General features: G+C 55.2%; 50 protein-coding genes, 1 tRNA gene and 1 pseudogene (1 of these 52 running past the window's edge). 37 read left to right on the top strand and 15 right to left on the bottom strand.

The features are described from left to right. On the top strand, positions 1–251 hold a 251-nt coding region (locus QZR18_RS03700), incomplete at its 5' end, for a hypothetical protein (RefSeq protein WP_295910368.1). A gap of 339 nt (positions 252–590) precedes the next feature. Here the strand turns inward: QZR18_RS03700 and QZR18_RS03705 are convergent. Then, entirely contained in the window at positions 591–1,193 is a 603-nt protein-coding gene (locus QZR18_RS03705) for a GDSL-type esterase/lipase family protein (RefSeq protein ID WP_178704047.1), read from the bottom strand. Positions 1,194–1,201: 8 nt separating this feature from the next. Beyond that, complete coding sequence (locus QZR18_RS03710) at positions 1,202–4,951, bottom strand: multifunctional oxoglutarate decarboxylase/oxoglutarate dehydrogenase thiamine pyrophosphate-binding subunit/dihydrolipoyllysine-residue succinyltransferase subunit (RefSeq protein WP_178704044.1); 3,750 nt, start codon at positions 4,949–4,951, stop codon at positions 1,202–1,204. A 193-nt stretch (positions 4,952–5,144) separates the two neighbouring features. On the opposite strand from QZR18_RS03710, the gene QZR18_RS03715 reads away from it, so the two are divergent. The 4 genes from QZR18_RS03715 to QZR18_RS03730 are packed head-to-tail and all read left to right on the top strand — an operon-like array spanning position 5,145 to position 9,236. After that, positions 5,145–6,458 (top strand): hemolysin family protein, encoded by a 1,314-nt coding sequence (locus QZR18_RS03715; protein WP_178704063.1) that lies wholly within the window; start codon positions 5,145–5,147, stop codon positions 6,456–6,458. After that, on the top strand, positions 6,455–7,519 hold the full coding sequence (locus QZR18_RS03720; RefSeq protein ID WP_178704042.1) for a hemolysin family protein: 1,065 nt from the start codon (positions 6,455–6,457) through the stop codon (positions 7,517–7,519). Before QZR18_RS03715 ends, QZR18_RS03720 begins: the two co-directional genes overlap by 4 nt. A 56-nt stretch (positions 7,520–7,575) precedes the next feature. Next, complete coding sequence (locus QZR18_RS03725; protein WP_178704039.1) at positions 7,576–8,442, top strand: M23 family metallopeptidase; 867 nt, start codon at positions 7,576–7,578, stop codon at positions 8,440–8,442. 2 nt (positions 8,443–8,444) lie between these two features. Next, positions 8,445–9,236, top strand: coding sequence for a glycerophosphodiester phosphodiesterase family protein (locus QZR18_RS03730; RefSeq protein ID WP_009409223.1), 792 nt, complete (start codon positions 8,445–8,447; stop codon positions 9,234–9,236). 84 nt (positions 9,237–9,320) lie between these two features. Here the strand turns inward: QZR18_RS03730 and QZR18_RS03735 are convergent, their stop codons facing one another. Next, entirely contained in the window at positions 9,321–10,736 is a 1,416-nt protein-coding gene (locus QZR18_RS03735; RefSeq protein WP_178704036.1) for a sodium:proton antiporter, read from the bottom strand. Positions 10,737–10,863: 127 nt separating this feature from the next. Between QZR18_RS03735 and QZR18_RS08285 the strand changes: the two are divergent. After that, positions 10,864–11,607: pseudogene (locus QZR18_RS08285) on the top strand (sulfite exporter TauE/SafE family protein); the annotation flags it as partial. A 13-nt stretch (positions 11,608–11,620) separates the two neighbouring features. Here the strand turns inward: QZR18_RS08285 and QZR18_RS03740 are convergent. Then, a tRNA-Arg gene (locus tag QZR18_RS03740) sits at positions 11,621–11,693 on the bottom strand. 108 nt (positions 11,694–11,801) lie between these two features. Between QZR18_RS03740 and QZR18_RS03745 the strand changes: the two genes are divergently transcribed. After that, a complete protein-coding gene (locus QZR18_RS03745; RefSeq protein ID WP_178704033.1) occupies positions 11,802–12,239 on the top strand; it encodes a ribose-5-phosphate isomerase in 438 nt (145 codons plus the stop codon). A 21-nt stretch (positions 12,240–12,260) separates the two neighbouring features. Here QZR18_RS03745 and QZR18_RS03750 read toward each other — a convergent pair whose 3' ends face one another. Further along, positions 12,261–13,490 (bottom strand): Nramp family divalent metal transporter, encoded by a 1,230-nt coding sequence (locus QZR18_RS03750; RefSeq protein ID WP_178704030.1) that lies wholly within the window; start codon positions 13,488–13,490, stop codon positions 12,261–12,263. Between the two features lie 114 nt (positions 13,491–13,604). On the opposite strand from QZR18_RS03750, the gene argS reads away from it, so the two are divergent. Then, complete coding sequence (gene argS, locus QZR18_RS03755; protein ID WP_178704027.1) at positions 13,605–15,284, top strand: arginine--tRNA ligase; 1,680 nt, start codon at positions 13,605–13,607, stop codon at positions 15,282–15,284. Positions 15,285–15,393: 109 nt separating this feature from the next. Here argS and QZR18_RS03760 read toward each other — a convergent pair whose 3' ends face one another. The 3 genes from QZR18_RS03760 to QZR18_RS03770 all read right to left on the bottom strand — a co-directional run bounded on the left by QZR18_RS03760 (position 15,394) and on the right by QZR18_RS03770 (position 20,270). Next, positions 15,394–16,812: an NAD(P)/FAD-dependent oxidoreductase gene (locus tag QZR18_RS03760; protein ID WP_178704023.1), complete on the bottom strand. Its 1,419-nt coding sequence runs from the start codon at positions 16,810–16,812 to the stop codon at positions 15,394–15,396. A gap of 64 nt (positions 16,813–16,876) precedes the next feature. After that, positions 16,877–19,369 carry an ATP-dependent helicase HrpB gene (gene hrpB / locus QZR18_RS03765; RefSeq protein WP_178704020.1) on the bottom strand — a complete coding sequence of 831 codons (2,493 nt, stop codon included), beginning with the start codon at positions 19,367–19,369 and terminating at the stop codon, positions 16,877–16,879. A 22-nt stretch (positions 19,370–19,391) separates the two neighbouring features. Next, positions 19,392–20,270, bottom strand: coding sequence for an aldose-1-epimerase (locus QZR18_RS03770; protein ID WP_178704017.1), 879 nt, complete (start codon positions 20,268–20,270; stop codon positions 19,392–19,394). A gap of 188 nt (positions 20,271–20,458) precedes the next feature. Here QZR18_RS03770 and QZR18_RS03775 point away from each other — a divergent pair, with 188 nt between their 5' ends. From QZR18_RS03775 to QZR18_RS03785, 3 genes are read left to right on the top strand one after another with little or no spacing between them, the layout of a single operon-like run. After that, entirely contained in the window at positions 20,459–21,784 is a 1,326-nt protein-coding gene (locus QZR18_RS03775; RefSeq protein ID WP_178704014.1) for an aminopeptidase C, read from the top strand. 19 nt (positions 21,785–21,803) lie between these two features. Beyond that, positions 21,804–22,511, top strand: coding sequence for a gamma-glutamyl-gamma-aminobutyrate hydrolase family protein (locus QZR18_RS03780; RefSeq protein WP_178704012.1), 708 nt, complete (start codon positions 21,804–21,806; stop codon positions 22,509–22,511). Beyond that, positions 22,511–23,155 carry a sugar O-acetyltransferase gene (locus tag QZR18_RS03785; RefSeq protein WP_178704009.1) on the top strand — a complete coding sequence of 215 codons (645 nt, stop codon included), beginning with the start codon at positions 22,511–22,513 and terminating at the stop codon, positions 23,153–23,155. The genes QZR18_RS03780 and QZR18_RS03785 overlap by 1 nt, the downstream gene beginning before the upstream one ends. A 178-nt stretch (positions 23,156–23,333) precedes the next feature. Here the strand turns inward: QZR18_RS03785 and pflA are convergent, their stop codons facing one another. From pflA to pflB, 3 genes are all read right to left on the bottom strand, one after another. Next, a complete protein-coding gene (gene pflA / locus QZR18_RS03790) occupies positions 23,334–24,215 on the bottom strand; it encodes a pyruvate formate-lyase-activating protein (protein ID WP_178704006.1) in 882 nt (293 codons plus the stop codon). Between the two features lie 140 nt (positions 24,216–24,355). Continuing rightward, on the bottom strand, positions 24,356–24,607 hold the full coding sequence (gene grcA2 / locus QZR18_RS03795; protein WP_009409237.1) for an autonomous glycyl radical cofactor GrcA2: 252 nt from the start codon (positions 24,605–24,607) through the stop codon (positions 24,356–24,358). Between the two features lie 72 nt (positions 24,608–24,679). Next, on the bottom strand, positions 24,680–26,800 hold the full coding sequence (gene pflB, locus QZR18_RS03800; protein ID WP_178704003.1) for a formate C-acetyltransferase: 2,121 nt from the start codon (positions 26,798–26,800) through the stop codon (positions 24,680–24,682). A 356-nt stretch (positions 26,801–27,156) separates the two neighbouring features. Here pflB and QZR18_RS03805 point away from each other — a divergent pair, with 356 nt between their 5' ends. From QZR18_RS03805 to QZR18_RS03930, 26 genes are all read left to right on the top strand, one after another. Next, positions 27,157–28,461, top strand: a complete 1,305-nt coding sequence (locus QZR18_RS03805) for a homoserine dehydrogenase (protein WP_178704000.1) — start codon at positions 27,157–27,159, stop codon at positions 28,459–28,461. Between the two features lie 20 nt (positions 28,462–28,481). After that, complete coding sequence (gene thrB / locus QZR18_RS03810) at positions 28,482–29,444, top strand: homoserine kinase (protein WP_178703997.1); 963 nt, start codon at positions 28,482–28,484, stop codon at positions 29,442–29,444. 204 nt (positions 29,445–29,648) lie between these two features. Continuing rightward, complete coding sequence (rho, locus tag QZR18_RS03815) at positions 29,649–31,373, top strand: transcription termination factor Rho (RefSeq protein ID WP_295910373.1); 1,725 nt, start codon at positions 29,649–29,651, stop codon at positions 31,371–31,373. 106 nt (positions 31,374–31,479) lie between these two features. Further along, positions 31,480–33,144 (top strand): DUF5129 domain-containing protein, encoded by a 1,665-nt coding sequence (locus QZR18_RS03820; RefSeq protein WP_295910374.1) that lies wholly within the window; start codon positions 31,480–31,482, stop codon positions 33,142–33,144. A 196-nt stretch (positions 33,145–33,340) separates the two neighbouring features. Beyond that, positions 33,341–33,562: a 50S ribosomal protein L31 gene (gene rpmE / locus QZR18_RS03825; protein ID WP_009409245.1), complete on the top strand. Its 222-nt coding sequence runs from the start codon at positions 33,341–33,343 to the stop codon at positions 33,560–33,562. An 89-nt stretch (positions 33,563–33,651) separates the two neighbouring features. Then, positions 33,652–34,752, top strand: a complete 1,101-nt coding sequence (prfA, locus tag QZR18_RS03830; protein ID WP_178703995.1) for a peptide chain release factor 1 — start codon at positions 33,652–33,654, stop codon at positions 34,750–34,752. Next, positions 34,749–35,618 carry a HemK/PrmC family methyltransferase gene (locus QZR18_RS03835; protein ID WP_178703993.1) on the top strand — a complete coding sequence of 290 codons (870 nt, stop codon included), beginning with the start codon at positions 34,749–34,751 and terminating at the stop codon, positions 35,616–35,618. The genes prfA and QZR18_RS03835 overlap by 4 nt, the downstream gene beginning before the upstream one ends. Positions 35,619–35,624: 6 nt before the next feature. After that, entirely contained in the window at positions 35,625–36,269 is a 645-nt protein-coding gene (locus tag QZR18_RS03840) for an L-threonylcarbamoyladenylate synthase (RefSeq protein WP_178703990.1), read from the top strand. Positions 36,270–36,288: 19 nt separating this feature from the next. Continuing rightward, positions 36,289–37,440 (top strand): glycosyltransferase family 4 protein, encoded by a 1,152-nt coding sequence (locus tag QZR18_RS03845; RefSeq protein ID WP_178703987.1) that lies wholly within the window; start codon positions 36,289–36,291, stop codon positions 37,438–37,440. After that, the gene (locus QZR18_RS03850) at positions 37,437–37,904 is read left to right on the top strand and encodes a hypothetical protein (RefSeq protein ID WP_178703985.1); all 468 of its coding nucleotides are present in this window, start codon (positions 37,437–37,439) and stop codon (positions 37,902–37,904) included. Before QZR18_RS03845 ends, QZR18_RS03850 begins: the two co-directional genes overlap by 4 nt. 65 nt (positions 37,905–37,969) lie before the next feature. Further along, positions 37,970–38,857 (top strand): F0F1 ATP synthase subunit A, encoded by an 888-nt coding sequence (atpB, locus tag QZR18_RS03855; protein WP_295910379.1) that lies wholly within the window; start codon positions 37,970–37,972, stop codon positions 38,855–38,857. Positions 38,858–38,905: 48 nt separating this feature from the next. Then, positions 38,906–39,109, top strand: a complete 204-nt coding sequence (gene atpE, locus QZR18_RS03860) for an ATP synthase F0 subunit C (RefSeq protein WP_178703982.1) — start codon at positions 38,906–38,908, stop codon at positions 39,107–39,109. Further along, entirely contained in the window at positions 39,109–39,672 is a 564-nt protein-coding gene (locus QZR18_RS03865; RefSeq protein ID WP_178703979.1) for a F0F1 ATP synthase subunit B, read from the top strand. Before atpE ends, QZR18_RS03865 begins: the two co-directional genes overlap by 1 nt. After that, positions 39,672–40,460, top strand: coding sequence for a F0F1 ATP synthase subunit delta (locus QZR18_RS03870; protein WP_178703977.1), 789 nt, complete (start codon positions 39,672–39,674; stop codon positions 40,458–40,460). The genes QZR18_RS03865 and QZR18_RS03870 overlap by 1 nt, the downstream gene beginning before the upstream one ends. Before the next feature lie 38 nt (positions 40,461–40,498). Beyond that, the gene (gene atpA / locus QZR18_RS03875) at positions 40,499–42,139 is read left to right on the top strand and encodes a F0F1 ATP synthase subunit alpha (RefSeq protein ID WP_178703974.1); all 1,641 of its coding nucleotides are present in this window, start codon (positions 40,499–40,501) and stop codon (positions 42,137–42,139) included. A 2-nt stretch (positions 42,140–42,141) separates the two neighbouring features. Continuing rightward, a complete protein-coding gene (locus QZR18_RS03880) occupies positions 42,142–43,071 on the top strand; it encodes a F0F1 ATP synthase subunit gamma (RefSeq protein ID WP_178703972.1) in 930 nt (309 codons plus the stop codon). Positions 43,072–43,097: 26 nt separating this feature from the next. Continuing rightward, positions 43,098–44,546: a F0F1 ATP synthase subunit beta gene (atpD, locus tag QZR18_RS03885; RefSeq protein ID WP_178703969.1), complete on the top strand. Its 1,449-nt coding sequence runs from the start codon at positions 43,098–43,100 to the stop codon at positions 44,544–44,546. Position 44,547: 1 nt separating this feature from the next. After that, a complete protein-coding gene (locus tag QZR18_RS03890; RefSeq protein ID WP_178703966.1) occupies positions 44,548–44,814 on the top strand; it encodes a F0F1 ATP synthase subunit epsilon in 267 nt (88 codons plus the stop codon). Positions 44,815–44,872: 58 nt separating this feature from the next. Then, positions 44,873–45,280, top strand: coding sequence for a DUF2550 family protein (locus QZR18_RS03895; RefSeq protein ID WP_178703963.1), 408 nt, complete (start codon positions 44,873–44,875; stop codon positions 45,278–45,280). Between the two features lie 40 nt (positions 45,281–45,320). Continuing rightward, positions 45,321–46,019, top strand: coding sequence for an endonuclease NucS (nucS, locus tag QZR18_RS03900; RefSeq protein ID WP_034251840.1), 699 nt, complete (start codon positions 45,321–45,323; stop codon positions 46,017–46,019). Next, positions 46,019–47,146 (top strand): winged helix DNA-binding domain-containing protein, encoded by a 1,128-nt coding sequence (locus QZR18_RS03905; RefSeq protein WP_178703961.1) that lies wholly within the window; start codon positions 46,019–46,021, stop codon positions 47,144–47,146. The genes nucS and QZR18_RS03905 overlap by 1 nt, the downstream gene beginning before the upstream one ends. Before the next feature lie 36 nt (positions 47,147–47,182). After that, entirely contained in the window at positions 47,183–48,373 is a 1,191-nt protein-coding gene (locus tag QZR18_RS03910) for an N-acetylglucosamine-6-phosphate deacetylase (protein ID WP_178703958.1), read from the top strand. A gap of 50 nt (positions 48,374–48,423) precedes the next feature. Then, positions 48,424–48,666: a hypothetical protein gene (locus QZR18_RS03915; RefSeq protein ID WP_178703955.1), complete on the top strand. Its 243-nt coding sequence runs from the start codon at positions 48,424–48,426 to the stop codon at positions 48,664–48,666. Positions 48,667–48,782: 116 nt separating this feature from the next. Further along, positions 48,783–50,147: a hypothetical protein gene (locus tag QZR18_RS03920; protein ID WP_178703953.1), complete on the top strand. Its 1,365-nt coding sequence runs from the start codon at positions 48,783–48,785 to the stop codon at positions 50,145–50,147. A 2-nt stretch (positions 50,148–50,149) separates the two neighbouring features. Then, positions 50,150–51,163, top strand: a complete 1,014-nt coding sequence (locus tag QZR18_RS03925) for a hypothetical protein (protein ID WP_295910390.1) — start codon at positions 50,150–50,152, stop codon at positions 51,161–51,163. Positions 51,164–51,176: 13 nt separating this feature from the next. Further along, a complete protein-coding gene (locus QZR18_RS03930) occupies positions 51,177–52,076 on the top strand; it encodes a tetratricopeptide repeat protein (RefSeq protein WP_178703951.1) in 900 nt (299 codons plus the stop codon). 79 nt (positions 52,077–52,155) lie between these two features. Here QZR18_RS03930 and glgB read toward each other — a convergent pair whose 3' ends face one another. The 4 genes from glgB to glgX form a co-directional block, all read right to left on the bottom strand. Next, a complete protein-coding gene (gene glgB, locus QZR18_RS03935; RefSeq protein ID WP_178706904.1) occupies positions 52,156–54,342 on the bottom strand; it encodes a 1,4-alpha-glucan branching protein GlgB in 2,187 nt (728 codons plus the stop codon). 36 nt (positions 54,343–54,378) lie between these two features. Continuing rightward, entirely contained in the window at positions 54,379–56,397 is a 2,019-nt protein-coding gene (locus QZR18_RS03940; protein WP_178706907.1) for a maltotransferase domain-containing protein, read from the bottom strand. 124 nt (positions 56,398–56,521) lie between these two features. After that, positions 56,522–57,622 carry a tryptophan--tRNA ligase gene (gene trpS / locus QZR18_RS03945; RefSeq protein WP_178706910.1) on the bottom strand — a complete coding sequence of 367 codons (1,101 nt, stop codon included), beginning with the start codon at positions 57,620–57,622 and terminating at the stop codon, positions 56,522–56,524. A gap of 18 nt (positions 57,623–57,640) precedes the next feature. Beyond that, on the bottom strand, positions 57,641–57,671 hold the 3' end of the coding sequence (gene glgX, locus QZR18_RS03950; RefSeq protein ID WP_178706913.1) for a glycogen debranching protein GlgX. The gene runs 2,252 nt beyond the window's last position; only the last 31 of its 2,283 coding nucleotides appear in the window; its start codon lies off the right edge, out of view — the gene reads right to left on this strand; it ends in the stop codon at positions 57,641–57,643.

Below are 57,671 nucleotides of genomic sequence, written 5' to 3' on the forward strand. Positions count from 1 at the left end.
GGCCGCCCTCGACCACAGCGCGCGCTTCATCTCGGGGATTCTCACTCAGGCGTGAGACGACCCGTTTCACGCGTCGTTTCACGGCTTCGTTGTCGAGGACGACGGTTGTAGGCAACCCCGCGTTGCCCGATGCGGATACGACTAGTCGAGGCTCGCAGACCAGGGGTCGGCTGGGTGAGGGAGGCGCACGCGATCGCGGCAATCAGGCCGATGACGCAGTAAGCGGCTACCCACACACGAGCCGCCAGTAGCCGAAGTGCACGTACCTGCCGATTGACGTGAAACCGTAAGCGATGATGCTAAAGACAGCGGCCGCGACGAATGCGAGTAGGTTTGCGCGCGTTGAAAGCCCCCGCGGCAGGCGCTCGATCATCGACGAGGCCGGGGGGTTGACGGGACCGGGCGGGGGAGAGGTGGGGTACTGGTTGATTATGGTCTCACTGACGTGTGTGGGATGGGCGAGGCCGGGGCGTGTTCGCGTCACGCCTCACGGATAGCCTTCATGATCCCACTGCGCGGGTAGTAGTCGACGGCAAAAGTCTCTTGGAGGAGAAACGTGAATGACGTGGGCACACACATTCCTCCTGTGCTCATACGTCCGCCGGGGTCGCTCCCGTCCACTCAAACCATCCTTGATGCAGAACAAGCCAAGCCATCAGTGCAAAACCAGACTGTCCGGGCATCGATGCCCCACGGGCACTGCGTACGGATGAAGACGCCATATCTTCAAACCACTGGTCATGAGCGACGAGGGGAGTATAGGTATCAACAAAGGGGATATCTCTGCGTTCACACACCTGTTGACACGACAGTGAAAGTTCTTTCACCGCAGAGGATTGCACACCGGCAAGCGGAGGCGGGCCAACGACCATCGAGGGGATCCCCAAAGTTGATGCTCGGTCAGTAATATTCGCCAAATTGAGTCGCGATCGGGGAGTTGAAATCCCGGCCGGAATATCACTGCATCCAACAGCAATAATCAGCGCGCAGGGCTCGTCGGGAGCAAAGCGATACACGACCTCATCCTCCCAGCGCGCAGCGAGCTGCGAGGTCGTTTCTCCCGGAACAGCCAAGGTCATGATGGTTGGCGGAGAAGGGAACTCGGAACGTGCCAATACCCTCCCAACCCAACCCAGGCCTCGGGGATCTCCCATGGGGGTAATGAGTTCATCGCCGATAATACAGATTCGCATGATGACCCCTATGCGAAGGCCCGGCGCATGAGCTCCGCGGCCTGTTCGCGATGCAAGCTTGCTCGCCCAGCGGCGGTGGTTGCGCTCTCTGGACGGGAGACCAAAGTTGGCGCAATTCCTAGCTCGGGGAACAAATTCAATGCGAAGTGAGGCCAAATTCCCTGGTTCTTCGGCTCATCTTGGACCCACAGAAGTTCGGCATTCGGGAATGTAGACAGAACCTCACGGAGCTCCTCAACGGGAAGCGGATAGAGCTGCTCAACGCGAATAATCGCCGTATTCCATGCACCGCGCTCTTCCCGCTCATGGATCAGGTCGTAGTAGACCCGTCCCGAGCACAAAATCACCCGCGACACGCGGTTTGTTTCCACCCGCGAATCGACTTCACCGTACACGGGAGTGAAGGAGCCAGTAGTGAATTCCTCAAGACGCGATGAGGCAGCATGCAGACGCAGAAGCTGCTTTGGGGTGAAGGCAATGAGAGGCTTACGAGGCCGCTTGTAGGCCTGAGTGCGCAGCATGTGGAAGTGATTCGCCGGAGTAGAGGGCTGAACGATCCACATGTTGTTTTCTGCGGCAAGCTGCAGGTATCGCTCGATTCGTGCAGATGAATGGTCTGGGCCCTGACCCTCTTGGCCGTGCGGCAAGAGCATGACCAAGGAAGAACGCTGTCCCCACTTTGTTTCCGCGGAAGAAACAAACTCATCGATGACCGTTTGAGCGCCAATTGCGAAGTCTCCAAACTGTGCTTCCCACAAAACTAAAGCTTCGGGGCGCTCAATGGAGTAGCCATACTCATAGGCCAATACCGCATACTCCGACAGCGGCGAATCGAAAACATCGAAGTTTGCCTGGTCGGGAGTAAGGAAGTGCAGGGGAGTGAACTCGCGACCGTCTTTATGATCGTGCAAAACTGCATGGCGCTGGACGAATGTTGCACGTCGTGCATCCTCGCCCGAGAGACGAATAGGCGTCCCCTCCATCAACAAAGTGCCAAAGGCCAGGAGTTCCGCGAAACCCCAGTCAATCGGGGCATGACCAGTCGCCATTTCCTGACGCTTCTGGCACAGCTTCTCAAGCTTGGGATGCACAGTGAAATCAGGCGGGAAATTCACGTAGGCATCACCGATACGCTCGAGTGCCTCGGGGCTGACTGCCGAAGACCAGCCAATCATCATTCCCGCGCCGGGAAGCTGGCTCTCGGGGACCTGCCACTGATCGTCCTCAGAGTGGTGCTCTTGCTGCGGCGCCCAACCGTGCTCACGAGTGTGCTCAAGGATTTCGCTGAGCTCAGCCTCGTAAGCGCGGATTGAAGCGCGGGCCTCTTCATCGGTCAACTGACCACGGCCAACGAGGTTGCGGATGTAGACCTCACGGGTGGAGGGAAGCTTTGAAATGAGCGAGTACATGACCGGCTGCGTCATTGAGGGATCGTCGCCCTCATTGTGACCGCGACGGCGGTAACAGGTCATGTCGATGATGACATCCTTGTGGAAAGCCTCGCGGAAATCCAAAGCCAATGCAGCCACGCGGACTACGGCCTCGGGATCATCACCATTGACATGGAAGATCGGGACCTGCAGGCCCTTGGCCAAATCGGTTGGGTAGCGCGTTGAACGACCCGAAGCTGGACCGGTTGTAAAGCCAATCTGGTTGTTCACAATGACGTGAATGGTTCCGCCAGTGCGGTAGCCGGTCAGCTGAGACATATTCAAAGTCTCTTGAACGACACCTTGGCCAATGAAGGCAGCATCGCCGTGAATGAGCAGTGGAACCACGGGGAAATCAGGATCACCCAAGACATCTTGCTTTGCGCGGACAATGCCCTCAAGGACACCGTCAGCGGCCTCGAGATGCGAGGGATTGGCTGCAAGAGAAATCTTCGTTGCTACGCCATCTTCAGAGGAATATACGCCTTCGGTACCCAGGTGATACTTGACGTCGCCGGACCCCTGGACAGTGCGCGGATCCTGATTGCCTTCGAACTCAGAGAAAATCTGGGCGTAACTCTTTCCCGCAAGGTTTGCCAGAACATTTAGGCGGCCACGGTGAGCCATTGCAATGGCAACCTCGTGGATCCCGCGGTGTGCAGCCTTATTCAAGATCTCGTCCAAAAGCGGGATCAGCGACTCCCCGCCTTCCAGAGAGAAACGCTTCTGGCCAAGGTACTTTGTCTGCAGGAATTCTTCGAAAGCCTCGGCGTGAATGAGCGTCGACAGAATATGACGCTGTTCCTTAGCGGAAGGTGCTTCAAAGGGGCCTTCAATGCGTTCTTGGACCCACTGTCGCTGGTTCGGGTCCTGAATGTGCATGTATTCGATGCCGATAGAACGAATATAGGTATCGTGCAGGCGAGCAAGCAGATCGCGAAGCAGCATCTGCTCGCTTCCGCCAAAGCCGCCCGTGGGGAATGAACGATCCAAATCCCACACGGTCAAGCCGTAGGTTGAAAGGTTCAAATCGGGGTGGCGGCGGACGCGATAAGCCAAGGGGTCGGTATCTGCTGCCAAATGGCCTCGTGAACGGTAGGCCTGGATGAGCTCGGCAATACGAGCGGGCTTGCCCTTTTCGCGCTCAAGATCGTATTCGAAGTCTGCTTCCCACACGTAGGGGGGAATTGGGATATGAAGCGCTGTAAACACGCGGTCATAGAAACCGTCGCGTCCGCTGAGTTTGAGATCAAGGAGACGCAGGAAATCACCCGAAGCGGCGCCCTGGATCACGCGATGGTCATAAGTAGAAGAGACGAACATCGTCTTACCAATGCCCAAAAGGGCAAGTTTGCGCGGAGAAACTCCCGCAAATTCCGCTGGGTAATCCATCGCGCCCACACCGATGATGACACCCTGACCATTCATCAGGCGCGGAACGGAAGTTGTTGTTCCAATGGTTCCGGGGTTCGTGAGCGTAACCGTCGCGCCCTGGTAGTCTTCAGCGCTGAGTGAGCCGGCTTTCGCGCGTGAAACAATGTCCTGATAGGCCTCGACGAAACCGGTGAAGGTAAGAGTATCGGCCTGATGGATCACGGGGACAACAAGACGGCGTTCGCCCGCGTGCTGGATATCGATCGCAAGTCCAAAACCGACGTGTGCGCGCTCGTCGATAGCCGGCTTGCCATCGTTGAGTGAATAGCGGACATTCATCTGCGGCATCTCGCAGAGCGCCTCGACAATCGCGTAGCCGATGAGGTGGGTAAATGAAACCTTACCGCCGACCGTGCGTGCAAGATGCGCATTGATGACCGATCGATTTTCAATGAGGATTTTTGCCGCAATCTGACGTTGGGAAGTTGCTGTTGGGATCGTGAGTGACTCATCCATATTGCGAGCCGTTGCGCGAGCAATGCCCTTCAACACATGGAGTTCATCTTGGGTTTCTGTCTGTTCTGACAAAGACGAGGCAACTGGGGACGTGCGGTGAATACGTGCATAGGGTGACGAGGCCTGGGCGGATTGCGCCGGAGGAGCGGGAGGAAGATCGGAGCGCGTCACCGAAACTTCCGGCTGCTCCGTTGTCGGGTTGTCCTCGTGAGCAGCCAAAGCGGCCTCAGCGCTGACGACCGCGGTGGGCTGAGTGGGGAGAGGAGCTTGGCTTCGATGGAGCTGTGCCGGGAGGGTATCACCCTCAAAATAGGCGCGCCAAGACGCATCCACACTGTGTGGATCGGTCAACCACTGCTGACGCATTTGTTGAACCCATTCGTGTGAACGTGGGGAATCCGCCACCGTTACACCATCCTTTTCCCTGAACACGGCCATGTGAGTCTTGACATTATTTTAGGCCCTCACGTCCAGAATGCCCTTTCCTGCGTGGGCCTTTCTCACACTTCGAAGATGGGTGGGTCCAGATAGACTGGAAGAACCATGGATAGTGACAGTTGTTGCCCTGACCAAAGTTCGATGTGTCTTCACCACCAAATGGTGGGAGGCCAGCGTGCTTTTTGATATCGCAATGCTCCTTTTAGGAGTGATCCTCACCGCGGGTACCTTCATCTTTGTTTCCGCAGAATTTTCTCTTGTCGCCCTTGATCAGGCCGTCGTCGAAAGTCGTGCAGCTGCGGGTGACGCCCGGGCACGTCAGGTGGGACAGGCCATTAAGAACCTCTCGACTCAACTTTCAGGTTCGCAGGTTGGCATCACCTTAACGACGATTCTCTTGGGGTATACCACGCAATCTGCGCTCGCGGATCTTCTCACGAAGGCGGGCGTTGGAATGGGGCTATCAACTGCTATTTCTTCGGCTGTTGGAGTGGGTGTCGCGGCGGTCATTATCAATGTGATGTCCATGGTTTTTGGTGAGCTTGTTCCGAAAAACCTAGCACTGGCCCATCCCCTGAAGACCGCGGGACGTATTGTCCCCTTTAATACGCTCTTCACCGTGATTTTCAAGCCGGTGATCGTTGTCCTGAATTCCTCCGCGAATGGGATATTGCGTCTTTTGGGAGTAGAGCCCCAAGAAGAGCTTTCATCTGCAAGATCTGCATCAGAATTAGCTGCGATGGTTCGCCACTCTGCCCAAGAAGGGACATTGGATACCTCGACGGCCTCGCTATTTACGAATTCCATCCGCATCACTGAACTCACCGCCGTGGATGTCATGACCGATCGCGGGCTTCTTCACACGATTCCTGATGATGCCTATGCCTCTGATGTCGTCCGCGCCGCGCACGAAACCGGACACTCTCGTTTCCCCGTGATTGGCGAGGATCGCGACGACATCATCGGTTTTGTCTCATTGCGCAGGGCCGTTGCGGTTCCCTACGAAAAGCGCGATGAGGTTCCGGTCCTTTCATCCTCTCTTTTAGCCGATGCCCCACGCGTACCTGAGACCTTGGATCTGGCGACCCTTTTGGTTCAATTGCGTGAAGAAGGCTTGCAGATGGCAGTGGTCGTTGATGAATACGGTGGTGTCTCTGGAATTGTGACCCTTGAAGACGTGGTTGAGGAGATCGTTGGTGATGTCGCCGATGAGCACGATCAGCGTCGTCTAGGTATTCGTCCTCGTCCCGACGGGTCCTACCTTGTACCGGGGCGTCTGCGTATTGATGAACTCGCGCAGAAGATTAAAATTTTCCTTCCTGACGATGGGCCCTATGACACTCTTGCAGGCCTGATTATGACTGAGCTCGGAACGATCCCACAGGTTGGAGATCGATGCGAAGTTGCTGGCGTGCGCCTCGAGGTCATTCAGATGATGGGCAGGCGTGTCATGCAGGTGAGTGTTGTTCCGCCCGTTCACGAGGCCGAAGGCGAGGTGCTCCTGTGAATAGCACCCTTGCTTTGGTCCTGACCGTTCTTTTGCTTGCGATGAATGCCTTTTTCGTCGCGGGAGAGTTCGCGACGACCTCCTCTAGGCGCTCCCAGATCGAGCCTTTGGTGGAAGAGGGTGTCCGAGGATCGCGTCATGCACTCTTTGCCTTAGAGCACGTGTCCTTGATGCTGGCGATCTGTCAGTTGGGCGTGACCGTAGCTTCAACCTCATTGGGTGTGGTTGCTGAACCAACTTTTGCTGCAATGATTGAGGGACCGATGGAAAAATGGGGGCTGCCGCATTCGTGGGTACACGTCGTCGGCTTCACCTTTTCTTTGGTCTTGGTGCTGTTCCTCCACGTCGTTTTCGGTGAAATGGTTCCAAAGAACCTCTCAATTGCGAATCCACAGCGTCTTCTTCTTGTGCTTGCGCCGATTTTGGTCAATATCGGTCATGTCATTCGCCCGATCATTCACGCTATGGATCACCTGGCCAACTGGTTCTTACGCGCAGCGGGAGTCGAACCAAAGTCAGAGATTTCCGCGACCTTCACTATCGAAGAGATGGCGACCATTGTTGAGCATTCTCAGCAAGAAGGAATGATTGATGATGATCTGGGCTTGCTCTCTGGAACCCTAGAGTTTTCTACTGAGAACGCCTCTGATGTCATGGTTCCACTGAGCGAATTGGTGATTCTGAGTGCTGAGTGCACTCCCGAGGACGTTGAGAAGGAAGTCGCGCGTACCGGTTTCTCGCGATTCCCGGTTGCCGATGACTCCGGAGCGCTCAGTGGATACATTCACCTCAAGGACGTCTTGTATGCCGAGGGCGCCGAGAGATTCGAACCTGTCACTTCATGGAGAATTCGCAAGATGGAAGCGGTCTCTATGGAAGCAGAGGTCGAAGATGCTCTGCGCCATATGCAGCGCGCTGGCGCCCATCTCGCAGAGGTCATTGGCAAGGACGGAAACGTTCAAGGAGTGCTCTTCCTTGAAGATATTCTTGAGCGTCTTGTCGGAGAGGTCCGCGATGCACTCCAACGCGATTCGCTTCCGGGGGCTCATCGCCAAGCATGAGCGCTAGGACACAAGTACCTGCGTGAGCGAAAAATATTTGGGATGATTAAAAAGTTATGACGACACCAGCACCGAACTTACCCACGCGACGCCAGCGCGCTCACGAGCGCGCACAGCGTGCGCAAGTTGATGCTGCCCAGGTTCTTCCTACTGAACCTTTGGGACGAAAGCGCGGTAAAGCTGGTCGCCTTCTTGTGCGTTCCAGTGTTCTTCTTGCTTTAGGAGCGATGACCATCGCGGTTCCGCTCAGTGGTTTTCTTCGTCCCGACGTTTCAATTTCTATTCCTTCGCGTCAGTTCGGCGCAGCAATTGGTTCACAGTCCTGGGCCTCTGATTCTGCGGCCGTTTCGCTTTCTTCCGGCCTCAATGCGCAGGTCGATGCTGCCTCGCGATCGCGGGTGCGTTCGCCGCTCATGGTGCAGTGCGTCGGTGATGGGGGCGGTGCGGCTGACGGTACGCGTACTTTGACGAAGGCGGATACGATCTACTGGCCTCTTCAAGAAGGCACCTACCAAATCACCTCGCCGTTCTCGATGCGCATTTCACCCGTCTCGGGAACCATGCTCATGCATGAAGGCGTCGATATGGCCGCCCCGCTTGGGACTCCAATTCATGCGGTATTCGCTGGACAGGTGACAGAGGTTTCAGAGAATTCTCGTTCTGGAGCTCTTGTGACGATTCGTCACACCGCCAGTGATGGAAGTGTGTTCTATTCTGCTTACCTTCATCAGTACATGAAGGATATTAAAGTCAAGGTTGGTCAGCAGGTTTCAGCTGGAGAGCAAATTGGAGCCGTTGGATCAAATGGCTGGTCGACTGGACCGCACCTTCACTTTGAGATTCATAATTCTTCAGATCAACCGGTTGATCCGGAGGTATGGATGGCGGACCATAAAGCGGTCCACATCGGTAAGGAGTGCTAAGCATGTATCGGGTTGTGGGCGATGGACCGATTATTCTTGCGCATCGAGGCGGGGGAGCAGAAGGACCTGAGAACACTCCAGAAGCTTTTGAGGCGCTACGTAATATTCAGGTCTACCACGTTGAAACTGACGCGCATTTAAGCGCCGATGGTCAGGTTGTTCTCAACCATGATCCCGAGGTCGATCGCACCTATCCAGCAAGCGGCAAAATCCGTGAAATGAACTGGAGTGAGCTGCGTGAATTACGCGGTGTTGATGGTGGGCGAATGATCCGCTTGGCCGAGGCCTTGGATGAGTTCCCCGACATGTATTTCAATATCGACGCAAAGAGTGAGGAAGTTGCGCTTCCTTTGCTTGAAGTTATTCACGAACATGATGCGCTTGGACGTGTCTTAGTCGCTTCCTTTGATGAATCGCGGCTGCGTCGCCTGCGTCGTTTGGAGCCTCGTCTGGTCACCTCGGTGGGCGTTGGCGCGGTTACGCGTCTTGTTGCAGCTTCACAGCTCGCTCAGCCGGCCAGACGTCTTCTTGTCCCGGGTCCTCTTGAAGGTGTTTGGGCGGTTCAGGTTCCTGAGAAAATGGGGGCCATTCGAGTCGTCGATCGCCGCTTTGTCGCTACGGCACACGCCTTAGGGTGTGCCGTGCACGTCTGGACCGTCAACGAGGAAGAGCAGATGCATCGTCTGCTAGATCTTGGCGTTGATGGAATCATCACTGACTATCCAACAAGGGCTCGAAAGGTTCTTGAAGAACGAGGCCAGTGGCATCCAATTGCACCGGCAAATGCCCAATAGACGCCGATAGAGAAGCATAAAGTTTGTGGGAGGCACCTAAGGTGCCTCCCACAAGCTTATCTATGACGGTGTTGCCTAAACCGCTTAGGCATCAATGCCTTGGGTGCGGGTTGCCAGTTCGATGGTACGGGCGCGTGCGATTCGCCAGAATGAAATCCCCACCAACACGACGGCCACTGCGATACCTGCGATGCGGACCCAGCCGCTGCCAACGAAAATCATTGCCATCGCCGCAAGCTCGGGAACAAGCAACATGAATGAATCCACAATGTAGCGACCGAAACTGGGCATTTCGATGCCGTCGGCCTCGGCCACGGACTTGACCATGAAGTTCGGACCATTGCCAATGTATGTAATAGCGCCGCAGAAAACTGCACCCAAGGAGATCGGGATCAGATAGGCCTCGGGAACTCCGGCAATGAGCGTCCCGTCCCCGCCCAAGGTCTTTGCCATTCCAAAGAAGGTCATGTAGGTCGGAGCATTGTCCAAGACCGAGGACAAGGAACCCGTGAAGACGAAGAAAGTTCCGCGGTTGAGGGGAAGAGAAGGCGCAACTTCTTCGAGGACGCGCAGTGCGGGGGCCATCGTGGCGAAAATGCCGATGAAGAGTGCAGCAACTTCGGCAATGGGGGACCACTGGAAAGCGTTCTCCTCGTAGCGGACATTTTTATTGCCAACAGTCAGTGAAAGGCCAGAGGCAATAAGCATGACGATCTCGCGGTATGGCACTAACTCGGAGCCGTGCGCATGACCTTCGATGATGGCCTCGGCATCCCATGAGGGAAGGAAAGCAACGGAGCAGATGATCGCAGCGAAGAACAGAAGATTAATTGCACCGTGTAGGCGCAGCGGTTCGATGTCTTCGTTGTCCTCTTCGATGGCCACCTTGGGTTCGCTTGCGTAGTACAAGCGATCAAGCGAGTAAAACGACAAAAGAAGGATCCCAAGGACGAATGCCCATTCCTTCCACAGGTTCAGTGTCCACGTGAAGGGAACGCCATTGAGGAACCCAAGGAAGAGCGGCGGGTCGCCAAGCGGAGTGAGCAAACCACCGCAGTTAGCGACGATGAAGATCGTGAAGAGAACGGTGTGGACCTTGTTAACACGCTCGCGGTTGGTGGCAAGCAGGGGACGGATCAACAGCATTGCTGCGCCGGTTGTCCCAATGAAGGATGCCAAGACGCCGCCAATTGCCAAGAAGATTGTGTTGTTTCGTGGGGTTGCTCGAATATCGCCGGCGAGGTGAATACCACCCGAGACCACGTAGAGCGAGAACAGTAGGCAGATGAATTGGAAGTATTCAATCCCCGTATCAATCAGCGGGCCGCTTCCGGCCTTCCAGAACATCCACAGCGTCGTCGGAACTGCCAAGATCAGTGCGACGGTGAGCTGAGAGGAATTACGCTCCCACCAGTGTGAGGTGGCAGGAATCAGTGGCAAAACCGCGATACATGCGAGCATTGCGACAAAGGGAAGTAGAGACCACAGTGGGTATTCCACAAGAACTCCTTGACGGTGAATCTGGTTGGCAATCGCCTCATTCATCCTAGGCTATGGCGCTGCACGGGGCATTGATATCTTCCTATGCGATCGGCACGCCTATGATGGAATTTGTCGAGGAGGTTCAATGTCCCAGCGTCTGCGCGATGTCGTGCTACTGGTTGCTGCCGGTTTATTTGCGGGCTCACTCTCGGGTTTATTTGGAATTGGTGGTGGAACCGTCATTATTCCCGCGCTCATGGCAGTTGGCTATTCTCAGCGCGAGGCCTCGGCCTCAAGTTTGCTAGCCATTGTTCCAACCTGCATTTCTGGGGTGATCTCCTATGCGGCAGTTGGCAGAATTGCCTGGATCCCTGCGCTTCTCATGACCATGGGCATGTTGATCGGTGTACAAATGGGGACGTGGATGCTTGCGCGACTGTCTGAGGGCGTTCTGCGCTGGGGGTTTGTCGTGTTCATCGTGACATTGATTGTGATCCAGGTTGTGTATGTTCCCGCTCGCGAGGGGGCTCTTGATATCACTCTCCCAGTCGGAATAGCACTGTTCCTACTGGGATGTTTGTGTGGTTTTCTTGCCGGTTTGTTGGGAATTGGTGGGGGAGCAGTTGCGATACCTGGACTGACCCTTCTGGGTATGTCTGACTTGGGTGCTCGTGGAGTATCGATGGTCGTGATGCTTCCGGGTGCGCTCAGTGGAACAGTAACGAATTATCGACGAGGCCTTGTTCGTGTTGGTCCCGCATTGCTCGTTGGCTGCACGGCTGTGTGCGCAGTTCCTTTTGGGGCATGGTGTGCGAGGCTTCTGTCGCCTCGCGTTGACGCCTTGCTTTTTGGTGCGTGGTTTGCGGTGCTATTGGTGCGTTCCATTATTGTGGCGCGAAAAGTGCCCCGAACAGGATTCGAACCTGCGACCTTTCGCTCCGGAGGCGAACGCTCTATCCACTGAGCTATCGGGGCAACCGCCCCAGTTTATCAGTCTTTAGCCCGAGCTCAAACGCTAGTGCAGACCCGGATTAGGCCGTATTATGAAGGGGTTCCCTCTCTTCAACGTGAATGGAAGTTTACATGCGCGTCCATATTGCAACCGATCATGCCGGATTCGAACTTAAAGAACACCTGGTGAAGGTCCTTCGCGATGCGGGATATGAGGTTATCGATCACGGTGCAACAACCTATGATCCCAACGATGACTACCCGCAGATGTGTATCGAAGCCGCTGAAGGTGTTGTCTCAGATCCCGGCTCTTTGGGTGTAGTCATTGGCGGTTCGGGAAATGGCGAACAGATGGCTGCCAACTTGGTTAAGGGCGTGCGTGCGGCACTGGTATGGAACGAAAACATCGCCGTGCTTGCTCGTGAACACAACAACGCGAATGTTATTGCCGTCGGGGCTCGTCAGCACTCGAAGGAAGATGCCACCCGCTTTGTTTTGACCTTCTTGGAAACGCCTTTCAGTGAGGATGAGCGTCACAAGCGTCGCATCGCAGTGATGGATGCGTACTAATACCCAATTGGACGCTAGCGCTCAGCTCTGACCGGTAATAGTCAGGTAGACCAACAGAATATTGAGAAGAGTAATTGCCGCTGCAATCACAGATGCCACTGTGATTGTCAGCGGCTTATTCACATATTCGCCCATGAGCTTCTTATTTCGCGTCAAATACATGAGCGGCACAATGGCAAAGGGGATGCCAAAGGAAAGCGCGACCTGCGAGAGCACCAATGCCCAGGTCGGTTCTGCCCCCATTCCCAGGATGATCAGGGCCGGGATGATTGTCACCACGCGGCGTGCCAACAGTGGGACGTTCACGTGGAGAAGACCGTTCATGATTTCTGAACCCGCGTAGGCGCCCACCGAAGTCGATGCTAAGCCTGAGGCCAGCAGGCCAAGAGCGAAGATGGAGGAAACGGTGCCTCCCAGGGCGTTTGCGATCGCATGGTAGGCACCTTCGATGGTGTCGGTTCCTTCAACTCCAGACAAAGCCGAGGCAGCGAGAAGAAGCAGGCCAATATTGACGATTCCGGCAATGCTCAGTGCCCACAAGATATCGTGGCGAGTTGCACGAAGAAGCGCACGCTTATGGGGACGTTCAATTTCGGGATCTGTCTGGTGGTCGTTGACCAAGGAAGAGTGCAGGTAAATCGCGTGCGGCATGACAGTTGCGCCGAGCATCGAGGCGGAGACCAAAATTGAGTCGGTGCCATTGAATCGGGGGATCAGTCCGCTTGCAACTTCAGACCACTGCGGTGGTGCGAAGAAAAGTCCTGCTAAGAATCCTGCGGTAATCACGACAAGCATCCCGATGATTACTGCTTCAAAAATATTCTGGCGATTTCCTTGGAGGAGCAGGACAATGATCGACGCGGCACCAATAATGACACCGGACCACAAGAGGGAAATTCCGAAGAGAAGGTTGAGTGCGATTGCTCCACCAATAACTTCAGCGAGGTCGGTTGCCGCCGCGACGACTTCCGCTTGTAGCCAGAACAGAATTCGATTGTGCGGACGAAGACGTTCACCAAGGAGTGCAGGGAGTGATTTTCCGGTGACAATGCCCAATTTTGCTGAAAGGTATTGGACAAGCATGGCTGAGAGATTTGAAAGAATAAGCACCCATACCAAGAGGTAGCCATAGCGGGCACCCGCAGTGATATTCGCAGCGACATTGCCGGGGTCCACATAGGCAATTGCTGCAATAAATGCCGGGCCCATCAAAGCAAATAGTCGATGCTGCTTGAGACGGTGAACACTCATTTTCTATCCTCACATATCAGAATCTTCGTATAACCGAACTTTACTCCAGATTTTGTGAGGTGTCACAGAGTTTCAGTGTGGCATGGGAGCAATCGAAACGATTACCCTTAAATGGTGACTCCAGAAGAACTTGCATCTCATATCCAGGACCTTTTGCTTGCTGAGATTAAGCAGGGCAACTTTGCTCTCGAGCCCGCAGACCTTCCCGAGACGGTGAAGGTCGAGAGGCCTCGTAACCGTGACCACGGCGACTGGGCCAGCAATATTGCCATGCAATTGGCAAAGAAGGCGGGAATGAACCCGCGCGACTTTGCGCAGATCCTCGTCAGTGACCTCAATGAACTCGAGGGCATTGATAGTGCTGAAATCGCTGGTCCCGGCTTTATCAATATTCGTCTTGCCGCTGCCTCTGCAGGCGAGCTTGCCCGCACCATTGTCGAGGCCGGTGGTGCTTTCGGTCGTGGCGAATCCATGAAGGGACTGCACATTAATCTGGAGTATGTCTCTGCCAACCCCACAGGTCCGGTTCACCTGGGTGGTGCACGCTGGGCGGCCGTGGGAGATTCCCTCGCTCGCCTGATGAAGGCATCGGGCGCGAAGGTGACTCGCGAGTACTACTTCAATGATCATGGTTCTCAGATCGATCGTTTCGCGCGTTCTCTCTATGCACGCGCGATGGGCCATGAGGCGCCCGAAGATGGTTACGGCGGCCAGTACATTGCCGATATTGCTGCGCAAGTACGTGAAGACGCTGTCGCAGCAGGGGAGCCCGATCCGGTCACTCTTCCTGAAGACGAATCTGTTGAGGCATTCCGCGCACGTGGTGTTGAGCTGATGTTCGATGAAATCAAGCAGCGTCTGCGTGATTTCCGCTCCGAATTCGACGTTTTCTTCCACGAAGATTCGCTTCACAATTCGGGAGCTGTTGACGCTGCAATTGAAACTTTGCGTCAGCGTGGCCAGGTCTTTGACCGAGATGGAGCCGTTTGGCTGCGAACGACCTCTTACGGCGATGACAAGGACCGTGTCCTGATCAAGTCTGACGGTCAAGCGGCGTACTTCGCCGGTGATGTCGCCTACTACCTTGATAAGCGCCGTCGCGGTGCCGACGCTGCCATCTACTTACTGGGCGCAGATCACCACGGCTACATTGGTCGAATGATGGCGATGTGCGAAGCATTTGGCGACAAGCCCGGTGTCAACATGCAGATTCTCATCGGCCAGATGGTGAACCTGGTTAAGGACGGCGTCCCGGTCCGTATGTCCAAGCGTGCTGGAACCATCGTTACCCTTGACGACCTAGTCGATGCCGTTGGCGTGGACGCTGCCCGTTATGCGCTGGTTCGAGTTTCCATGGATTCCAATTTGGATATTGATTTGGATCTGCTGGGATCGCGCACGAATGAAAACCCTGTCTACTACGTTCAGTACGCGCATGCCCGTACTCGCAACGTTGCGCGAAATGCAGCTGAGCACGGTGTCACGCGCGATGCTGGTTTTAACCCCGCAGCACTGGATACTCAGGCCGATAGTGATCTACTGGGTGTCCTTGCACAGTTCCCTGCGCAGGTCGCACAAGCTGCGGATCTACGTGAGCCTCACCGTGTTGCTCGCTACCTGGAGCAGCTCGCCGCCGCTTACCACACCTGGTATGGCCAGTGCCGCGTGACTCCTCGTGGAGACGATCCGGTTGATGAAGGCCATGTTGCACGTCTGTGGCTCAATGATGCTGTGACGCAGGTCCTGCGTAGCGGTCTGGATCTTCTCGGTGTTGAGGCTCCCGAACGTATGTGAGTTCAGTCTGATAGACGCAGTTGGCCCCGCAGTTTCGGTTGAAACTGCGGGGCCAACCCGTTTCGCACCTTAAAGGGATTGCAGATGCTCCGCTGAGTTCGCGTCCAGCTTAGGCAAGCGAATCAAAGAGGATATTGAGTCCTTCTCCCATTGTTGGGTGGGCGATGGGAAGCATTCGGAGCTGCTCATAGGTCATCCCCGCGCTCATTGCTACGTGAACGGCGGTGATGACTTCACCGGACTGAGGGCCGACAAGCGTTGCACCCAAAATTGTGTGGGTCTTTGCATCAACGATCGCCTTCCACTTACCGGCCGTATCGCGCATGGTCTTTGCTCGTGGAATTGCCGCAGTATCGATCGAGGCGACAAGGACATCCAGTCCCTGTTCCCGAGCTTCGGTTTCGTTCATGCCGATACGTCCAAGCTCCGGTTCGGCAAAGAGCGCCCAAGGGATAAGACGTCCGGCCTTTGAAGTCCGTGGGTCTTCCAAGGAGACTCCGTCCATCTGTTCACGGATGATCCGGTAGTCGTTCCACGAGGCGTGGGTGAACATGGGCGTACCTGCGCAGTCGCCCGCAGCCCAGACGCCATCGAGATTGGTGCGCAGATGGTCGTCAACGCTAATAAAGCCTCGTTGATCGAGCGTCACTCCAGCTTCTTCAAGACCAATTCCCTTTGTATTGGGGATACGCCCTGCGGCAACCAACACCTTTTCGGCGCTCACGCTACTACCATCGGATAGCTTGACGGTGATCGTATTGCCTTGCTTTGAGCCGGACTGTGCGAGAACGCCGGTGAGGATTGTGACGCCCCGATCCTGTAGGCTCTTTTCGTAGATTGCTGCGATATCGGGATCTTCACGGTCAAGGATGTGGGGGCCGGAAGCGACAACCGTCACCTTGGATCCGAAGCTTGTCATCATGGATGCAAATTCGATACCGATGTATCCGCCGCCAATGATGACAAGGGATGAGGGAATCTCTTCCACTCGCAGGATATCTTCACTGTCCCATGCTCCAGCTTCCCAGAGTCCAGGAATTGGAGGATGCGCGGGGCTGGTTCCCAGATTGAGCAGGACGCGCTCGGAGTGGAGTTGGCGCAGTGTCCCATCTTCAAGCTTGACTTCAACGCTGTTTGCATCCAAAAGACGAGCGCTTCCACGCATGAAATCGATTCCTGGCGCAGCAAAGAATTTCTCGTGCGCGGCAACCATTGCCGAGACGATACCTTCCTTGTGTGCGCGCAGTTTTTCTACGTTGATGTAAGCGCCAGCGGTACCCTCGATGCCAAATGTGGCGTCACTGCGAGTGTCTTCCATGCGGCGCGCTGCGGCGACCAATGATTTAGTGGGGATACATGCCACGTTAATGCAGGTGCCACCGATAAACTGTCGTTCGATCAGGGCGACCTTCCAGCCTTTTTTGGCGCGATTCATCGCCAGTGACTTTCCGGCCTTCCCGCCTCCAACAACGATGAGGTCAAAGTTCTCCACGGTGTCTCCTTTACTGAGTGGAGCGGTCCTTCTCATCTCGTAGAACGCAGTAGGCTACGACATCATTCCGGCCAATAGGTGATGGTGAGGCGCTTCACTTTTATTTCGTTGATGCGCGCTTCGTGCGTGCTGTCGGAGCAACCGAGAATGGATCTTCAGGCCAATGGTGTTTGGTATAGCGGCCTCGAAGCTCAGATCGAACCTGCTGGTAGGGGCCCTTCCAGAAGGACTCAAGATCACTGGTAATGGCCACAGGACGTCCTGCGGGATCCGTGAGTTCGATGCGCAGTGGAAGTCGGCCATCCATGAAACGGGGAGAATCCGTCCAACCGAATGCTTCTTGAACGCGAAGAGAGACACGTGCGCCCTCGTGATCCCATTCCACGCGCCGCTCGGCGCCAGTTGGGATTGTGATTTGTGTTGGTGCTTGACACTCAAGCTCCCTATTCAATGGCCAGACTAAGAGGGAGGTCAGAGCGTCATTGGGGGACAGCTCTGCTAGAGGACGACCGTCACTCCACTGATCTGCCAAGAATTGCCCACAGGAAATGATGAAGTGTTCGTCATCGACAAGAGGCCAAGGGTCTCCCAGAAACTCTCGGCATTTGAGAATTCTCAGTCGCAGCTGTGACGCGCTTTGGCTCCACGGCAGATCTTCAACGCTCATCGTTGCCAACTCCGTGAGAGCAAACGAGCGCATTGCTTCGCGATCAGGATTTAGATCACGGGTACTGCGTAAGGTCACAGCCCCGAGTTTTTCCTCAATAACTGCAAGGATTCGGCCATGCTCAAGCGTCATGCGCGAAACAGTTTCATGAAAATGGGATGCAGCCGCGCAGGCAGTGTCTTGGTCAAGAGGAAGCGCCGAACGAATGATTCCATCGCCGGTGGTTGATTGTAGATCGGCTATTGCAAGCCATGTGCTTCCCTCTAAAGCGGAAGCCTGTGGAAGCGATGCGCCTACGCCAGAAATAAGAAGATAGCGGTTGCTTCCCTCACGTTGACGTGCAAGACGAAGCGGAAATGCTCGAGAGATAAAATCTGCCATAGCAGCTGCGACTTTGGCACGTGACCGTGTATCCCACGTAGGGCGGGGAGCCTGGCACATACGCGTGGCAGTTTCTTCAATGCGGTCAGCTTGAGCACCGCTGAGAGGAAGCGAATATAGACAGCTCAGTAAGTCGCCTCCCTTCGGACGTAAATCTTCAGAGATCACAGCGGCACAAAGCGCCGCAATTTCTCGCGGAATCTCGTCGTGAAGAGCGCTCAGTGCGTGGGCAAGGCGAGGGTCTACCGGGGAGAGCGCAAGCGAACGTCCGTGGGGCAGGGCCTGTCCGTCCTCGTCGATCGCACCCAAAGCCTCAAGGGAGGAACGCGCATACTCCTCAAGGCCTCGGCTGGGGGTATCAAGAAGACGGACAGAGGAGAAGTCTGCGCGTGACCAGCACGCCACAGAAAGCAAAGGCGGAACGGGGTCACAGATTGTGATCTCGGGAGAGGGCTGGGACGGGCGCATCGCCCATCCCGAGGATTCCATGGCTCGAATACACACTCCAGGACCGAGGCGCCCCGCTCGTCCCGCGCGTTGAACCATCGAGGAACGAGGCGAGGGCACCGTGACCAGTGAAGTGGCCTCGCGAGCGGGGGAGAAGCGTGTATGCCTGCTCAATGTTGAATCAATGACGATCTGGACCCCAGGGACCGTGAGTGCACTTTCTGCAATAGAGGAAGAAACAATGATTCGTCGTGAAGGCGAAGAAGCAAAAATTTCATCCTGCTGCGAAGAAGACAGCTGGCCGTGAAGTGCAATGACCTGTGCATCCACTCCTTCAAGGAATTCGCATACCTTGGAGATTTCCCGAATACCTGGAACAAACACAAGTGCGTCACCGGGATAACGTTCCAGTGCCCGCGCAACAAGTGCAGCGATATGACGGAGGAAAGGAACACTGACCCTCTCGCCTTGGAAATAGTCAACACCGCGCGGCGGTGCTTCCCAGACAATATCAACTGGATAAAGCTCTTGATCAAGCCCAAAAACCCGAGGCGAAAAATCAGCTAGAAGGCTGCGCAGGGCGTCAATATCGACGGTTGCGGACATGATGACCAAGCGGAGGTCTTCGCGGAGAACCTCGCGAATATCGCTGAGGAAGGCGCACGCAAGATCACAATCAACCGCTCGTTCATGAAACTCATCAAGAATGACACAACCGATTCCCTGCAATTCTGGGTCAGAGTGAATCATTCGAGTCAAGACACCGGGGGTAACAAATTCGATGCGCGTTGATGTGCTTCGTTCGCTTTGACCGCGGACGCTAAACCCTACAAGGTGGCCAACGCGGTCATCCAATAACTGGGACAAGCGGCGAGCACAAGAACGTGCACTCACGCGCCGCGGCGAGCACACAAGGACTCGCTGCCCGGGCTCAAGAAGCTCTGCGCAGGCAAGGGGAATAAGAGTCGTCTTTCCGCTACCAGCACTGGCGGAAATAATTGATACGCTGCCCGAGTTGCATGAGCGGAGAAAATCAGGAAGCAGCCGAAAAACGGGTAAATCACTGGCCCGATTAATCGCATCCTGAAAGCTCAACACCGCTTCAGTATTACATGCTCTCTTACAGTCCGCGGATGGACAGTGACAGATGGTGACGTTGGCCGGGGGCTAAAGAGATGAGATCAATTCCCGAATTGAAGGCATCTGGCGGACAGGTCATTGGTTCAACCGCGATGCCTGGACGGCCAAGTGCATCTGCTGTATGGATTTGAACCCACGGGGTATTGGAAGCCAAGGCTGTGCCTTCACCCTGCGTATTCGTCACCCGGACTTCCCAATTTCCTTGAAGGCCGCCGTAACAGTGGTCGATGAAAAGATCGTCAACCATGCGGGGAATGCGGAAGTCGTATGCAGTGCTGACGGGGTTGATGCCCGTTGGCAGTAGATTCTCGTCGGTATCGACAATGCGTGAGGCCGGAAGGCTCAGTATCGACTGATTAGCGTTGGCACCGCCCAGAAGATAGGGGTGAAGAGAAGCCCCATAGGGAGCAGGAGAATCCCCTAAGTTTTTTGCCGACAACTCAATATTTAGGCCACTTTCTGGATCCAAACGTAGATCCAGGCGTGCTGTGAGAGGCCAGGGATAGGATTCTTGAGCTGCAATAAAGCTTTCTAATCTCACCTGAGATGCCGTAGCGTCAACAATCTCCCACGGAACCCACCCCGCAAGTCCATGTAGCGCCGTGCCAGTCCCACGGTCATTGATGGGCAGCAGGTATTCCCTGTCTTCCCACGAATAACGTCCATCGGCAATCCGATTAGGCCACGGAAGGAGCATTTTTCCAGACCAACCGGGCGCAACTTCGGTCACCTTATGAGGAAGAACGAGGTTTCGTCCCTTCCACTTCAAGGAAGAGATCCCCGCACCAACGGTGACGACGCTCAGGGAATAGTCCCCGGCCTCGCACAAAAGCTCGCGACCAGACGCATGGAAACTCATAGCAACACCTCACTGTGGCTTGTACAGAGGAAACTGTACCAGTTCAGTCTACGTGGGAAAGAACGCGTCTCCCTAAGACTTCAGGCCCTTCCTTGATCATGGACAGAAGCGGGGGAGATGCCCCTTAGGAGCGTAGTATGGAGGAAGCAAAGATGCTTAAAGTACTAGTCAAATGATAGGACGGGAATATGCCTGAGATCTCCAACGACCTCCTGATGCAACTGCGCGAAGAGGAAAGCGCCAAGGTCGCGCTGGCCAGGAATGCCGCTACCCAAGTTGGAATTCAAGCCGCTTCTTTGAACCGCGAAAAGATTCAGCACACTTCTACGGCTGTTTCACACCGATTGGATGATTGGAAGGCAACCTCTCAGAAGAAGTCCGGTCGCTGCTGGCTCTTCTCCTCGTTGAACTTCCTACGCTCGCGGGCGCGCGAAAGCCTGGGGGTTAAGAACTTTGAGTTCTCTCAGAGCTACGTCTTCTTCTGGGATAAGTTCGAACGTGCCAACTGGTTCCTGACCGACATCATTGCTACTTCGGATGAGCCCGTTGACGGCCGTCTGGTTCAGTTCCTGTTGGGCGATGTTTTGGGTGATGGTGGCCAGTGGGATATGGCTGTTTCGGTCTATATGAAGTATGGCTTGGTGCCCAAGGAAGTCATGCCTGAGAGCGAGGCATCAACCAACTCGCGTCCCATGAACGCGCGCCTGCGTGCAGTGCTCCACATCGGTGCTCTTCGTCTTCGCGAGGCCATTGCTGCCGGCGCAAGCGCTGAGGAAGTCGATACCCAGCGTCGCAAGATTTTGGCCGATGTGTGGAAGATTCTGGTTGTCTGCCTGGGCGAGCCGCCCGTGCGTTTTAACTGGCAGTGGCGTGATGATGAGGGTAATTTCCACCGCGATGGTGAGGTCACTCCTCATGAGTTCTACGAGCGCCACGTGGGCCTGGACCTGAGCGAGTACATCTGCCTAGTTGATGATCCTCGTCCTGAAAACCCGAAGGGATCGATGGAAACTGTCGAGCACCTTGGCAATGTCGTCGGTGGACGTCCGATTCGCTACCTGAATGCCCCCGTTGAAGAGATTAAGCGCATTGCAGCTGCTCAGATCGCAGCAGGTGAGGCTGTGTGGTTCGGTGCCGACGTCTCCCAGCCTTATGATCGTGGCCTCGGCTTCTTTGTGACCGGTATCCATGACTACGACGGTCTCTTTGATGTCGATTTCAGCTCGACGAAGCTCGAGCGGGTGCGCTCGGGCGAGTCAGCGATGGACCACGCGATGCTCTTTACCGGAGTTGACCTTGACGAGGCCGGACAACCTCGCGCCTGGAGGGTTGAGAATTCCTGGGGTGATGAACCCGGAGATTCCGGCTTCTTTACCATGGATGATCAATGGTTCACTGATAACGTTTTCGAGGTCGTTGTGCCTAAGAGTGCGCTTCCTGAAGACCTAGCTGCCGCAGTGGACTCTGAACCCATCGTTTTGCCCGCATGGGACCCCATGGGAACTCTGGCCTGAGTGATATTAAGGAGACGTGATGAGTCGCCCGACCCTTCTGGTCAGTGCCCTGACCGATCACCGTGCCACTTCTCGGGAACAGGCCTTGCTAGAGGCTTTGCAAGGGAGTGTTTTGGGCAGTGCTGTCACTACCTGGGATGTGCGATTGCATATTGCGGATAGCGATCCTCGCTTGCCCGAGCAGCTTGTTGAAGGTGTCGATGCAGTGATCCTCTTGGGAGGACCAGATGTTGCTCCTGAGTTTTACGGCATGGAGTCTGGTTACCCAAGAGAAGGCCAGCATTGGCCAGAAGGTGACCGGCGGCAAATCGCGTTAGTCCAATTGTGCCGCGAACGGAATATACCGCTTCTTGGAATTTGCCGCGGGCATCAGGTGATTAACGTTGCTTACGGCGGCACCTTGATTCAAGACATGGATGGTCATGAGAGCCCGACTCTTCTTGATGACCAACGTTTTGCGCGTCACCAGGTTGTCGTAGATGAAGGATCAGTCCTGATTCGTGCCGGCTTTGGCCACGAGCTGACGGTTAGCTCAGCGCATCACCAGAGTATTGACCGGGTGGGAGATGGGCTGCAGGTGAGTGCGCGTAGCAGCGACGGCGTGATCGAAGCTGTTGAGGATCCCAATAGCCGGATTCTTGGCGTTCAGTGGCATCCCGAGGATCCGCGTTCGGATCGGTACTCGATGGAGTTGCTGCTTGCACTATTGCGAAATTGGGATAGTTAATGCGCCAGCATGGAAATTTCGACGCCGATGGGCGTAATAACTGGGAGCGGATGCTCGCGGGGGATTGGTATATCGGAGATCACCCGAAAATGGCTGAGGTTTCACAGCGTTCGCAGCGCCTGTTGAAACTCTACGAGCAGGCACTTCCAGACGACCCTGATATTGCGCACTATCTTCTTCAGCAAATCCTCGGCAGCGTCGGGGAACGGGTGACAATTCGTCCGCCTTTTCGCGTTGACTACGGATTTAATATTCATATCGGCGAGGGGGTCTGGGTGAACTATGGCTTGACCGCGCTCGATGTTGCAGAAATTCGTATCGGTAATGACGTTCTTATCGGTCCGAATTGTCAATTATTGACTCCCGTTCATCCCTTGGAACACGGGCCTCGCCGTGCGGGGTGGGAGAGCGCTGAGCCCATCACTATTGAAGATAATGTGTGGCTGGCAAGCGGGGTAACAGTATGCCAGGGAGTGACAATTGGCCATGACTCGGTAGTCGGAGCAGGATCGGTTGTCACGCGCTCACTTCCGCCTTATAGCTTGGCTGTGGGTAATCCTGCTCGCGTGATCCGTGAGCTGCGTGAGCGGGAGGATTTGCACGGTGCATTGGGCTCGCTCTCCCAGGAGGCCAATACGGAGTAGAACTTACGGTGTGAGAGGACGTGCACACCTGTCGTTCGATATGCGTGCCGATTTTCTTAGTCAGCACAGCCTTCGTCGATGTAGGAACGATAAAGCCTCAATCGTGACAAGAAAGTAGCCGCCCCTGAATCTAGATGGGATTCGAGGGGCGGCATAACTTTTGCCCGTCTACAGTTTCTCAGTGGACTTCGAAGCCTAGACTGCGGAAGTAATCACGAACCTTGTCTGTTGCTTCGGGCGATGGTGGCTTCGTATCTTCCAGCTTGTACTCGAGTCCCAAGCTCTTCCACTTATCGGAACCAAGCTGGTGGAAGGGAAGGACCTCAACACGGTCAATGACGTTCTTCCATCGCAAGACGATCTCGCCGACTCGGCGAATGTTCTCCGGATCATCGGTCAGACCGGGAACTAAGACGAAGCGGATCCAAATTCTGGTCGGACCGCCCCGCTGAGCGATGCGATCACCAAAGTCGATGGTCGGCTGAAGGTCACGGCCAGTGACTTCCTTGTAGGTCTCGGGGAAGCCAGACTTCACGTCCAGAAGGACAAGATCAAGGTTGTCCAGCATCTCATCGTCACAGTTAGCGCCAAGGTAACCGGAGGTATCGATGCAGGTGTGGATCCCCATGGCTTTCGTGCCCAAGATAATGTGCTTGGCGAATGCCGGCTGCATGAGGACCTCGCCACCGGAAAGGGTAATTCCACCGTTGGTCGCTTTAAAAACCCTGCGGTAGCGACGGATCCTATTCAAAAGCTCCACATCTGAAATGGGCGCGCCATCCTTCATGAGGAAGGTATCGGGGTTGTGGCAGTACAAGCAGCGAAGTGGGCAGCCGTTGAGGAAGACCGTCATGCGGGTTCCAGGGCCGTCAACGGCAGTGACCAATTCCCACGAGTGGATTGAACCAAGGGTTCCCTCACGCATTCGAGCCAAGCGATCCGAACGTTCAAGGTCGGTCAACTCTTCCAGGCCTTCAACACCCTGGCCGGCTGTTCGAGCCGTAGGTGCCTGGAAATCCTGATCGCGAAGTAGCTCAGCGCTGCTCATAGTCATGGTCATTGTGTGCTCCGTGGATTACTACCCAAAGGTTGGTTCCTACCTAGAGGAACGAAAGAAACATAAGAAAAATTTCATGATCCGCCAGATAAATGAATGGGGCGCGGGCCCTGCGGCCAGCGCCCCATTCATGTCATCTACGCTCAGGCAGAGTGGTGGAAGGTGCGGGAAAGCACGTCCAGCTGCTGCTCGCGGGTGAGCTTCACGAAGTTCACTGCGTAGCCCGAAACGCGAACGGTCAGGTTCGGGTAGTTCTCGGGGTGCTCCATTGCGTCTTCGAGGGTTGCCTGGTCGAGAACGTTGATGTTGGCGTGGTACAGACCAGCGCCTTCCTCACGCTCTTCGCGGGCGGCCTTCATGGAAGCAAGACGCTCTTCGTAGGTCTTCGTTGCCATTTCATTTCTCCTTTTCTTCCGGGTGGGGCCGGATAGGCAAGCGGTGTTCCGTTTGCCTAAGACTTGTTTCTATCAGTAACCCTTGGTGCCGTCGTAGGCGCAGGAATCGTCCGGAACGAAGCCTGCATCCAAGATGCCGACCAGGTTGGTGATCTGCTCGTCACGCGTACGACCAAGACCCTGAGGGGTAATGGTATTGGTCAGCGAGATGCCGTCCAGTGCGTCGTTGTAGTCGAGCTTGGCGACCGAGAGCATGGAGGCAACCATGCCGTGGGTATCGATACCGTTCTCGGGGTTTGCACCGGGTGCGAAGGGAGTGCCCTTCTGGTGGCCCGAGGGGAAGGAACCGGTTGCCTTACCGTAAACAACGTTCGAGGTAATGGTCAGCACCGACTGGGTCGGGATTGCATCACGGTACATGGGGATTGCGCGAATCTTATCCATGATGGTGTGAACGACAGTTGCTGCAATGTCGTCGGCACGATCGTCATCGTTACCGTAGGTCGGGAAGTCTCCCTCGGTGCGGTAGTCGACAACCAGTCCGGTTTCGTCGCGAATCGGGTAAACCTTCGCGTACTTGATAGCGGACAGGGAGTCAGCAACGATGGACAGGCCAGCAATGCCGCAACCCATGGTGCGAACGATCTCGGAATCGTGCAGCGCCATCTCTACTGACTCGTAGGCGTAGCGGTCGTGGCAGTAGTGGATGATGTTCAGGGCTTCAACGTAGGTGCCCACAACCCAGTCCAGCATCTCTTCGTACTTTGCCCAGACCTCGTCAAAGTCGAGCGGGCCGTCGCCCTTAATGGGCTCGTAACCTTCCATGACCTGCTTTCCGCTCATCTCATCGCGGCCACCATTGATGGCGTAGAGGAGAGCCTTTGCAGAGTTCACGCGGGCGCCGAAGAACTGCATCTGCTTGCCAACGCGCATGGGGGAGACACAGCAAGCGATGGCTGCGTCATCGCCCCAGTGCTCACGAATCTGCTCGTCGGACTCGTACTGAATGGAGGAGGTCTCGATCGAGATCAGTGCACAGAATTCCTTGTAGCCCTTGGGGAGCTTCTCATCCCAGAAGATGGTGATGTTCGGCTCGGGTGCGGGACCCAGGTTACGCAGGGTCTGCAGAAGACGGAAAGCGGTCTTGGTGACCAAGGTGCGTCCATCTTCGCCGAAGCCTGCATCCGACCAGGTTGCCCAGTAGGGATCTCCGGAGAAGATCTGATCGTAATCGATCGTGCGCAGGAAGCGGGTGATGCGGAGCTTGATGACCAGGGAGTCAATGATCTCCTGAGCCTCGAGCTCGGTGAGGGTTCCGCGCTTAAGATCGCGCTCGAAGTAGCAGTCGAAGAATGCGGAGAGGCGGCCGATCGACATTGCGGCGCCGTCCTGGGACTTCACAGAGGCAAGGTAGCCGAAGTAGGTCCACTGGACTGCTTCGTGTGCGTTGCGAGCGGGGCCGGAGATGTCGAAGCCGTAGTCGGCTGCCATCTTCTTGAGCTTCTTCAGAGCCTTGATCTGCTCCGAGTGCTCCTCGCGGTAGCGGGCCCAGTGCTCTGAGAAGGGCTGATCTGCGTAGCGATCCTTGTCCTTCTGCTTCTCCTCGATCAGGTGGTCAACACCGTACAGTGCAACACGGCGGTAGTCACCAATGATGCGGCCACGGCCGTATGCATCGGGGAGACCGGTGATGATGTGGGAGGAACGCGCTGCGCGGATACGAGGCGTGTAGATATCGAAGACCGCGTCGTTGTGAGTCTTGCGGTACTGGGTGAAGATCTTCTTGACCTCGGGGTCGACTTCCTTGCCGGCTTCCTTAATAGCGGTCTCGACCATACGCCAGCCGCCGTTTGGCATCATTGCACGCTTCAGAGGTGCATCGGTCTGCAGGCCGACGATGACGTCGTCATCATCGCTGATGTAGCCCGGCTTGAAAGCGTCGATATCGGCGGGGGTATGGGTGTCGACATCGAGGATGCGAACCTTACGCTCCTTGGACAGGTAGTCCTTTTCGAGCGTCTCCCAGACGCGCAGGGTCTTTTCGGTCGGCCCGGCCAGGAAGGAAGCATCTCCTTCGTAAGGGGTGTAGTTGTGCTGGATGAAGTCGCGCACGTCAATTGCTTCGGACCAATGGCCCTTGACGAAACCATCCCAGGCGTCGGTTGTGACGTCGGCGGTCTGCTGATCAGTCATGTTCCCTCTTCTCGGTTGCCGTGGCTTTCGGACTGAAAACCTCCGGTTGATAAGGCGTCGGCCTCATCTTTGGTGCCGTATCGGGCATCTGCTAATAGTCTCTCGCACTTGGCGTACCGACAGCATCTTTATGCCTGTTCTGTGTATATGCCATGTCTAACAATCTGGGACTTTTGCCGCCCCGATCACTCATAGTGTAGGACAAAAGTCCTTTTTAGTCTTTGAGTGTGCGGTATGTAGTTCAATGGTCGATGCCCCTGTGCCTTCAGGGGGCGTGCACAGTAGACTCATCACTGGTCCATGAGCAATTTCAGCTGAAGATATACGTGCCGATTTGGCGCCCACGAGGAGTAAATGTGAACACGACACCATCCCCGATCCGTATTGGAGTTTTGGGTGCAGGCACTGTTGGCGCTCATGTGATCCACCTTCTTCAACAGTGGTCGGATGAATATGAGCGTCGTTTGAGTACTCGTCTCGAGGTTCAATCCGTGCTCGTTCGACGCCTAGAAGCCAAGCGTGCCTTCCCTATTGATTCGTCATTGCTGACGACTGATCCCTATGAAGTCATTGCGGGAAAAGATCTTGTCGTTGAATTGATCGGCGGGGTCGATCCGGCTTACGACTATGTCATGGCTGCCCTGAAGAATGGCAGCGCGGTCATCACTGGCAATAAGGCTCTTATTGCTTCTCGTGGGCCCGAGCTTTTTGCTGCTGCGCGTGAGGCGAATACCCGCCTCTATTTCGAAGCCGCCGTCGCCGGTGCAATACCTGTGATTGGCGCTTTGACGTCATCCCTGCGCGGCGATCGAATTCGCCAGATTGCTGGAGTCGTCAATGGGACGACAAATTTTATTCTTGATCAAATGACCACTCAGGGTGCGGACTATGGCGAAGCTTTGGCTCAGGCCCAGGAATTGGGGTTCGCAGAGGCTGATCCCAGTGCCGATGTTGAGGGTTATGATGCCTCAGCAAAATGCTCAATTATGTCCTCGCTCTCCTTTGGGCGATGGGTCAGCGTTGAGAGTGTGCCCCGTCAGGGGATCACCGCACTGTCGAGAGACGACATTGCGTTGGCCGAACGTCTGGGCTACGTCATTAAGCTTGTAGCTCGCGCTCAATATGATGAGGAGGCAGGAGAGCCTGTTCTTCGTCTAGGGGTTGAGCCGACGTTCGTCCCTCTCGATCATGCCTTCGCCTCTCTTCATGGACCCGCGAACGGTGTATTTGTCAATGCCCAGGCTGCGGGAACGCTCTCTTTCCTAGGCCTTGGGGCGGGTGGCTTCCCAACGGCCTCGGCTGTCTTGGGGGACATTGTTGCCGCCGCGCGTGACCGCCTCAGCGGGCTGGGGGCAATGCGTGAAGAAGATGAGTTACCTGTGAAGCTTTCAGACAATTGGAGTGTTGTTTCGCCATTCATTATCCGTTTGAGCATCCCGACGACTTCAGGTGTGAGTGAATCTGTGAGCCGGGTGTGTTCCTCATGCGAAGTGTCGCTACAGGGGATCGATATCGAAGCGGGGGATACTGAAGGAGAAAGCGTTGTGACCCTGACGACCCAGGCTGTCGCGCGAGACCGTGCTCATGGCCTCGTCGAGGCTCTGGTGCATGAGCTCAGCGCTCATGTTCCACCCGCAATCTTCCCGCTCCTGGATATCTAAATTCTGGAAAGTGACCCTCCATGCGCATCACTCAAGATTTTGTCGCTGTCCGCGTTCCCGCTACCTCGGCTAATCTCGGACCTGGTTTTGATTCCTTCGGTCTTGCCTTAGACCTGTGGGATGAGGTGAGTGTCCATGCGACCGCGGGGACAACCCACGTGACCATTGAAGGTGAAGGGGCGGGAGTCCTCGACGAAGGTGAAAATCACCTTGTTGTTCAGGCACTGCGTATGGGGCTGGATGCAGCAGGCGTTGCACAGGTTGGCATCCAGATGCGCTGTATGAACCGGATTCCTCATTCTCGAGGCCTTGGTTCCTCGGCCTCGGCAATCGTCGCTGGTCTTGGGCTTGCTCGTGCGCTTATTGGGGATCCCGAGGCTCTTACCGCGGAGGATATCCTTTCGATTGCGACCGAGATGGAAGGCCATCCGGATAACGTCGCCCCAGCTATCTCTGGCGGAGTGACAATTTCATGGATGGATGGTGAGCTGCCGGGCATGCTGCGTCTTTCGGGGGAGGCGCCGATTGAGCCCGTTGCCTTTATTCCCGATTTTGAGCTGGCGACCTCGAAAGCGCGTGCTGTGCTTCCGCAGCAGGTCCCCTTCGATGATGCAAAGTTTAATCTTTCACGTGCTGGAATCCTGGCTGCAGTCCTCAGTGGGCAAAACCATGTGATTGGGGCGGGAAGGAATATTCATGAACTGCTCATGGCTGCGACTGAAGATCGCCTGCACCAAGACTACCGACGTCAATCAATGCAACCTTCTCATGCCTTGGTGACTTGGCTTCGTGGTGCTGGTAAAGCAGCGGTGATCTCTGGTGCAGGACCGACAGTGCTCAGTCTTGAAAGCATTGATCCCAAGGTTCAAACCGATGCTCAGACAGCAGGGTGGGCAGTGCGTCCTTTGAAACTTGCCACGTCAGGTCTTCAAATTACTCGCGGCAATCTTTCAAAGATTAACGATGGATGCCTATTTGTGTGATTTAGCGCGCAGAGCAAAACTGTTTGCGTGAAAGTAGTGAGAAAACGCGTTTAGCTTGCTAGTATCGCACTGAAGGAAATCCTTCGATCTCCAAATGTGGAAATTCTTCCGTGTTCCTGTTGGAACATGTCCTTTCTATTCATCTCATGTTGATTGAGAAGTTCACCTGGTCTGTTGTGAGACCATGCATGTGAGGATTACCAGTTGAGCAACGATGTGACCACCCAAGAGCGCGAATTGTCGCGCATGAAGTTGGTGGAACTCAAAGCCATGGCCACCGAACTGGGCCTTAAAGGCGTTTCTGCAATGCGTAAGCCCCAGCTGATTGAGGCGCTCAGTGCTGCGCAAGGTGGCGCGCCCAAACAAGAAGAGGCCCCGCGTTCGAGTCGCCGTCGCCTTGCGCGTGAGGAAGCGAGCGAGGCCCCGCAGATCAATATTGAACTGCCTGCTCCCGTTTCGCAGTCAACCTCGGAAGAGCGTTCGTCGAATGACGCTGGCCTTCCGCGAAAGAGCCGTCGTCGTCGCGTTGTTTCCAGTGAGGCTGCAGAACCGCAGACCGTTACCTTGGATCTGCCAACCCCGACCCGTCACGAAGAAGAGGAGAGTGCTCCCGCACCGGCACAGCACATTGAGATTGCTCTTCCCGATAGTGATGATCCCGAGGCTCGCGATCGTTCCCGTCGTGATCGCGAAGGACGCCGCCGTGGACGCGGACGTGAGGGACGTCGTGAACGCGGTGAGCGCAATGAACGCGTAGAGCGTGGCGAGCGTCGTGAGTCTGCGCCGGTCTCCGAAGAGAATCTTGCACCAATTGCGGGCATCTTGGACGTTCAAGAAAACCACGCATTCGTTCGTACCTCCGGCTACCTACCCGGACCCAATGACGTTTATGTGACCCTCGGCAATGTTCGTCGCTGGGGACTGCGTCCCGGTGATGCTGTCGCAGGTGCGGTTCGTGCACCCCGTGAAGGCGAGCGCCAGCGCCAGAAGTACAATGCACTGGTTCGCGTTGACTCTGTCAACGGTATGAGCGTTGAAGACGCGCAGGCGCGCCGCGAGTTCTCCAAGCTCACGCCGATTTACCCTGACCAACAACTGCGAATGGAGACCTCGGCAAAAGCCTTCACTCCTCGCGTGATCGACTTGGTTGCCCCCATTGGTAAGGGCCAGCGTGGTTTGATTGTTTCGCCTCCAAAGGCCGGCAAGACCATGGTTATCCAGCAGATTGCCAAGGCAATCGAATTGAATAACCCCGAGGTTCACCTCATGGTCGTTCTGGTTGATGAGCGTCCTGAAGAAGTGACCGATATGCGCTCCATCGTTAAGGGTGAGGTTATTGCTTCGACCTTTGATCGTCCCGCATCGGATCACGCAATTGTTGCAGAGCTGGCGATTGAACGCGCCAAGCGTCTGGTCGAGCTCGGTCAAGATGTCGTCGTTCTTCTTGACTCAATCACCAGGCTTTCGCGTGCGTACAACCTCGCCGCACCGGCCTCGGGTCGAATCCTCTCCGGTGGTGTTGACGCCTCGGCGCTCTACCCGCCCAAGAAGTTCTTTGGTGGCGCACGTAACCTGCGCGAGGGCGGATCACTGACCATCATCGCTTCGGCTCTTGTCGAGACCGGTTCGAAGATGGATGAGGTGATCTTCGAAGAGTTCAAGGGTACTGGCAACATGGAACTGCGTCTGTCTCGCCAGCTTGCCGATCGTCGAATCTTCCCTGCCATTGACATCAATGCCTCGGGAACGCGTCGCGAAGAAATGCTGCTTAAGCCCGAAGAATTGCGCATTATGTGGAAGCTGCGCCGCGTTTTGGGCACTTTGGATCAGCAAAGTGCGCTGGAAGCGGTTTTGGATCGTTTGAAGGAAACGCAGTCGAACGCAGAATTCCTCATGCTGGTTCAAAAGCAAGTGCCATCTGCCGACTAATCGGCGAGACTGACGGGGACGGAAGGAGAAATCCTTTCGCCCCCGTTTGTTTAGTCTTTGACGGTGCGAGTATCCTCAGTGAGTCTGCGTTAGGAGAAATAGCTTCATGTCGAATACACCTCAAGCTTCACCCGGAACTCCCGAAAAATCTCAGAACACGCGTCGACGTGGTGTGATCCGATTAGGGCTTTCGCTAGTACTGATGGCTGTGTGTCCGCTGTTTTTCCTGAGTTCTTTTATTCAAAACGGGATCAGCGGAGCAAGTAAGGCCGATTTCGCTCCTGAGGTTGTTGTTGAAGATCAATCGTCAGTCTTCGAAGATGTCAACGGGCAATCCTTGGGTACTGCAATGGAATCCATAGGTTTTCGTCAGCCTATTAAACTGGTGATTCTCTCAACCGATAACGTGCCGACAGGCAATTTCAACGAAGCAGTCTTGAACTATGCACGTTCGAACCACAAAGAATGGTTATCTGCGAGCCGAGATAAGTGGGCAGACGGCCTGGTGATTCTTGCGGTTTCCCCCAGCTACCGAAAAGTTGGGACGTATTTTGGTGAAGACGTTAAGGTTTCTTCCTCAAAACAAAGCACAATTCAAGAGGCCGCGAAAGACGACTTTCGATCAGGTGAGTGGAGTCAGGGGATGCTCAAGGCAGCTCAGTCGGCTGCCAAATATGTGCCGGACTCTTCCGGTAACGGTGGGGAAGACTCTGTCCCACCTCTGTATTCTTTCGTTTTGCTGATTGCCGGTGCAGCGAACCTGCTTAGGGGGTTGCGTCTGCGTTCCTCGACAAAGCGCAACCTTCGTGAAGCGCGAGCGCACTGGGATGTTGTTCAGGCTGATCGCTATCGTGCAGAGCAAGCATTTGCAGGTATCGGGGATGCAGGCAAATACAAGACCGGACTTGATATGCGCTACAAGCGCTATGACTCAGATTTCGTCGAGGCCGGGAAAGAATGGGATGAAATTGGTAATCCCACTTTCTTGCAAACCCTCAGCGCAGCCCTCAATAACGCCAGTGGCGACTTGCGCCAGCGTACCGAATCTATGGATGCGAGCGATGACACCTTCGCTGCCGCGGCTGAGTTCTTCAATCTGGGAGCCGGATGGGTTGACGTCTGGATGAAAGAGATTGGCCCGGTCATGGAAGACCTTGAGGTCCTCTGTGAATTGGTGACTTCTGTCAGTGAAGAAATGGGCACTCCTGATGCGATACGCGGTCGTGATGAAATTCTGCAGTGGGCCAGCCAGCAAATGGCACTGATCGATTCCCTGAAAGAACAACTGGCAAAGGGCGGTATTACTCCAATCGCGGCTCTTGAAAAGCTCGATGAAATTGCTGAAGGTACCCGCCGCTGGGCAAAGGGAATTATTCTTGCGTCCTTGAAAGCTGATCCCTCCTCGAATAGCGATAAGCGGTACGAGCAGTGGGAGAACTCCCAGAAGGAACGCGAGGCAGCCGATTCTGCCGATTACACCGGGTACTACCACCTGAACGGTGTCCTGCATAACTACGACCCCGCGAAAACGATCCGCTTGAACTCTCAGTCAGCGGGTATCGATCTTGCTGCTTTGAAAGCTGCCGCATTCGGTACCTATGCAGGTTGGAACTCCTCCACGGATAACTGGTACCTCTATCAACCTCTAGAGACTGATCGTTCGTACTATCAGTCCGCTCACTCGTGGACGCCCAGTAGTGATTCATCGAGTAGCGACTATGGGAGCTCAGGAGGGGGCTTCTCGGGGTCTGGGTCTTCCTCGTCGTTCTAGACCAGAGCATTACCTATTTCACGAACGGCGAATGAACTGAGCGTGAAAAAATAGCGATTCGCATGGCATAATGTCATGTCGGCTTCCGCCTCACCGGAGTGCTTCTTTGAGAAAATCGAAGAAGGTGACTCATTGCCAGATGCAATGAGCGCTGCATTTCGGACCCGGAGCACCAAACGATCCAGGAGATATTTCCATGAAGAAGGGCATTCACCCCGAATATGTGGATACCGTTGTGACCTGCACCTGCGGCAACACTTTCCACACCCGTTCCACCATCACCTCTGGCGAGATGCGCGTGGACGTTTGCTCCGCTTGCCACCCGTTCTACACCGGCAAGCAGAAGATCCTCGACACCGGCGGTCGTGTCGCCCGTTTCGAGGCGCGTTACGGAAAGCGCGTACGCCCCTCCAAGTGAGCTTTTACTCGGCGCCGACGACTTATGGTCGTCGGCGCCGATGTGTTTCAACAGCTACCCTTGAACTACTCCCGCAGGAAGGATCAGACATGAGTGCTCTTGGAGAAGAATTCTCCGCATTGGACGCGCTACTTGACGAACACGCGCAGCTTGAAACTCGAATGTCTGATCCGGAGGTCCTTTCTTCCCCCAAGCTTCTCAAGCAAGTCTCTCGTCGTTACGCGGAGCTTTCGCGCATTAAAGCCGCTGCGGATCAGCTGGAACGTGCGCAGGGAGATCTCGAGGCCGCTCGGGAGCTTGCCGAAGACGATTCCTCTTTCGCAGAGGAAATCCCCGCATTGGAAGAAGCAGAGCGAAGCGCTCACGAACATCTTCTGTCTATCCTTGCGCCGCGAGATCCCGATGATGCCTGTGATGTCATCTTGGAAATCAAAGCAGGTGAAGGCGGTGAAGAATCCGCACTGTTTGCCGCTGATCTTGCTCGGATGTATCTGCGCTACGCGGATTCGAAGGGGTGGAAGACCACTGAGTTGTCCTCGACTTACACGGAGCTAGGCGGTTTTAAAGAAGTCACCCTTGCGATTAGAGCATCTGGTAATCCCGCACCAGATGAAGGAGTGTGGGCGCACCTGAAGTATGAAGGGGGAGTGCACCGAGTACAGCGAGTTCCCGTCACCGAGTCGCAGGGACGTGTGCATACCAGTGCTGCGGGCGTTTTCGTCATGCCCGAACTCGAAGTCGATGATGAGATTGTCATTGACCCCAATGATTTGCGAATTGATGTCTACCGTTCCTCAGGTCCGGGTGGGCAGTCGGTGAACACCACCGATTCAGCTGTCCGCATTACCCACCTTCCTTCGGGCATCGTCGTTTCCATGCAAAATGAGAAGTCTCAGCTTCAAAATAAAGAGGCCGCGCTTCGCGTTCTTGCTTCGCGCTTAGCTGCTGAAGCAAAAGCCAAACGCGAGGCTGAGGCCTCGGCACAGCGCCTTTCCCAGGTTCGAACAGTTGACCGTTCAGAGCGTGTTCGAACCTACAACTTCCCCGAGAATCGCATTGCTGATCACCGTAGTGGTTTCAAGGCATACAACCTTGACCAGGTGCTTGACGGCGCGCTTGACCCGGTTATTGAATCTCTTCAAAGCGCAGATGAGGCCGAACGTCTCGCCTCCGCAGACGCACATGTATGAGTTCGCAAACTGAGCTTATTGCGTGGGGTTCATCCCTCTTGAATACCCTTGAAGGTGATGAAGGGGGAGCGACTCCCTTGGCCGAGGCACGCTACCTCTTAACGTGGGCCTTGGGCGTCGATTCTTTGCTATTTGCCCCCCGCGAAGTTCCTCCAGCCAACGAGGCTGCCTACCGCGCTGCAGTCACCCAACGCGCCCTCCGCCACCCGCGAAGCCATGTGACTGGTGAAATGTATTTCAGAGGCCTTGTTCTTTCAGGTGGTAAAGGAGTCTTCACTGTTCGGCCCGAAACCGAGATGCTTGTCGAGCATGTTGAGGAGCTGACGCGTTCCGGAGCGCTTCCTGATGGTGAATGGGTTGATCTGTGTACTGGGTCTGCGGCGATTGCGCTTGCACTTTCTATTGAAACTGGCCATCAGGTGACCGCCGTTGAAATTGACTCTGATGCCTTTGCTTATGCCGAGCGCAACCTCGCTCGATACCCGAAAGCCCAGATTCGCCTCGTCAAGGGGGACGCGACGGCCACCGACACTCTGCGCGAGTTCAATGGGAAAACCTCATTGGTCGTGACAAACCCGCCCTATGTGCCCGCGCAGGAGGCGCCGACACAAATCGAGGCGCAGCAGGACCCTGCGCGCGCTCTATACGGTGGGGGAGACGACGGTACTGAGATTCCTCGTCGGATTATTGAACGTTCGCGTGAGCTCCTTGTTAGCGGGGGGATGCTGGCTATGGAGCACTCTCCCTCGCAGGCACAAACGCTCCGAGAAGTCGCGGTGATGAACGGATTTACTCAGGTTCATACTCGCAGTGATTTAAGCGGAGTTGAGCGTTTCCTCATCGCTTGGAAAACACAGAGAAAGTAATTCACAGTGGAACAGATTTTTGAGTGCGCTCATGGCTGGACAAAGGACGAGCTCGACCTCCTTGAAGGACAGATCCGGGAGGGTGCGTTGGTTGTCCTGCCAACTGATACCGTGTATGGAATCGGCGTATCCGCCGATGATCATGAGGGTGTTCGTCGTCTTCTTGCGGCGAAAGGCAGAGGAGAGACAATGCCCCCTCCTGTACTGGTCGCCTCTGTTGAGCAAGCGCAGAGTGTCTCAATTGACCTTGACGACGATGCCATTGGGCTGATGAAAGCCTTCTGGCCGGGTGCGCTCACGCTAATTGTGCGCGCAAACCCCAGTGTGAACTGGGATCTGGGAAAAACTCACGGCACAGTCGCGCTTCGCATGCCCAATCATCCGCAAGTGTGTGAGCTGCTCGAGGCCGTGGGACCGATGGCAGTGACCTCAGCCAACCTAACGGGACAGCCTCCTGCGACAAATATTGATGAAGCGCTCGGATACTTCCGTGGCACGGTAGACTACTACGTGAATTCGGGGCCGACCCAGAGCGCACAACCGTCCACAATTATCGATTGTGCACACGGTCAGGCTCGCGTACTTCGCGAAGGAGCACTGAGCGTAGAAGATATCGCCAGGGTGCTGGACTATCAGCCCCTAGCTCGCTGAGAGAGGAGACATCGACGCCGTGAAGGTTTATGTCCTGCTGATGGTCGTGGCTGGCGCACTCACCGTGCTGCTGACACCGCTGGTCCGCTGGGCATGCCTGCGTTGGGGGATTGTCCCCAAGCTGCGCAGCAGAGATATCCAATCCACTCCGATTCCTCGACTTGGGGGAATCGCGATCACCATCGCCCTGGTGATCACGATGCTCATCAGTGCACGAATTCCCTATATGTCGCCTCTCTTTGAAACGAATGCTGCCTGGGCTGTTGTCGTGGGTGCACTCGCAATGTGCATTCTCGGTGTGGTCGATGATGTCGTGGAATTGGACTGGCTGACGAAACTTTCCGGACAGATTCTGATCGCAGGATCGATGGCCTTCAACGGCGTGCAATTGGTAAGTTTCCCAATTTTCGGTGTCACCATTGGCTCCTCGCGCCTCTCCTTGATGCTTACCGTTTTTCTCATCGTCGGAATTATGAATGCGGTGAACTTCATTGACGGTCTGGATGGTTTGGCTGCTGGTGTCGTCGGGATCGGAGCTGCGGCGTTCTTCGTCTACTCCTATGTGCTCACGCGGATCATGGGGGCGGCTTCATACGCGACGACTGCATCTTTGGCGGTCATTACCTTGGTCGGAGTCTGCTTGGGCTTCTTGTGGTTTAACTTCCACCCTTCCTCAATCATGATGGGTGGGGGTTCTGAGACAATGGGCCTGGTTCTGGCCGCTGCAGGAATCATCGTTACGGGGCAGGTCGACCCTTCTGTTTTAGGCGGACAACAGCTGTTGGTTTCCTTCCTTCCGCTATTGCTTCCTATTTCGGTCATCTGCGTCCCCATTGGAGATCTTGTCGTCACCACGATTCGACGAATGCTCAGGGGGAAGAGTCCCTTCCATGCGGATCGCTCGCACTTCCACGACCGCCTACTTGCTCGGGGACACTCGCACCGAGGTGTTGTCGCAATCTTATGGATGTGGACTGCCCTAGTAGCTTTCCCTCCGGTCGCAATTCTTGTCCATGACTGGAAGCGTGTTGCACTGTGTGCACTTCCAGCACTGGCCTTGGGCGTTTGGCTCACCGCTTCAGAATTCCCCGCTTTTACGCGCGCACGTCGGCGTGCGCGTCAAGATCACATTGAAGCCACCACTCCCGAGACTCCCAAGGAAAATGCATGAGTGATTCTTTGCAGGCGCATCAGAAAGATATTCAGTTGGTCATGTGCCGCCTGTGGGGTGTCATTGCTGTGGGTGCCTTGATTGTCGGTGTATGGCAAGCATGGGTCGGATACGGCCTGCGTAGCTTGCTTCTTCCTGTACTTATGTTGGCGTTGGGCGCTGTCACGCATGTGTGCCTTGGCGCCATGATTCGTAGTGATGTAGTGACCCGACCGATGTGGATCTGGGCCCATATGTTCGGAACGTTTGCCATCTTGATCGGTGGATTATACCTGAGCAAAGCTTTAGGGGTATCTGCGATTGTCACCGGACTTGTTCTGATTTGTGAGCACTTTGTTGTTTTTGGCGGCCTTGGGGTTGCTTTAGCACGCACAATTCATGAGGTTCCGGTTATGGAAGAGCCAGTGATCGCAGATGCCGACTGTTCGTTGACGTTGACGAAAGAACAAAATTCTCAGGCATAAGTTCTTGATCCCAGGTTAGCTGGGCTACACTGGACCGGGTTGACACAAGTGAGGAAGTGGAGCACGTGGAATCGACAGTTCTCGGCGAAGAGAAGGCCGCACAGCGCAGCTACGCTATGCCTTTGTGGTACAAGGTTCTCATCGGTATTGTCGCGCTGATTGCTGCTGCAACATGTATTCCCGCTGTTACGCAGGCGCCCCACGCTCCCGGTATCCATGATTTCTTCCCCGATGCATTTTTTGGTGAGGGGACGCTCTTCCAATTCAATCGGCTGACACTGGTGCGCGTGGTCGCTGGAATTACACTGTGCTTGGTTTTCTGGCTCGGTGCCCGCAGCATTAAGCTCATGCCGGGGCGGGGACAGGTCCTCCTCGAAATGGCAGCCGAGTTTGTTCGCAATGGTATTTCCGTCGCGATGCTGGGTGAAGGCCGAGGCCGTCGTTGGGCCGCCTTTATCGGTGTTGTTTTCTTCGGCGTCCTTTTTATGAATATTCAGGGAATTATCCCCGGGATGAATATTGCAGCTTCCTCTGTGATGGCCGTGCCGATTGTTTTCGCTGTCATCGCCTACGTTTCATTCGTGGGTGCCGGAATTAAACAGTACGGTTTCTTCCATTTCTTCAAGTCGCAGCTTTTCCCCAAGGGATTGCCCTGGCCGATCTACTTCCTCATCACCCCCATCGAGTTCTTCTCGACTTTTATTGTTCGTCCCGCAACCTTGGCTATTCGTCTTCTGTGCAACATGATTTCAGGGCACCTGCTTCTTGCACTGACCTATTTTGGAACGTCGAACCTTCTCATCGCTGCCGGTATGAAACAGACTGGTGCCCTCTTAACCGGAGCTGGCGCGGTTGCGGCGACGCTCTTCGAAATTTTCGTAGCTGTCTTGCAGGCGTACATTTTCGCCATGCTGACAGCGGTCTACATCAAGCTTTCAGTCGAAGAACACTAAAGGCTTCTTGCGCCTTCGACTGATTCACCAAAGGAAAAGGAAAGAAAAATGACCGGATCCCTTGCCTACATCGGCTACGGCCTGGCTGCGATTGGCCCTGGTATTGGTATTGGCCTCCTCGTGGGAAAGACCCAGGAAGCAACCGCACGCCAGCCTGAGATCGCCGGTAAGCTCTTCACCAACATGATTATTGGTGCGGCACTTGCTGAGGCTCTTGGCCTGATCGGCTTCGTTCTGCCCTTCATTGTCTGATGTTCACACAGCTTGTTCCTATGTCCGAGGGATCGGTCGGAGGAATTGGCGTTGTTCTGCCTCCTCTCTATGAGATTTTCTGGTCAGCGCTGATTCTCCTGGTCATCCTCTTGGTCGTCGGTTTGTACGCGTTGCCGCGGATCTACTCGATGATCGACCAGCGACGCGACGCCATTCAGGAAGGCCTCGATAACGCTGAGAAAGCTCGCGAAGATCTCTCTCTTGCTTCGCGTAAGAAAGAAGAGCTGCTTCGTGATGCTCAGGCTGAGGCTCACCAGATTCGTGAAGATGCACGTGCTCAGGCCCAGCAGATCGTCGCACAGGCACGTCTTGATGCGCAGGTAGAGGCACAGCGCGTGCAAGATGCCGCTCAGCGTCAGATTCTTGCCGAGCGGCAGGCCGCGCAGATTAGCCTGCGTAGCGATGTTGGTTTGCTCGCTAGCGAACTCGCAGAGAAGCTTGTGGGTGAGCATCTGGAGAATACTGATCTCACTGCTCGCGTTGTAGATCGCTTCTTGGATGAACTCGAGGCTGAAGAAGTTCCCGTTGGTGGTGCGAACTGATGACTCCTGAGTTGTTACGCGAACGTCTTGCGCAGGCGGGCGACGAGCGTATGAAGGTAGCGGAAGATCTTTTCGGCGTCGCAGACTTTTTGCGAACGAATTCTTCTGTCCAACGTGCACTCACCGACCCTTCGCGAGAACAGAGTGATAAAGACGCTCTTGTTGATCGTCTTTTTGCTCCGGTTGTATCTGCTGTCTCGATTCAGTGTCTGCATGACCTGGTAGCGGGTCACTGGTCCCGTCCGCGTGACATCGTGCACGCTGTCGAAGAAGCAGGCTGCGATGCAGTGCTGCTCAGCGCGCAATTTGATGGGGTATTGGAAGAAACAGAAGCTCAACTTGTTGCGGTTTCTGTTTTCCTTCAGTCACATCGTGATCTCAGAAATGAACTCTCTGACCTGTCTGCCCTTTCTCCAAAGGGGCGCGCAGATCTTGCCCAGATGGTGTTCCAGAGTGTTCTTGGCCAGCCGAGTCTGCGTCTTTTGCGCCGATGCGTGGGACGAGCCTCGCATGGCCATCTCTTGGGAAAGCTGCGGGAATTGGCTGTTCGCGCGGCAAAGCTCTCCGGTCGACGCTTCGTATTCGTTGAGTCGGCACACGAGCTGAGCGACGACCAGAAGACGCGTCTCGAGAAGATTCTTGAGACCAAGCTGGCCAGCCCCGTTTCGGCAACCTACACGCTGCGCCCTGAACTGCTCGGCGGCCTCGTCATCCGAATGGGGACGGAGCGAGTCGATGCATCACTGGCCACGCGAGTTGGCGCTCTCAAACGTTCGATCGTCGGTTAAGCCCGATGTGTCTGAGGAATAGATAGAAGGAATGCTCAATGGCTGATCTGTCCATTAGCCCCGAGGAAGTACGGGCGGCGCTCGACTCTTTCGTGGAATCGTATCAACCTGCACAGGTTGCGACCGATGAAGTCGGTCATGTTACCGAAACTGCTGACGGTATTGCCCACCTTGAAGGGCTTCCCGGAACTATGGCAAACGAACTCCTGCGTTTTGAGGACGGGACGCTGGGGCTTGCTATGAACCTTGAACAACGTGAAATCGGCACCGTTGTCCTTGGGGATTTCTCCTCCATTGAAGAAGGACAGCCTGTTTACCGTACCGGCGAAGTGCTCTCAGTCCCCGTTGGTGATGGTTACCTCGGTCGTACCGTCGATCCGCTGGGCCGCCCGATCGACGGCCTCGGTGATATCACCGACCTGGAAGGTCGACGAGCACTGGAACTTCAGGCTCCGGGTGTCATGATGCGTAAGTCGGTTCACGAGCCGCTGCAGACCGGCCTGAAGGCGATCGACTCTATGATCCCGATTGGTCGCGGTCAGCGTCAGCTCATCATTGGTGACCGTCAAACCGGTAAGACCGCGATCGCCTTAGACACGATCATTAACCAGCGTGACAACTGGCTTTCCGGCGATGTCAACAAGCAGGTTCGATGCATCTATGTCGCCATCGGCCAGAAGGGTTCGACAATCGCTTCGGTTCGCTCGACTCTAGAGGACGCCGGAGCAATGGAGTACACGACGATCGTTGCTTCTCCGGCCTCGGATCCCGCGGGCTACAAGTACATGGCTCCCTACACGGGTAGCGCCATTGGCCAGCACTGGATGTACCAGGGCAAGCACGTCCTCATCGTTTTCGATGACCTTTCTAAGCAGGCTGAGGCCTACCGCGCGGTTTCGCTTCTTCTGCGCCGTCCGCCGGGGCGTGAAGCATACCCCGGTGACGTCTTCTACTTGCACTCACGCTTGCTGGAACGCTGTGCAAAGCTCTCCGACGAGCTCGGTGGGGGATCGATGACCGGTTTGCCGATTATCGAAACCAAGGCAAATGACGTTTCTGCCTACATTCCGACCAACGTTATTTCGATTACCGATGGTCAGATCTTCCTTCAGTCTGACCTCTTCAACTCGAACCAACGACCAGCTGTTGATGTCGGTATTTCGGTGTCTCGTGTCGGTGGCGCTGCTCAGATTAAGGCGATGAAGAAGGTCGCCGGTACTTTGAAGCTCACGCTTGCGCAGTACCGTTCGATGGCGGCTTTCGCGATGTTTGCATCCGATCTTGATGCTGCAACGCGTCGTCAGCTCACGCGTGGTGAGCGTCTCATGGAGCTTCTCAAGCAGCCGCAAAACTCGCCCTATGTTGTTCAAGACCAGGTTGCCTCAATCTGGGCCGGAACAAATGGCTACCTCGATGACCTCGAGGTGAGCGAAGTTCTCTCCTTTGAAAGCGGTCTGCTGGACTACTTGCGTGCAAACTCCACGGTTCTTGATGAGATCGCCGCCACCGGTGAGCTCTCGAAGGAAACCGAAGAGGCCTTGCGCACTGCGGTTGAGACCTTCCATAGCCAATGGGTGAGCGCGAAGGCGGCACCGGTCTCGCTTGATGACGCTGAGGTGCAGGCCGAGCGTTCTCAGGAAGAAATCGTTCGCTCGCGCCCGGTAGTGTCTGAGGCCTGAGTATGGGCGGACAACAAAGGATCTATAAACAGCGGATTGCATCTACGCAGACGCTGGCTAAGGTCTTTCGTGCAATGGAAATGATCGCAGCATCGCGAATTGGTGCTGCGCGTCGGGCAGCGACTGAACTTGGACCCTATGAGAAGGCTCTGACTCAGGCAGTTGCCGCTGTCGCTATTCATACGGACCTTGACCACCCGCTGACTCGTGAGCGTCACGATACGCCACGTGTCGCGGTCCTTGTGGTTGCTTCCGATCGAGGGATGGCCGGAGCCTACTCTGCAACGATTCTTCGCGAGGCCGAACGTCTTGTTCAGCGCCTCGAAGAAGAAGGAAAGGTCCCGGTCCTCTACACCTACGGTCGACGCGCCCAGACGTATTTCCGCTTCCGGGGCGTGGAGATCGAAGATTCGTGGGAAGGGGAGTCCGATTCGCCTTCCCAGGAGATCAGCAATCAGATCGCTCGTGAACTTCTTGAGCGCTTTACCGATTCAGATCCTATGACTGGCGTGTGCGAAGTTTATTTGGTCTACACGCGGTTCAAGTCGATGATGAGTCAGGTTCCCGAGGTTCGACGCATGATTCCTCTTTCCGTTGTCGATGCTCCTGAAGGGGATCGTGAACGCGATGAGGAACGCGGTGAGCACAAGGTGAACGCTGAGCTCTTCCCCGAGTACGAGTTCATTCCTTCACCCGAAGAAGTTCTTAACACCCTGCTTCCACTGTATGTCTCGAGCAGGATCCGAAATGTTCTTTTGCAAGCTGCCGCATCAGAGTTGGCTTCGCGCCAGCGCGCAATGCATACGGCGACAGATAACGCAGAAGAGCTCATTACGAAATACACGCGTCTGGCGAATTCGGCCCGTCAGGCGGAGATCACTCAAGAGATCACTGAAATCGTGGGCGGTGCCGACGCATTGGTCCAGGGCTGAGGCCCGTGCACATGGAGAAAATAGAAATGACTACTACTTCAACAGGACAGGGACGGGTCGCACGTGTTGTCGGACCGGTTGTCGATGTTGAGTTCCCGCCGGACGCAATTCCTCCCTTGTACAACGCATTGCACGTTGATGTGAATCTTTCCGGGCAGAGCGAAGGTGAAGACGCGGTTCAGACGATCACTCTTGAGGTTGCTCAGCACCTTGGTGACAACCTCATTCGCGCGATTTCGCTTAAACCGACCGATGGTATGGTTCGCGGCTCGGTTGTCACCGATACTGGCGCTCCGATTTCGGTTCCGGTTGGCGATATCACGAAGGGTCATGTCTTCAATGTGACCGGTGAGGTCTTGAACCTTAAGCCCGGTGAACATCTGGAAATCACCGAACGCTGGCCCATTCACCGCCAGCCTCCGGCATTCGACCAGCTTGAGGCCCGTACGAAGATGTTCGAAACGGGTATCAAGGTCATCGATTTGCTCACCCCATATGTTCAGGGTGGCAAGATTGGCCTCTTCGGTGGCGCAGGTGTGGGCAAGACCGTTCTGATTCAGGAAATGATTCAGCGTGTTGCTCAGAACCACGGTGGCGTTTCGGTTTTCGCCGGCGTTGGTGAGCGTACCCGTGAAGGTAACGACCTGATTCACGAAATGGAAGAGGCTGGTGTCTTCGATAAGACGGCACTGGTCTTCGGGCAGATGGATGAGCCGCCGGGGACCCGTCTTCGTATCGCGCTGACTGGTTTGACCATGGCAGAGTACTTCCGTGATGTTCAGCATCAGGACGTGCTGCTCTTCATCGACAACATCTTCCGTTTCACCCAGGCTGGTTCTGAGGTATCGACGCTGCTGGGCCGTATGCCCTCCGCTGTTGGTTACCAGCCGAACCTTGCTGATGAAATGGGACAGCTCCAGGAACGTATTACGTCTGCTGGCGGTCACTCGATTACATCGCTGCAAGCAATTTACGTTCCCGCAGACGACTACACTGACCCGGCACCTGCGACGACCTTTGCCCACTTGGACGCAACGACGGAGTTGTCGCGTGAAATTGCTTCCCGCGGTATTTATCCCGCCGTTGATCCCTTGGCGTCGACGTCTCGAATCCTTGATCCTGCCCTAGTCGGTCGTGAGCACTACGACACTGCTACTCACGTGAAGGCGATCTTGCAGAAGAATAAGGAACTGCAAGACATCATTGCCATTTTGGGCGTTGATGAATTGTCTGAAGAAGACAAGGTCACCGTTGCACGTGCACGCCGCATTGAGCAGTTCCTCTCGCAGAACACCTACATGGCTGAGAAGTTCACCGGTGTTGAGGGTTCGACTGTTCCGCTGTCCGAGACCATCGAGGCCTTCAAGCGCATTGCTGAGGGCTATTACGACCAGGTCCCGGAGCAGGCCTTCTACAATATTGGCGGCATCGACGATCTTGAACGTCGTTGGTACGAGATCGAGAAGGATAACTGACGTGCCTGCCACCGATAAGTTGCAGGTTGAGATCGTTTCACACGAAGGCAGGCTGTGGCACGGCAGTGCATCTCAGGTCAGCTTTCCGGCAACGGATGGCTCCATCGGCGTGCTTCCCGGACGACAACCGCTTCTCGCGGGTCTTGTTCCCGGACGTGTGAGTATCACGACTGAGCAAGGAGTTGTTGACTTCGATATCAATAAAGGTCTGGCTTCAGTAGATTCCGACTTTATTACGATTGTCGTGGAACACGCCTCCCAGATGTAAGTGAGCGGTGTGCGGGCTTAAACTGTCCGCACACCGTCATTTTCATCAGGAGGTTTTCATGGTTGTGCTGAACATTATCGTGATACTCCTCCTTGCCTTATTTGTCGTCTGGCTGCTTCTTAATCTGCGCGCGCGTCATCTCGATCAACAAGATGGTGCTTTTCGGGCGTGGGCGCGACTTGATTCGCATTCCGGATGGATGTCAGGAATCGGTCAGTATCAGGGGGACCGCCTGTGTTGGTATCGCTTGATTGCCCCTTCACTGAAACCGCATGTCGTCCTTCCTCGACATGGACTTGGAGTCTCCCTTCCCCTGCAACGCTCAACCGATGGATCAATGGTTGAGGTCCGCTTGACATCAGGGGATGTTTTTCTGGACCTCGCAGTTGAACCACTGACCTATAACGGGCTTGTGTCCTGGGGAGAATCCGAGCCTCCCGCAATCGAACATGGCTCTACTCTCTAGCTTTATTCCCGTGACACCGCCAGTTCCAGAAAGGTAAATTTTGCGCGTTCTTATCGCTTCATGCACGGTCGATTACTCAGGCCGCCTCAGTGCGCACCTCGACCGCGCAATTCGACTCATTATGCACAAGGCGGATGGCTCTGTATTGATCCATTCTGATGGCGGTTCGTATAAACCGCTGAATTGGATGAATGCTCCCTGCACAGTCACCACTGAAATCCCCGAAGAGGGGGAAGAAATGGATGGTGTGACCCAGGTATGGCAGGTCCAATCCGATAAGACTGATGACCGACTAGTTATTCGCATTCACGAGATCATCAGTGACGTCACTGAAGAGTTTGGTATCGATCCGGGACTCGTTAAAGACGGTGTCGAAACCCACCTTCAAGAACTCTTGGCGCAGCAGGTTCCGCAGGTACTGGGCGAAGGATGGGAACTAGTACGTCGTGAGTATCCCACTCCCGTTGGTCCAGTTGACCTGCTTGTCCGCGATCCGCAGGGGCTGCCCGTTGCAATCGAGGTCAAAAGACGTGGAGGAATGGATGGCGTTGATCAACTGACGCGCTATCTGTCCCTTTTGGGTCGCGATCCTTTGCTTGATGGGATTAGAGGGATCTTTGCAGCTCAAGAGATTACACGGCAGGCCCGTACCTTGGCTGAAGATCGTGGTATTGACTGCCTCATTCTCGATTACGATGCCATGCGAGGTTTTGACGATCCCGATTCCCGTCTCTTCTAATGACTCAAGCTGCACTCAATCTGAGCCTGGCCCGCATTATTAGCCAAGGCCTCGTCGAAGAAACTGCTGCGGATCATCCCATTGCTGCGGTCGACAATATGCTCGCTTTGCAGGCGCAACTTCCTTCTTCGGTTCCGTGGGCTATCAATCTTCGCGTGAAAGAGCCTTCTGTTAGCGCAATTGATGAGGCTTTTGAGTCTGCTGAGCTTGTGCGTTCGTGGCCTATGCGCGGAACAATCCACGTCACTAGCGCACGGGATCATCATTGGCTGCGTCAGGTGCTTCGACATCGGTATCGCGCATGGATGCGCTCCTTTGAGGAAGAAGGATTGACTCGCGCGCGTATTGAAGAAGCCGCGCAGATTGCATATTCGCGCATTGCTTCGGAGGGGCCTCAAAGCCGTGAAGAACTGTGCGCGGCTTGGGAGGAGGAAGGAATCCGAACGGGTACGCGCCCACAACGCGAATCAGCCCTTCAAGCGGGAGAGAGCGGGACTTTCCTTGACCGCCGTAATCTTTTCCTAGCGTTGCATATTGAAGGATTCCTAGTGGGTGGTCCCAAGCGGGGTAATTCTTTCCTTTTTTGTGATGCGCGGGCTTTGCCCCCTGCAGAAGGGGTCGCCCAGGGAGAAGGCAATCACGAGGCCGCGCTGGCTGAACTTGCGCGTCGCTATGCTTGGGGGCACGGCCCCATCAGTGTTGAGGATTTTTCTCGGTGGACATCACTAACGAAACGTGAGTCTCGGGCTGCGCTGGAACGTGCAGTGCGTTTAAAGGGAAGTGAGCGCCCCATTGTGCTCGGCGAATCTGGATATCAACGTGCCGATCTTGGCTCACTCTTGAGCCGCTGCGGAGATGAAGCGCGAGCACTGTTTTCTTGCCCCTCTTTCGATGAAATCCATGTGGGATATGCCGATCGAAGTAGCATGGCCAGTTCGGAGGCAGAGCGGGCAATCTGCCCCGCAAAGAATGGGATGTTTCGACCAATTGTTATCGAAGACGGCCGGGTGATTGCGGTACAGGATCCGCGTAAAGGATATGCGTTTCTGGATTCGATGCGAGATGAATATGATCAATCTCTGCTGGAGGAAGCTAAAGAAATCGGTGAGTATTTGAGCGGCAAATAAGTGATCGCACAGCTGAAAATGTGCGAAAATATTCATATGGATTCACAAGTTATGCGAGGCCGCATCGTTCTGAAAGATTCCATCATTGAAGATGGCGTTATCACCGTTGAAGGCCAATTTATTTCTCATATTTGCCCAGCATCTGATTTCTTAGGCGAGCTCCCGCAGTCAAGTGGCTCGACTTTCCTTCCGGGACTTGTTGATGTGCACTGTCACGGAGGCGGTGGAGAGTCTTTCCCGAATGCAACGACTCCCGAGGCCGCAATGCAAGCCGTCATGGAACACCGTCGTCACGGTACGACCTCGTTGGTTGCATCGTGCGTCACCGCTGATGCTGACACCTTGAAAGCACGTGCTCGCACCCTAGCTTCGCTTGCTGAGAAGGATGAAATCGCGGGTATTCACTTCGAAGGCCCCTTCGTTTCCCATGCACGTTGCGGCGCGCAGGATCCGACCTACATCGTTGATCCAGATCCCGATCTCACCCGAGAACTCATTGATGAATGCAAGGGATATGGGCTTTCAATGACGTTGGCTCCGGAAAAGCCCCGTGCATTCGGTGAAGGTTCTGTTGCTGAAGCGCTGATTGATGGGGGCGCTATTCCTTCGTGGGGGCATACGGATTCAAACTCGACCTTTGCACGTCAAGCCTTGGAATACTCACGTGAGCATTTCGCGCAATCTTCGACCACTCGTGGTCCTCGTGCGACGATTACACACCTCTTCAATGGTATGCGTCCGCTTCACCACCGCGATACCGGTCCGATCGCGGAATTTCTTTCAGATGCAGCCCGTGGCGGTGCGGTTGCGGAGCTGATTTGCGATAACGTCCACGTTGATCCACTTCTTGTCCGTGATGTCTACGAACTTGTCGGTCGCGATCACGTTGTGCTGATTACAGATGCGATGGCTGCCGCCGGAATGCCCGACGGTTCTTACACACTTGGCCCTCAGGACGTTGTTGTTCGTGATGGCATTGCGCGCTTGGCCCAGGGTGATTCTATTGCCGGTGGCACTGCGCACCTTCTTGACTGTGTTCGCGTGGCGACGACTTTGGGCGGAATTCCTCTGGTGGATGCTGTCTACATGGCATCAGCTCAAGGAGCCAAGATCTTAGGTGATCCGCGAGTGGGCAGCCTTGAGGCTGGAAAATTTGCGGATATCGTCGAGGTGGATTCCGAGCTCAATGTGCGACGCGTAGTTCGCCGTGGCACAGTAGTTGAGTGAGAGGAAAGCGATCTCGTAAGCGTCCTTGGGGCGAGAGTCGACCATTACAAATGTCGGCTCTCGCCTCACTTGCGCGCAGTGAAATTGGTCCTAATGGTGAGCTCTATCAGGTCCAATATCTTCGTTCTTCTTCGAAGCTCTATACCTGCCCTGCTTGCCTGCAAACAATCACCATTGGCAGTGCACACGTCGTTGCATGGCCCGAAGAACGTGCCTATGGATTGGATCAGGGAGTTCGCGCTCGGCGACACTGGCACCTGAACTGTTGGAAACGTGGTCTTCGCCCGGCATAATGGGCGTGATTGGCTACGTGCACGTGGCGTGAGACACCTCCAGTATGCACTCGTGTTGTTTGCCCGTAGAGTTACTAACTAGAGGTTGACGCTATCCCATTAATAGGAGACTCCGAGTGGACCAGCTCAGAAGATTTTCAGGAGCAGCTGCAGCATGTGCAGTTGCGGTGATTGCTGCGATTGTCGCGGTATTGGCTTTGACAGTGTGGAAGCCGACCCAACAAATTAGTGCGACTGTTACCCCCCAGCAGCCGGTCGTCATCACTCGTGAGGGCCTCTTCCAACTCGAAGGGGGTGAAGTTACTGTTACCGCGGCTTCTGCCTCGGGAAAGCAAGTGACGATGGCACTGGGTACAGCGGCAGATGTTCGCGCATGGGTTTCCGACCTTTCCTACGCGGAAATCACTGGCATCTCGGCAAATCGTGAGAATCTTTTGACCGAGGGACACGACTCTGCGGCGTCGGCAACTTCATCGCCGTCTCCTTCGCCTTCCAGTGAGGCTCCGCAAAACCCTGATCAGAATGCTCAGCCTTCGCCTTCTCCCAGCGCGACTTCAACTCTGTCGGCTGCCGGTGGAGATATGTGGCTTGACGAGGCGACCGCTCCTTCAACCGCAACGATGACACTTCGTGATGTTGCAGCCGGTCGTTCGCTGGTTATTACGTCGGATGGAACGACTCCCTCTGATTTGACAGTCACTATGACCTGGCAGACCCCTCATGCGAATGTCTTAGCAATCACTGCAGGCGTTATTACATTCATTTGTCTTCTCATCGCCGCGGCGTTGGTCGGCCTTGTTCTTTGGCGTGAACGTCATGCCGCTTCTGAGGAAGAAACCCGCGAGCAAGACGAAGCAGAAGAAGGCACATCTCAACAGGTAGATCCCGCCTTCTTTGAAGCAGTAGATCATTCTGATTCTTCCGAAGAAGAGGCTGGAACTTCTGAAATCGACAATGAAGATTCTGAAGAGTACAGCGACTCGACCGACAATGGGGAAGCGCCTTTAGATTTAACGGCTCAGGATTCCTCCACTGAAGTCGCTGAGTTTGACGAGGAGAAGTCAGAAGGCGAGTTGCCAGAAGATCACACCTTAGAAGAGAGCTTCGAAGTTGATGAAACTTCCGTTACCGATCAGGATGAATCTTCGGATTCTGAGCTGCGTCGTGGTCGCCACGGTATTGCCTATCACGATGATGAAGTAGACCCGCCTGCTCGTGAATCAACAGATACGGGAATTATTGATTTGTCCGCTATTCGTCCAGGTGCCGTTCTTCCATCGCGCCGTGCGCTGCGTCAGGCACGCGAGAAGGGCGAAGGACGCTTGGTGATTGGTGGCCAAGAATTTGATACTGGCTTGATCCCTCAGGTGGAGAAGGAAGAAGAAACATCCACCGTTGAAGGTTCCGAAGAAAAGCGCTCGTGGGGTTCGATCATGGGGAATTGGATTTCACCAAAGCAACGCGGACAGAAGGGACAGTGATGATGAAACTACGACGTATCCTTCCAGTCCTGTGTGTGCCTGCACTTGTTCTTGGGGCATGTAGCAGCAGTGATCTAGTTGCCCCTGAGGTAACTTCCCAGCCTTCTTCCGCCTCTCCAAACCTCGACTCGGCTCGCATCGAGCGTGTTCTTGGATCTATTCAGGACACAATCAATACTGCTGATGCAACACGCGACGCTGCTGCTCTTGAACCTCGACTTGAGGGTGGGGCGTTGCGTATGCGTAGCGACCAGTATGCTGCTGCTAAAGCAACGAATACCGAAGTTCCTAAGCTTGTCGTCAATCAGGGTTCGGTTGCAGTGACGAATTCGGATCAGTGGCCGCGCGTTATTGTGAATGTCTCCAGCCCTGATCAGGCATCTCTTCCTGTGCTCGCATTCGCAGTTCAAGATGACGCTCGATCGAAATACAAGCTCGTTGGTTGGACGCGTGCGCTTGGTGGAGCTCAATTCCAGTTGGATAATGTGGAGAAGGGCTCTGCGGCACTTGGTCCGGAAGCTCAGGGATTCGTGAAGACCCCGAAGGACGCGCTTCAGGGCTACGTGGACATGCTGAATTCCGGTAATGCCGGTAATGATCAGTATGCGGGTGATGATTTTGCTCGTCGCTACTTGCAGGATGCAAAGAGCTTGAATGATGCGGTTCAGGCTGCAGGAAACGTTCAGGCTCATGCTGATCTCTCGGCTGATTTCCCGATTGTCGGTGTCGAACTAGTCGACGGTTCAGCTCTTGTTGCTGCTTCATTCACCTATACTCAGACCTATCAGCGCACTGTTGCTCGTTCAACGATGCGCCTCGGGGGAACAACTGCTGCATTGGCAGAAGGCGATGACGATACGGTCAAGGGAAAGGCGACAGCAACCTACGTTGTGACCGTGCTCCTGCACATCCCCAAGGCCGGCTCGGATTCGCAGCTGATTAGCGTCGTTGGTGCAGAACGCGCACTTGGCTCGGTCGTCAAGGATGATGGCGCCGGGAACCCTGATCAACGTTAAGGAGATCTTCTTCATGAATAATGATGCTCACAATCCTCAGCCTGCAGATTCGCACGGTGCACTCGACCTCAGTGCAGCTGCGTCCGCCGCAGGACAGGTTGGCCCCAGCACTTCTCAGCAGACAAATCGAGAAGGCAGTGCCGGTGGCATCAGCATTCCGCTGATTGATTCCTGCGATGATTCCTCTTTTGAGGCCATTGCCGCGAATTCCCAAAAGGTTCCGGTTGTCCTCGTTCTTTGGGCTGCTCGATCTCTTGAATCTAAACAGTTGCTGGCCACCCTCGAAGAGCTCGCACGTGAAAAGGCGGGTGCCTTCCAACTTGTTGAGGTCGATGTTCAACAGGCCCCTCGAGTTGCACAGGCATTCCAAGTACAGGTCCTCCCGACAACGGTTGCTCTTGTTGGCGCGCGTCCTGTTCCTCTCTTCCAAGGTGTTGCTGCTAAGGAACAGATTGCCCCTGTCATCGAGGATCTGCTGAAGGCTGCTGGGCAGATGGGAGTGACCGGTCGGATTGCTGTGAGCGGATCCGATGTTGCGAAGCCCATTCCAGAGGAGCATGTCCCCGCCCTTGAAGCTGAAGAACGCGGAGATCTTGAAGCTGCGCAGGCTGCCTGGGAGAAGATTATTGAACACAATCCCCGCGATGAAGAGGCAAAGAATCACCGCGCACGGATTAATTTCAAACTGCGTGAAGCTCAGGAAAATAGTGACCCCTCCGCACAAGCAGATGCACTCTTCAATGAGGGAAAGACCGCCGAGGCGTTTAATGTCCTTCTGCGTCTCATCGAAGATAGCCCGGAGGATCAGCGTGAGGATTACCGTGTCAGGCTGCTTGATCTTTTCCGCATTGCGGGCAATACCCCGGAGGTTAAGGCTGCAAGACGGCGTTTGGCTGCGCTGTTGATGATCTAGAGGCTGTTAACAGGCAGCTGATTAGGGGTGTGGGGAACAGATCACAATCTGTTCCCCACACCCCTAAGTGCTAAAAAGCTCAGTGCTGCGGTGCCAGCCAGAGAGCACCCAGGGGAGGAATGCGAAGCTCAACCGAGTAGGGGCGTCCATTCCAGGGGATCTCTTCAGCAACGAGTTCGCCGATATTAACGACTCCTGAACCACCATATTGTGGATCGTCCGTATTGACGACCTCTTGCCAGGTCCCCGCATGAGGCAGGCCGATGCGGTAACCCTCGTGGGGGTTACCAGCGAAGTTCACCACGCACACAAGCTCATCCTGAGCGCGGTGGCCGCTGGTGGCCTCGGATTTACGGATGTAAGAGATCAGGTTGTGATCGCCATCTGAGGCGTCAATCCATTCGAAACCTGTGTAGGTGTCATTCCACAGTGCTGAGTGGGTGCGGTAGAGCTCGTTGAGGCGCGCAACCAAGGCTGCCATTCCGGCATGGTCGGGCTGATCATAGAGCCACCAATCCAGGGAATAGCTTTCATTCCACTCTTGTTCCTGTGCAAATTCCTGCCCCATGAAGATCAGCTGCTTACCGGGGTGCGACCACTGGTAGGCGAAGAGTGAACGCAGGCCAGCCATCTGCTGCCAATGATCACCTGGCATCTTGGAGACAAGTGCACCCTTGCCGTGAACGACTTCGTCGTGAGATAGAGGCAGCACGTAGTTCTCTGAGAAGGCATACACCAGTGAGAAGGTCAGCTCACCGTGATGCCAGCGACGGTTGACAGGATCTTCAGAGAGATAGCGCAGGGTGTCATTCATCCACCCCATGTTCCACTTCATTCCAAACCCTAGGCCACCGCCTGAGGTTGGGGCGGTAACTCCAGGCCATGCGGTTGATTCTTCCGCAATCATGACAATTCCAGGATGCAGGCGGTAGGAGGTCGCAGTTGCTTCCTGAAGGAAAGAAATCGCCTCAAGATTCTCACGCCCGCCATATTGGTTCGGACGCCACTGGCCGTCCTTACGCGAATAATCCAGATAAAGCATGGAGGCAACGGCATCAACGCGTAGACCGTCGATGTGGAATTGATCAAGCCAGTACAGCGCGTTTGCAACCAAGAAGTTTCGCACTTCGGTGCGGCCAAAATTAAAGACGTAGGTTCCCCAATCCGGATGCTCGCCACGCAGCGGATCAGGATCTTCATAGAGCGGGGTACCGTCGAAGCGCGCCAGCGCCCAATCGTCCTTGGGGAAGTGGGCCGGCACCCAGTCCAAAATCACGCCGATACCCTCTTGGTGGAGACGGTCCACGAGGTAACGGAAATCATCGGGAGTGCCATAGCGTGAGGTCGGTGCGTAGTAAGAAGTGACTTGGTATCCCCACGATCCACCGAAGGGATGCTCAGCAAGAGGCATGAATTCGACGTGGGTGAAACCCATCTTCTTAACGTAGGGGATGAGCTCATCAGCCAAACCGCGGTAACCCAGATCCTGTTTCCACGATCCTGCGTGAACCTCGTAAATCGACATGGCGCCGTTGTGAGGGTTCGCGTCCTCACGTGCGCGAAGCCAGTCTTCATCGTTCCATGTGTGGAAGACATCGGTGACGACCGAGGCCGTGGCCGGGGGAATTTCGGTTGCCCGAGCCATGGGGTCTGCTTTTTGGAACCAGTTTCCAGATGGTCCTTGGATTTCGAACTTGTAGCGGGCGCCGACACCAACGCCGGGAATAAAGAGTTCCCACACTCCGGAAGCGCCCATTGTGCGCATGGCGTGTCCGGTGCCGTCCCAGAAATTGAAGTCACCAACAACGCGCACGGCCTGTGCATTGGGGGCCCACACTGCGAAGGCAACACCATCGACCGGTCCCATGACACCGTCAAAATGCTTGAGGTGGGCACCCAGGACCTCCCATAGGCGCTCATGACGTCCTTCGGAGATCAGATAGGTATCCATTTCGCCCACGGTCGGGAGGAACCTGTACGGATCATCAACGACCTGCGAATGATCTCCGTAGGTCACGCGCAGACGGTAGTCGGGAATGTCATCTGCAGCGAAGACGCATACCCAAACACCCCCGTGTTCGTGGCTTGCCGGGTAGGTATGGTTCTGAGTGAGCACCTCGACCGAATCGGCCAGATGGTGAACGCTGCGGATCGTGACAACACCGTCATTGAGGTGCGCTCCCAGCACGTCGTGGGGGAGAGGATAGCGCCCTTCTGCTACCGCATCGAGGACGTCTGTGGCCACTGGTGTCGCTTGAGGTTCCATGTGTTCATCATCTCATGTTTAAAGAAGATCCAATAATTACTCGGTTTCGATGGCCATGACATGACCCAATCGATCCCAGGGGGACAGTCGTACCCAATTGGTGCGTGACCAGGAGTAACGCTGTCCATCGAGTTCATCGACTACGGTAAAGTTTGCCGATGATGTTCCCAAAGAGAGTCCGCTCAAATCAACATCGATTTCTCCTTCAACCGTGTTTTCCGGGTCCAAGGAGATCACGACGATGACTGTATCGGGCAATCCGGTCGGTGAGAATCGTGCGGGGACATGCTTGGAGAAGCACAGGATCTTCTCCGAGGTCGTGGGGTGGATGCGAAGATCGTGAAGCTGGCGCAGCGCTGGGTGACGTTCGCGAGCGCTATTGAGAAGTGTCAGTAGAGTTGGGATTCCCGTCTCCTGGGCAAGCCTTGGATCGCGAGGCCGGAATTCGTACTTCTCATTATCGTTGGGTTCCTCGGCCCCCTGGCGTTGAATATTTTCAACCCACTCGTATCCCGAGTAGATTCCCCATGAGGGTGCTCCAAGTGCGGCCAGCATCGCACGAATTGCGAAGATTGCACTTCCCCCAGAAGTCATTTGAGGAGTGAGAATATCGTGTGTCGTTGGCCAGAAGGTCGGACGAATAAGGTGCGCAGTGTCGCGTGCAAGCTCCTGAAGATACTCCTCGATTTCTTGCTTTTCGGTTCTCCATGCGAAGTAGGTGTAGGACTGGTCAAAGCCAATCGCACCCAAGGTTCGCATCATTGCGGGGCGGGTGAAAGCCTCGGCAAGGAAAATAATTTCCGGATGACGCGTATGGATTTCTTCTAGGAGCCGTTCCCAGAAAGGAACGGGTTTAGTGTGCGGATTATCGACACGGAAGATTGTCACTCCGTGGGAAATCCACAATTCGAGCATGTCACGAATCGCCTTGTAGATTCCCTCTGGATCTCGATCGAAGTTCAGGGGATAGATGTCCTGATATTTCTTCGGTGGGTTCTCTGCGTAGGCGATCGTGCCATCTGCGCGCTGGGTAAACCATTCGGGATGCTCTCTCACCCACGGGTGGTCGGGGGAGCACTGAAGCGCGATATCCAGTGCAACTTCTAAGCCCAGTTCTTTTGACTGTGCAACGAAATAATCAAAATCGTCGAAAGTGCCTAACTCCGGGTGAATGGCATCGTGGCCGCCCCGCGCCGAACCAATGCCGTAGGGACTGCCGGGTTCACCTTTATGAGCAACCAGAGAGTTATTCTTCCCTTTTCGATTGGTTAAACCGATAGGGTGAATTGGCGTCAAATAGACGACGTTGAAGCCCATAGACGCGATACGGGGCAGGTCCTCGGTTGCAGTGCGCAGGGTTCCCGATACCCAGTGTCCTTTCTTGTCCTGGAAAGCACCGTGTGAACGGGGGAAGATCTCATACCACGCACCTGCGAGGGCGCGGTTTCGTGCAACGTACAGAGGGAAAGTGCGAGTTGAACCGTAGAGGTCACGGAGTGGGAAATTGCGGAAGACCGCGCGCACCGGAGCAGCTAGGCCAGCGGAGAGACGACGTTGGGGAGTTTGAGTGGTATCTCGTAGGGCCTGCGCGGCAGCAAGTAGGGTTTCAATACCTGCTCGACTTGGTTGCTTTTGGGAAGGATTGTTTAGTGCCTCTCCGCGTGCGGCGCGTTCCATCAAGAGCGCGCCTTCTTCGAGCATGAGTTCGACGTCGACCTCGGCCCCAATCTTCACTGAGGCGTCGTGGCGCCATGTCGCGTAGGGGTCTGACCATGTATCAATGCGGAAACTCCACTTGCCAACCGCGTCTGGCATCAGCCATGCTTCGTAGCGGTCGAGGCCGGGAGCGATGTCATACATGAGGGCGCGTGAATGGATGGAGCCACCGGGGCGAATGAGAACTGCCTCAGCAGCATAGGCATCATGGCCCTCTCTGAAGACGGTTGCTCGGACAGGAAAAGCCTCAAAAACCGTTGCTTTAGCCGGCAAATTCCCGTCCTCGACGACGGGGAAAACTTCAGTGGCCGGGATGCGTGGAAGTAGTGTCTCGTTCACATACTCAAGCCTAATGGATGCTGTGATGATCGACATAGTCAGGAAGTGAAAAGGCTATGAAGGGTCCAAAAAGGTGGTGGTTACTTCTGAGGAAGTAACCACCACCTTGAGCGTTTCAAAAAGCTCAGTAGACCATGTGCATCGCTTCCCGGACCTCGTTCAAGGTCTTTTCTGCACGTTCGTTTGCCTTCTCATTGCCTTGGCGGAGGATTGAGAGCAGGTATCCGGGATCAGCCGCTAGCTCGGCACGACGCGCGCGGATTGGCGCAAGCATTTCGTTGAGAGCCTCTGTAACGGTGGCCTTGAGCGCACCGCCGCCGCCATCACCGATACGCTCGGCGATAGCGACCGGATCCTCGCCTGTGGCCAAAGAAGCAAGCATCAGTAAATTGGCTACCTCGGGACGGTTCTCAGGGTCGAAGGTGATGTGACGATCTGAATCAGTCTTTGCGCGCTTTAAGATTTTTGCAGTCTCATCTGCGGTCATTGCCAATTCGATCGTGTTGCCGCGAGACTTCGACATCTTCGTTCCGTCTGTTCCCAAGAGCAGGGGAGTCTCTGAAAGAAGCGCATCAGGACGGGGGAATACGGCTCGCTTGGGGTCGACGCGACCGTAACGCTTATCGAAGCGCTGAGCAATCAGACGGGTCTGTTCAATGTGAGGGAGCTGGTCTTGCCCGACAGGAACGATATTGGCCTTGCAGAAGAGGATGTCACAGGCCTGGTGCACCGGGTAGGTCAACATCAAACCGCTCATTGCACGGCCGTCGGTAGCTTCCAACTCTGCTTTAACCGTGGGGTTACGGTGCAACTCGGCCTCGGTGACCAAGGAAAGGAAAGGAAGCATGAGTTGGTTCAGTGCAGGAATCGACGAATGATTGAAGATCGTCGTCTTCTCTGGATCTAAGCCAACTGCAAGGTAATCAGTAACCAAGCCAAGGACGCGCTCTTGAATGGGGCCGACAGCGTCGCGGTCTGTGATGACCTGATAGTCAGCTACAAGCACCCACGTATCGACTCCGCGTTCTTGAAGAAGAACACGGTTTCGCAGGGTGCCGAAGTAGTGACCGAGGTGCAGGCGTCCAGTTGGACGGTCGCCAGTCAGCACGCGAAAACGCGTGGGATCTTGGTCGATTGCCTCGTCAATTTCCTTTGAACGCGCAAGAGAACGCGCAAGAGAAGCATCAGAGGTGGATTGCTCGAGAGTTTCTTCGCTGGTAGTCACTAGCTCAGTTTAGCGTGATCACTGCGCGGGCGAAGAGTCCACGGATGAG

The organism is uncultured Actinomyces sp., assembly GCA_900541895.1.
Classification (GTDB): Bacteria; Actinomycetota; Actinomycetes; order Actinomycetales; family Actinomycetaceae; genus Pauljensenia.

What these genes read in the sequence shown, in the direction of transcription:
- QZR18_RS03705 (WP_178704047.1), bottom strand. Translation starts at nt 1,193, where the DNA reads ATGCGAATCTGTATTATCGGCGATGAACTCATTACCCCCATGGGAGAT.
- QZR18_RS03710 (WP_178704044.1), bottom strand. Translation starts at nt 4,951, where the DNA reads ATGGCCGTGTTCAGGGAAAAGGATGGTGTAACGGTGGCGGATTCCCCA.
- QZR18_RS03715 (WP_178704063.1), top strand. Translation starts at nt 5,145, where the DNA reads ATGCTCCTTTTAGGAGTGATCCTCACCGCGGGTACCTTCATCTTTGTT.
- QZR18_RS03725 (WP_178704039.1), top strand. Translation starts at nt 7,576, where the DNA reads ATGACGACACCAGCACCGAACTTACCCACGCGACGCCAGCGCGCTCAC.
- QZR18_RS03730 (WP_009409223.1), top strand. Translation starts at nt 8,445, where the DNA reads ATGTATCGGGTTGTGGGCGATGGACCGATTATTCTTGCGCATCGAGGC.
- QZR18_RS03745 (WP_178704033.1), top strand. Translation starts at nt 11,802, where the DNA reads ATGCGCGTCCATATTGCAACCGATCATGCCGGATTCGAACTTAAAGAA.
- QZR18_RS03750 (WP_178704030.1), bottom strand. Translation starts at nt 13,490, where the DNA reads ATGAGTGTTCACCGTCTCAAGCAGCATCGACTATTTGCTTTGATGGGC.
- QZR18_RS03760 (WP_178704023.1), bottom strand. Translation starts at nt 16,812, where the DNA reads ATGAGAAGGACCGCTCCACTCAGTAAAGGAGACACCGTGGAGAACTTT.
- QZR18_RS03770 (WP_178704017.1), bottom strand. Translation starts at nt 20,270, where the DNA reads ATGAGTTTCCATGCGTCTGGTCGCGAGCTTTTGTGCGAGGCCGGGGAC.
- QZR18_RS03775 (WP_178704014.1), top strand. Translation starts at nt 20,459, where the DNA reads ATGCCTGAGATCTCCAACGACCTCCTGATGCAACTGCGCGAAGAGGAA.
- QZR18_RS03780 (WP_178704012.1), top strand. Translation starts at nt 21,804, where the DNA reads ATGAGTCGCCCGACCCTTCTGGTCAGTGCCCTGACCGATCACCGTGCC.
- QZR18_RS03785 (WP_178704009.1), top strand. Translation starts at nt 22,511, where the DNA reads ATGCGCCAGCATGGAAATTTCGACGCCGATGGGCGTAATAACTGGGAG.
- pflA (WP_178704006.1), bottom strand. Translation starts at nt 24,215, where the DNA reads ATGACCATGACTATGAGCAGCGCTGAGCTACTTCGCGATCAGGATTTC.
- grcA2 (WP_009409237.1), bottom strand. Translation starts at nt 24,607, where the DNA reads ATGGCAACGAAGACCTACGAAGAGCGTCTTGCTTCCATGAAGGCCGCC.
- pflB (WP_178704003.1), bottom strand. Translation starts at nt 26,800, where the DNA reads ATGACTGATCAGCAGACCGCCGACGTCACAACCGACGCCTGGGATGGT.
- thrB (WP_178703997.1), top strand. Translation starts at nt 28,482, where the DNA reads ATGCGCATCACTCAAGATTTTGTCGCTGTCCGCGTTCCCGCTACCTCG.
- QZR18_RS03820 (WP_295910374.1), top strand. Translation starts at nt 31,480, where the DNA reads ATGTCGAATACACCTCAAGCTTCACCCGGAACTCCCGAAAAATCTCAG.
- rpmE (WP_009409245.1), top strand. Translation starts at nt 33,341, where the DNA reads ATGAAGAAGGGCATTCACCCCGAATATGTGGATACCGTTGTGACCTGC.
- prfA (WP_178703995.1), top strand. Translation starts at nt 33,652, where the DNA reads ATGAGTGCTCTTGGAGAAGAATTCTCCGCATTGGACGCGCTACTTGAC.
- QZR18_RS03835 (WP_178703993.1), top strand. Translation starts at nt 34,749, where the DNA reads ATGAGTTCGCAAACTGAGCTTATTGCGTGGGGTTCATCCCTCTTGAAT.
- QZR18_RS03850 (WP_178703985.1), top strand. Translation starts at nt 37,437, where the DNA reads ATGAGTGATTCTTTGCAGGCGCATCAGAAAGATATTCAGTTGGTCATG.
- atpE (WP_178703982.1), top strand. Translation starts at nt 38,906, where the DNA reads ATGACCGGATCCCTTGCCTACATCGGCTACGGCCTGGCTGCGATTGGC.
- QZR18_RS03865 (WP_178703979.1), top strand. Translation starts at nt 39,109, where the DNA reads ATGTTCACACAGCTTGTTCCTATGTCCGAGGGATCGGTCGGAGGAATT.
- QZR18_RS03870 (WP_178703977.1), top strand. Translation starts at nt 39,672, where the DNA reads ATGACTCCTGAGTTGTTACGCGAACGTCTTGCGCAGGCGGGCGACGAG.
- atpA (WP_178703974.1), top strand. Translation starts at nt 40,499, where the DNA reads ATGGCTGATCTGTCCATTAGCCCCGAGGAAGTACGGGCGGCGCTCGAC.
- QZR18_RS03880 (WP_178703972.1), top strand. Translation starts at nt 42,142, where the DNA reads ATGGGCGGACAACAAAGGATCTATAAACAGCGGATTGCATCTACGCAG.
- atpD (WP_178703969.1), top strand. Translation starts at nt 43,098, where the DNA reads ATGACTACTACTTCAACAGGACAGGGACGGGTCGCACGTGTTGTCGGA.
- QZR18_RS03895 (WP_178703963.1), top strand. Translation starts at nt 44,873, where the DNA reads ATGGTTGTGCTGAACATTATCGTGATACTCCTCCTTGCCTTATTTGTC.
- QZR18_RS03905 (WP_178703961.1), top strand. Translation starts at nt 46,019, where the DNA reads ATGACTCAAGCTGCACTCAATCTGAGCCTGGCCCGCATTATTAGCCAA.
- QZR18_RS03910 (WP_178703958.1), top strand. Translation starts at nt 47,183, where the DNA reads ATGGATTCACAAGTTATGCGAGGCCGCATCGTTCTGAAAGATTCCATC.
- QZR18_RS03915 (WP_178703955.1), top strand. Translation starts at nt 48,424, where the DNA reads ATGTCGGCTCTCGCCTCACTTGCGCGCAGTGAAATTGGTCCTAATGGT.
- QZR18_RS03925 (WP_295910390.1), top strand. Translation starts at nt 50,150, where the DNA reads ATGAAACTACGACGTATCCTTCCAGTCCTGTGTGTGCCTGCACTTGTT.
- QZR18_RS03930 (WP_178703951.1), top strand. Translation starts at nt 51,177, where the DNA reads ATGAATAATGATGCTCACAATCCTCAGCCTGCAGATTCGCACGGTGCA.
- glgB (WP_178706904.1), bottom strand. Translation starts at nt 54,342, where the DNA reads ATGGAACCTCAAGCGACACCAGTGGCCACAGACGTCCTCGATGCGGTA.